Annotated in this window: 43 protein-coding genes and 1 pseudogene (2 of these 44 only partly in view); 13 read left to right on the plus strand and 31 right to left on the minus strand. The window is 64.7% G+C overall.

Translation table 11 applies throughout. From position 1 onward, the window contains the following. The 3 genes from AAHK20_RS15865 to AAHK20_RS15875 all read left to right on the plus strand — a co-directional run. Positions 1 to 547, plus strand: partial view of a VOC family protein gene (locus AAHK20_RS15865; RefSeq protein ID WP_449182494.1) — the 3' portion only. 311 nt of this gene lie to the left of the window's left edge; 547 of the gene's 858 nt are visible here — the last part of the coding sequence; the start codon falls outside the window, past its left edge; the stop codon is at positions 545 to 547. 14 nt (positions 548 to 561) lie between these two features. Then, complete coding sequence (locus tag AAHK20_RS15870) at positions 562 to 2022, plus strand: alginate export family protein (protein WP_449182421.1); 1461 nt, start codon at positions 562 to 564, stop codon at positions 2020 to 2022. A gap of 69 nt (positions 2023 to 2091) precedes the next feature. Beyond that, positions 2092 to 2505: a PRC-barrel domain-containing protein gene (locus tag AAHK20_RS15875; protein ID WP_449182495.1), complete on the plus strand. Its 414-nt coding sequence runs from the start codon at positions 2092 to 2094 to the stop codon at positions 2503 to 2505. Between the two features lie 141 nt (positions 2506 to 2646). Here the strand turns inward: AAHK20_RS15875 and AAHK20_RS15880 are convergent, their stop codons facing one another. The 6 genes from AAHK20_RS15880 to AAHK20_RS15905 form a co-directional block, all read right to left on the minus strand. After that, the gene (locus AAHK20_RS15880; protein ID WP_449182422.1) at positions 2647 to 4908 is read right to left on the minus strand and encodes a xanthine dehydrogenase family protein molybdopterin-binding subunit; all 2262 of its coding nucleotides are present in this window, start codon (positions 4906 to 4908) and stop codon (positions 2647 to 2649) included. Continuing rightward, positions 4908 to 5408 (minus strand): (2Fe-2S)-binding protein, encoded by a 501-nt coding sequence (locus AAHK20_RS15885; protein ID WP_449182423.1) that lies wholly within the window; start codon positions 5406 to 5408, stop codon positions 4908 to 4910. Before AAHK20_RS15885 ends, AAHK20_RS15880 begins: the two co-directional genes overlap by 1 nt. Further along, positions 5405 to 6688, minus strand: a complete 1284-nt coding sequence (locus tag AAHK20_RS15890) for a c-type cytochrome (protein ID WP_449182424.1) — start codon at positions 6686 to 6688, stop codon at positions 5405 to 5407. The genes AAHK20_RS15885 and AAHK20_RS15890 overlap by 4 nt, the downstream gene beginning before the upstream one ends. Positions 6689 to 6871: 183 nt before the next feature. Continuing rightward, the gene (locus AAHK20_RS15895; protein WP_449182425.1) at positions 6872 to 7570 is read right to left on the minus strand and encodes a hydrolase; all 699 of its coding nucleotides are present in this window, start codon (positions 7568 to 7570) and stop codon (positions 6872 to 6874) included. Between the two features lie 208 nt (positions 7571 to 7778). Next, positions 7779 to 8903: an FAD binding domain-containing protein gene (locus AAHK20_RS15900; protein ID WP_449182426.1), complete on the minus strand. Its 1125-nt coding sequence runs from the start codon at positions 8901 to 8903 to the stop codon at positions 7779 to 7781. A gap of 93 nt (positions 8904 to 8996) precedes the next feature. Continuing rightward, the gene (locus tag AAHK20_RS15905; protein ID WP_449182427.1) at positions 8997 to 9893 is read right to left on the minus strand and encodes a helix-turn-helix domain-containing protein; all 897 of its coding nucleotides are present in this window, start codon (positions 9891 to 9893) and stop codon (positions 8997 to 8999) included. 284 nt (positions 9894 to 10177) lie between these two features. On the opposite strand from AAHK20_RS15905, the gene AAHK20_RS15910 reads away from it, so the two are divergent. From AAHK20_RS15910 to AAHK20_RS15920, 3 genes and pseudogenes are all read left to right on the plus strand, one after another. Further along, a complete protein-coding gene (locus AAHK20_RS15910; RefSeq protein ID WP_449182428.1) occupies positions 10178 to 13096 on the plus strand; it encodes an ATP-binding protein in 2919 nt (972 codons plus the stop codon). Positions 13097 to 13106: 10 nt separating this feature from the next. Next, positions 13107 to 14810, plus strand: a pseudogene (locus AAHK20_RS15915) (amidohydrolase); the annotation flags it as partial. Between the two features lie 50 nt (positions 14811 to 14860). Beyond that, complete coding sequence (locus tag AAHK20_RS15920; RefSeq protein WP_449182429.1) at positions 14861 to 15535, plus strand: phosphohydrolase; 675 nt, start codon at positions 14861 to 14863, stop codon at positions 15533 to 15535. 37 nt (positions 15536 to 15572) lie between these two features. Here AAHK20_RS15920 and AAHK20_RS15925 read toward each other — a convergent pair whose 3' ends face one another. The 3 genes from AAHK20_RS15925 to AAHK20_RS15935 all read right to left on the minus strand — a co-directional run bounded on the left by AAHK20_RS15925 (position 15573) and on the right by AAHK20_RS15935 (position 19448). Beyond that, complete coding sequence (locus AAHK20_RS15925; protein WP_449182431.1) at positions 15573 to 16940, minus strand: glycoside hydrolase 5 family protein; 1368 nt, start codon at positions 16938 to 16940, stop codon at positions 15573 to 15575. 165 nt (positions 16941 to 17105) lie between these two features. After that, a complete protein-coding gene (locus AAHK20_RS15930; protein ID WP_449182432.1) occupies positions 17106 to 18326 on the minus strand; it encodes an MFS transporter in 1221 nt (406 codons plus the stop codon). Positions 18327 to 18338: 12 nt separating this feature from the next. Then, positions 18339 to 19448 carry an alkene reductase gene (locus AAHK20_RS15935; RefSeq protein ID WP_449182496.1) on the minus strand — a complete coding sequence of 370 codons (1110 nt, stop codon included), beginning with the start codon at positions 19446 to 19448 and terminating at the stop codon, positions 18339 to 18341. Between the two features lie 196 nt (positions 19449 to 19644). On the opposite strand from AAHK20_RS15935, the gene AAHK20_RS15940 reads away from it, so the two are divergent. The 3 genes from AAHK20_RS15940 to AAHK20_RS15950 all read left to right on the plus strand — a co-directional run bounded on the left by AAHK20_RS15940 (position 19645) and on the right by AAHK20_RS15950 (position 22100). Beyond that, positions 19645 to 20529, plus strand: a complete 885-nt coding sequence (locus tag AAHK20_RS15940) for a LysR family transcriptional regulator (RefSeq protein ID WP_449182433.1) — start codon at positions 19645 to 19647, stop codon at positions 20527 to 20529. Between the two features lie 302 nt (positions 20530 to 20831). Beyond that, positions 20832 to 21659, plus strand: coding sequence for a DUF6566 family protein (locus AAHK20_RS15945; protein ID WP_449182434.1), 828 nt, complete (start codon positions 20832 to 20834; stop codon positions 21657 to 21659). Between the two features lie 267 nt (positions 21660 to 21926). After that, complete coding sequence (locus AAHK20_RS15950) at positions 21927 to 22100, plus strand: hypothetical protein (RefSeq protein ID WP_449182435.1); 174 nt, start codon at positions 21927 to 21929, stop codon at positions 22098 to 22100. A 29-nt stretch (positions 22101 to 22129) separates the two neighbouring features. Here AAHK20_RS15950 and AAHK20_RS15955 read toward each other — a convergent pair whose 3' ends face one another. Further along, positions 22130 to 23023, minus strand: a complete 894-nt coding sequence (locus tag AAHK20_RS15955) for an NAD-dependent epimerase/dehydratase family protein (RefSeq protein ID WP_449182436.1) — start codon at positions 23021 to 23023, stop codon at positions 22130 to 22132. Positions 23024 to 23172: 149 nt separating this feature from the next. Here AAHK20_RS15955 and AAHK20_RS15960 point away from each other — a divergent pair, with 149 nt between their 5' ends. Then, positions 23173 to 24075, plus strand: coding sequence for a LysR substrate-binding domain-containing protein (locus tag AAHK20_RS15960; protein WP_449182437.1), 903 nt, complete (start codon positions 23173 to 23175; stop codon positions 24073 to 24075). A 25-nt stretch (positions 24076 to 24100) separates the two neighbouring features. Here AAHK20_RS15960 and AAHK20_RS15965 read toward each other — a convergent pair whose 3' ends face one another. The 11 genes from AAHK20_RS15965 to AAHK20_RS16015 form a co-directional block, all read right to left on the minus strand. Further along, positions 24101 to 24382, minus strand: a complete 282-nt coding sequence (locus AAHK20_RS15965) for a hypothetical protein (protein ID WP_449182438.1) — start codon at positions 24380 to 24382, stop codon at positions 24101 to 24103. Next, positions 24379 to 24993, minus strand: coding sequence for a hypothetical protein (locus tag AAHK20_RS15970; protein ID WP_449182439.1), 615 nt, complete (start codon positions 24991 to 24993; stop codon positions 24379 to 24381). Before AAHK20_RS15970 ends, AAHK20_RS15965 begins: the two co-directional genes overlap by 4 nt. Before the next feature lie 2 nt (positions 24994 to 24995). Continuing rightward, a complete protein-coding gene (locus tag AAHK20_RS15975; RefSeq protein ID WP_449182440.1) occupies positions 24996 to 25553 on the minus strand; it encodes a PAAR domain-containing protein in 558 nt (185 codons plus the stop codon). A gap of 243 nt (positions 25554 to 25796) precedes the next feature. Beyond that, complete coding sequence (locus tag AAHK20_RS15980; protein WP_449182441.1) at positions 25797 to 27275, minus strand: efflux transporter outer membrane subunit; 1479 nt, start codon at positions 27273 to 27275, stop codon at positions 25797 to 25799. A 10-nt stretch (positions 27276 to 27285) separates the two neighbouring features. Beyond that, on the minus strand, positions 27286 to 30606 hold the full coding sequence (locus tag AAHK20_RS15985) for an efflux RND transporter permease subunit (protein WP_449182442.1): 3321 nt from the start codon (positions 30604 to 30606) through the stop codon (positions 27286 to 27288). A gap of 16 nt (positions 30607 to 30622) precedes the next feature. Beyond that, positions 30623 to 33739, minus strand: a complete 3117-nt coding sequence (locus AAHK20_RS15990) for an efflux RND transporter permease subunit (protein ID WP_449182443.1) — start codon at positions 33737 to 33739, stop codon at positions 30623 to 30625. Between the two features lie 18 nt (positions 33740 to 33757). Next, positions 33758 to 35002, minus strand: coding sequence for an efflux RND transporter periplasmic adaptor subunit (locus AAHK20_RS15995; RefSeq protein ID WP_449182444.1), 1245 nt, complete (start codon positions 35000 to 35002; stop codon positions 33758 to 33760). A 350-nt stretch (positions 35003 to 35352) separates the two neighbouring features. Next, positions 35353 to 35805 carry a GNAT family N-acetyltransferase gene (locus AAHK20_RS16000; protein WP_449182445.1) on the minus strand — a complete coding sequence of 151 codons (453 nt, stop codon included), beginning with the start codon at positions 35803 to 35805 and terminating at the stop codon, positions 35353 to 35355. A 31-nt stretch (positions 35806 to 35836) separates the two neighbouring features. After that, positions 35837 to 36664 carry a class II glutamine amidotransferase gene (locus tag AAHK20_RS16005; RefSeq protein ID WP_449182446.1) on the minus strand — a complete coding sequence of 276 codons (828 nt, stop codon included), beginning with the start codon at positions 36662 to 36664 and terminating at the stop codon, positions 35837 to 35839. Between the two features lie 81 nt (positions 36665 to 36745). After that, positions 36746 to 38596 carry an FAD-binding oxidoreductase gene (locus tag AAHK20_RS16010; protein WP_449182447.1) on the minus strand — a complete coding sequence of 617 codons (1851 nt, stop codon included), beginning with the start codon at positions 38594 to 38596 and terminating at the stop codon, positions 36746 to 36748. A gap of 85 nt (positions 38597 to 38681) precedes the next feature. Next, a complete protein-coding gene (locus AAHK20_RS16015; protein WP_449182448.1) occupies positions 38682 to 40070 on the minus strand; it encodes a TIGR00366 family protein in 1389 nt (462 codons plus the stop codon). 492 nt (positions 40071 to 40562) lie between these two features. Here AAHK20_RS16015 and AAHK20_RS16020 point away from each other — a divergent pair, with 492 nt between their 5' ends. The 3 genes from AAHK20_RS16020 (at position 40563) to rpsU (ending at position 41551) form a co-directional block, all read left to right on the plus strand. Continuing rightward, complete coding sequence (locus AAHK20_RS16020; protein WP_449182497.1) at positions 40563 to 40766, plus strand: cold-shock protein; 204 nt, start codon at positions 40563 to 40565, stop codon at positions 40764 to 40766. Between the two features lie 275 nt (positions 40767 to 41041). After that, positions 41042 to 41266 (plus strand): hypothetical protein, encoded by a 225-nt coding sequence (locus AAHK20_RS16025; protein ID WP_449182449.1) that lies wholly within the window; start codon positions 41042 to 41044, stop codon positions 41264 to 41266. A 72-nt stretch (positions 41267 to 41338) separates the two neighbouring features. Further along, complete coding sequence (gene rpsU / locus AAHK20_RS16030) at positions 41339 to 41551, plus strand: 30S ribosomal protein S21 (RefSeq protein ID WP_449182450.1); 213 nt, start codon at positions 41339 to 41341, stop codon at positions 41549 to 41551. A 76-nt stretch (positions 41552 to 41627) separates the two neighbouring features. Here rpsU and AAHK20_RS16035 read toward each other — a convergent pair whose 3' ends face one another. The 10 genes from AAHK20_RS16035 to phaP form a co-directional block, all read right to left on the minus strand. Further along, the gene (locus AAHK20_RS16035; protein ID WP_449182451.1) at positions 41628 to 42188 is read right to left on the minus strand and encodes a hypothetical protein; all 561 of its coding nucleotides are present in this window, start codon (positions 42186 to 42188) and stop codon (positions 41628 to 41630) included. Positions 42189 to 42684: 496 nt separating this feature from the next. Next, positions 42685 to 47484 carry a cellulose synthase subunit BcsC-related outer membrane protein gene (locus tag AAHK20_RS16040; protein ID WP_449182452.1) on the minus strand — a complete coding sequence of 1600 codons (4800 nt, stop codon included), beginning with the start codon at positions 47482 to 47484 and terminating at the stop codon, positions 42685 to 42687. Next, positions 47454 to 48674, minus strand: a complete 1221-nt coding sequence (bcsZ, locus tag AAHK20_RS16045; protein ID WP_449182453.1) for a cellulose synthase complex periplasmic endoglucanase BcsZ — start codon at positions 48672 to 48674, stop codon at positions 47454 to 47456. Before bcsZ ends, AAHK20_RS16040 begins: the two co-directional genes overlap by 31 nt. Position 48675: 1 nt before the next feature. Continuing rightward, a complete protein-coding gene (gene bcsB, locus AAHK20_RS16050; RefSeq protein WP_449182454.1) occupies positions 48676 to 51108 on the minus strand; it encodes a cellulose biosynthesis cyclic di-GMP-binding regulatory protein BcsB in 2433 nt (810 codons plus the stop codon). A 3-nt stretch (positions 51109 to 51111) separates the two neighbouring features. After that, on the minus strand, positions 51112 to 53370 hold the full coding sequence (gene bcsA / locus AAHK20_RS16055; protein WP_449182455.1) for a UDP-forming cellulose synthase catalytic subunit: 2259 nt from the start codon (positions 53368 to 53370) through the stop codon (positions 51112 to 51114). After that, positions 53367 to 54155 (minus strand): cellulose biosynthesis protein BcsQ, encoded by a 789-nt coding sequence (bcsQ, locus tag AAHK20_RS16060; protein ID WP_449182456.1) that lies wholly within the window; start codon positions 54153 to 54155, stop codon positions 53367 to 53369. The genes bcsA and bcsQ overlap by 4 nt, the downstream gene beginning before the upstream one ends. After that, positions 54152 to 54949 (minus strand): cellulose biosynthesis protein BcsP, encoded by a 798-nt coding sequence (gene bcsP, locus AAHK20_RS16065; RefSeq protein WP_449182457.1) that lies wholly within the window; start codon positions 54947 to 54949, stop codon positions 54152 to 54154. Before bcsP ends, bcsQ begins: the two co-directional genes overlap by 4 nt. Positions 54950 to 54985: 36 nt before the next feature. Then, on the minus strand, positions 54986 to 55453 hold the full coding sequence (bcsD, locus tag AAHK20_RS16070; protein WP_449182458.1) for a cellulose biosynthesis protein BcsD: 468 nt from the start codon (positions 55451 to 55453) through the stop codon (positions 54986 to 54988). Positions 55454 to 55735: 282 nt separating this feature from the next. Then, positions 55736 to 57154 (minus strand): GGDEF domain-containing protein, encoded by a 1419-nt coding sequence (locus AAHK20_RS16075; protein ID WP_449182459.1) that lies wholly within the window; start codon positions 57152 to 57154, stop codon positions 55736 to 55738. Positions 57155 to 57415: 261 nt separating this feature from the next. Further along, positions 57416 to 57671, minus strand: partial view of a TIGR01841 family phasin gene (gene phaP, locus AAHK20_RS16080; protein ID WP_449182460.1) — the end only. Its footprint extends 311 nt past the window's final position; the window shows 256 of its 567 coding nt (coding positions 312-567); its start codon lies beyond the right edge, outside the window — the gene reads right to left on this strand; it ends in the stop codon at positions 57416 to 57418.

Here is a 57671-nt window from a genome sequence, read left to right on the forward strand (position 1 = left end):
TGACGATGCGATTCGCGCCGCGCAGGCCGCCGGCGCTGACGTAATCGTCGACAAATTCGACGACCCGATCGGCAAGGACGCGATCATCCAGTGGCCGGGCGGGCTCACGATGCAGCTGTACTGGCATACCAAAGCGCCGTCCTATGGTCCGCTCGAGACGGTGCCCGACAATCGCGCCTACGTGTCCCCGCAAAGCGCAGACAAGTTCATCGAGGACTTCCTGTGCTTCTCGCACGGCAAGGTGGTATCGGACGATCGCCACGCGGACGGCACGGAGATCGGGCGGCAGGGCGAGACGTTCCGGCGCGTGCGCATCGAGTCCGGCTTCGGCAACATGCTCGTGTTCGCGACGGACGGCAAGCTGCCGTATCCGTTCGGGCATGAGGTGACCGGCTATCGGGTCGCCGATCTCGACGCGACGCTGACGAAAGCACAAGGCTTAGGCGTCAAGGTGCTGTCCGCGCCGAACCGCACGGTCGAAGGGCGCACGGCGATGGTCGAGTTTCCGGGCGGCTATATCGCCGAACTCCACGAATGGTCGAAGTAGCCCGGCGTCCATCGATGAAGCATGTCTTGTCGAAGGCGGCTGCGAGCGCCGCGCTGGTCGCGTCCGCGCTCGCGAATGGCGGCGCGGCATGGGCCGAGGATCAGGCGCAAAACCCGCCCCAGACGGGGGCGCAGGGGACAAGTCCCGCCACAACGTGCAGCGCGACTCGGCCCGCCATCCTGTTCAATCGCTGGCAGGAGAACTGGGCGGTGCTCGCGAATCCGTGCGTGCCGAGGAAGCCTTTCGACTCGCTCAAATACATCCCGCTGGGCAGCGACCCGTCCACGTATCTCTCGCTTGGCGCGAACCTGCGCAAGCGCTTCGAGCTGAACAATGCGGCGCTCTTCGGGCTCGGCAACGGGCGTGACGACAACTATGTGATTCAGCGCGCGGAAGTGCACGCGGACGCACGAATCGCCGGTCACGTTCAGGCGTTTTTCCAGCTCGAAGATGCGCGTCCCTTCGGCAAGAACACGGTGACGCCCGTCGACAAGGATCAGCTCGACATCGAGCAGGCGTTCGTGGCGCTCGTCTACGGCGTGGGCGGCGGCACGTTCAAGACCCGCATCGGCCGGCAGGAGATGGCGTTCGACTTGCAGCGCTTCGTCTCGGTGCGCGACGGCCCCAACGTGCGGCAGGCGTTCGACGCCATCTGGGCCGACTACGAGATCGGCAAATGGCGCTTGATCGGCTATGTCACGCAGCCGGTCCAGTATCGCGACGTCACCACGTTCGACGACGTGTCGAATCGTCACCTGACGTTCAGCGGCGTGCGTGTCGAGCGCTCGAAGGTGGGGCTTGGCGATCTGTCTGCCTACTGGTCGCGCTACATCAACGGCAACGCGCACTACCTCGACGCGGCCGGCGCGGAGCATCGCGACGTGTTCGACATGCGCTACGCCGGAAAGACGGAGCATGTCGACTGGGACGCGGAAACGATGGCCCAGACCGGTCACGTCAGCAACGACACGATCGGCGCATGGGCGTTCGGGCTCTTGGGCGGCTATACGTTCGCGTCCGTCACGGGCGCGCCGCGCCTCGGCATTCAGGTGGACGGCGCCTCGGGCGACCGGCATCCGGGCGACGGCCATCTCGGCACTTTCAATCCGCTCTTTCCGAACGGCTACTACTTCACGCTCGCCGGCTATACGGGATACAGCAACCTGTATCACGTCAAGCCGTCGCTGACGTTCAAGGCGGCTTCGAACGTCACGATCCTCACGGCAGTCGGCTTTCAGTGGCGCGCGACCACACAGGATGCGGTCTATGGACAGGGCATGCAGGTCGTGCCCGGCACGGCGGGCAAGGGCACGTCCTGGACTGGCATGTATGCACAGGTGCGGGTGGACTGGCTCGTCAATCCGAACGTTGCGCTCGCCGTCGAGGCGGTTCACTTCCAGGTGGGCGATTCGCTTCGTGCGCTCGGCGCGCGCAATGCGGACTACGTGGGCGTGGAAGCCAAGCTCGGATGGTAAGGGTCGCGGTTCAAATCATTTTTTACCAACCAGGAAGTCAAAATGAAGAAAACAGGTCTCTTGACGGCAATGCTGCTGGCTCTTGCCATTGGTAGTGTTCCCTTGCATGCATCCGCGCAGGTGGCGGGCGTGCAGCCCATTGGCATCAGCGTGACACAAGCCGATCTCATCGTTCGCGGCTGGAGCGTAAAGAAGTCGTTCCTCGGCAAGCCGGTCGTCAACGACAAGGGTGAGCAGATCGGCGTCGTGCACGACATCATCATCGCGCCCGATGACTCCGCATCGTTCGTGATCGTCGCGGCCCATCAGTTCGTGGGTGTCTCGCAGCATGACGTCGCCATTCCGGTAAGCCAGCTCGACTTCGCCGACGGGAAGCTCACGCTCGCAGGCGGCACGCGCGAAGCGATCAAGGCGATGCCGGCGTTCCAGTACCCGCGCGTGCCCGTTGTGCCAATCGCGCGGACCACGTACTTGCGTCGCTGAGTCCGGCAGGCGCCCTGGCTTTTCGGGGCGCCGTCCTGTGGATTTGGTTATCTAGCTGGCCCTGCGCGACACCCGCGTCGGTGACGCTCCAGCAGACTGCGGCGCCGGGGCAACCCGGCGCTTCGTTTTTGTTCTGAGCCTCTATGCGTCGATGCGCTTTCTGAGCCTATCGCCGGCGAACGGCATTTCGCGCATGCGCTGGCCCGTCGCATCGAAGATCGCATTCGCGAGCGCGCCGGCGGTCGGCCCCATCGACGCCTCGGCCGCGCCGAGGAACGGCGCGCCGGGGCGATTGATCAGGTGGACCTTCAGGCTGCGCGGCGCCGCCGAGAAGCGCAGGATCGGATAGCTGCTCCAGTCGAAGCTGCGAATCTTCTGCGTGTCGTATTTCAACTCTTCGTACAGCGACCAGCTCGCCGACTGAATGATGCCGCCTTCGATCTGGTTGCGGATGCCGTCCGGCGAGACGATCTGCCCCGCGTCGACGGCCACGTCCGCGTGTTCGAGGATCACCTGTCCCGTTTCGGGAACCACCGTGATTTCGACGGCCATCGCGACATAGGCCATCAGGTTCTTGTACTTGCCGAACGCGAAGCCGACGCCGCGATTGCGCGCTCGCGGCGGCCGCGGCCAGCCGAATTGCTGGGCGGCGAGCTCGATCACGTGACGCGCGCGCGTGTCTTGCATGTGACGCATCCGGAACGCCACCGGCTCGACGCCGGCAGCATGCGCGAGTTCGTCCATGAAGCTCTCGATCGCCCACACGTTCGTGTGCGCGCCGAGCGAGCGCATTGCCGAGCTCTGCAGCGGCATCGTCGGCGAGAAGTTGTTGACGATGTGCATGGCTGGAAACGCGTAGAGCGGGATCGCGTTGCGGTCGCCGCCGCCTTCGGGCTGCAGCATCGGCGTCGACGGCGCGGACACGAACGGCGGCTCCAGCATCCGCGCGGGCAGGAGCCTGCCGGCGTTGACGATCCGCTCGTTGTGCGAACTGCTCCATAGTTCGTACTGCCAGTCGACGATGTGGCCGCTCGCGTCGAGCGACGCGCTCACCTCGGTGACCATCGCGGGCGTGAAGTGATCCCACGTGTGCTCCTGCTCGCGCATCCACTGCACGCGGACCGGCTGGCCCGGCATCGCGGCCGCGATCAGCGCTGCATGCGCGGCTACGTCGTCCGCGCCGTTGTGCCCGTAGCAGCCGGAGCCTTCGGTGTGGATGCAGCGGATGCTCGGCTTCGGCATCGACAGCATCTCGGCGAGCGCGTCGCGCAGCGGGTACACGCCCTGCGAGTGGGTCCAGACGGTCAGCATTCCGTTGTCGAGGTGCGCGACCGAGCAGGACGGTCCGATGGAGCCGTGCAGCAGGTAGTTCTTCAGGAAGGTTGCGGTGAGCGTCTTTGCGGCCGGTTCGGTGTTGGCGTGCGTGTTGGCGATCTCGATGCGTTGCGTCGCGATGCGCTTCAGGTCCTCGTGAACCTTGTCGCGATCGGTCAGCGCCCGCCCTGGCGACCATTGGCAGCTTGCGGCAAGCGCGCGCTGCGCCACGACCGCCTGCCATTCGCCGCGCGCGACGACCGCGAGCATGCTGCCGTTACGGACAATCCGCACGACACCCGGCATCTTCACGATCGCGGCCTCGTCGAACGACAGCAGCTTCGCGTCGTAGACAGGCGGCATCACGACGCGCGCATGCAGCATGCCGGGCAGTTGCATGTCCTGCACGTAGCTGACGCCGCCGGTGACCTTGTTCGGTATGTCGAGCCGAGGCAACGACGTGCCGATCGTGGTGAACGTGGCCGGATCCTTCAGCGGCGACGTGGGCGCGGCCGTGCGATGCAAGTCGACGATCCCGACTGCGTCGCCATAGCTCATCGTGCGGCCGTCCGGCGCCTTGATCACCGCGTCGCTGACGGTGAGCGTGCGTGCCTCGACGCCAAAGTGCTTCGCGGCGCCGTCGACCAGCAGCCCGCGCACCTGCGCGGATGCGTTCAGCAGTGCGCTGCCGCTGTCGGCCATCGTATGGCTGCCGGCGGTCAACCCTTCGTCGGGCGACGCGCCGGTGTCGGCGGTCAGGAATGTGATCAACGAGGGCTTCATGTTCAGCTCCTCGGCGGCGACCTGCAGCAGGGCGGTGCGTACGCCGGTGCCGAGCTCGACCTTGCCGGTGAACACGGTGACCTTGCCTTCCGGCGTGATCTTGATCCACGCGTCCAAGAGCGGGTTGGTCTTGAGGCTGCCTGCCAGCGTTTCGGTTGCCTTCGCTACGTGGACAGCGGCGCCTTCGTCGGCGATCACTTCCTGCGCCAGCGCGCGGGCGGCCGGCACGAGGCTGAACGCGACGAACAGCGCGCCCGAGAACATGAAGTGGCGGCGGCCTTCATTGATGTCGTCGTGATCGGTCATCAGAGCGCCTTGTTGAGAGTGACGGGTTGGGAAGCACCGTCCGGTTCCGGCAGGCCGGCGACCTGGCGCACGGCTGCGAGAATTCGCATGTGGGTGCCGCAGCGGCACAGATTCGGCTCCATGTGCGCGCGCAGTTCGCCCTCGGTCGGCTTCGGGTTGCGTTCGAGCAGCGCTTGGGCCCGCATGATCATGCCGGCGATGCAGTAGCCGCACTGCGCGGCCTGGTGTTCGATGAACGCTTGTTGAAGCGGCCCCGGATGGTCGCGCGTGCCGAGACTTTCGATGGTCCTCACGCGCCGCTGCCCGATGGCCGAGACAGGAATCAGGCACGAGAACATCGGCTTGTCGTCGACGATCACGGTGCACGCGCCGCATTGTCCGAGGCCGCAGCCGAACTTCGCACCGTGCAGGTGGAGGTCGTTGCGCAGCGCGTACAGCAGCGGGGTGGACGGGTCGATGTCGAGCGCGTGCTGGGCACCGTTTACGTTCAAGGTCATCATCGCGCGCTGTCCTCCTTTCTGAGCTTCGCGGCCATCGTCTCAACGTCGGACCAGGCAGGGCGGTTGGAATAGGCGCCGCGGATGTACGCCGCGAGGTCCGCGATCTGCTGGTCGTCGTACTGGTCGATGAAGGACGGCATGTAGTTGAGCGTGTCTTCGCCGTGCCAGCCGATCCCGTTGAACATCATTTGAATCGCGTTGCGCGGCGTGTTTGAGTTGAGGGCCGTGCTGAACGCGAGCGTCGGGCGCTCGCCGATCGCTTGCATCGGCGACCCTGGGCCGTGGCATTGCGCGCATGACGCCTGGAACAGCGCCGAACCACGCTGCTCGGCCGGTGTAGGCGTCTTCACTCCGACACCGGTCATCGCGGGTTGCTGCGCGGCACTCGGCTTTTGGATCGACAGGATGTACGACGCGATCGCCTCGACGTCCTCGACCGGCACCGTCGCGAGATCGCGCGTGACCGGCAGCATCGGCCCGGCGGCGGCTCCATGCTCGCTTGCGCGGCCAGTGCGCAGATAGGTGACGAGCTGCGCCTGCGTCCACGGATGTACCGCATCGCCGAGCGCATTGAGCGGCGGCGCTTCCCAGCCGTCGACAATGCCTCCATCGAACGCCTTGCCTGCTTGCTCGCCGCCGATCGCGTTCAGCGGCGAGTGGCACGATGCGCAGTGCCCGAGGCCGTCGACGAGCAGCTTGCCGCGATTCCATTGCTCGGATTGCGTTGCGCCGGGCTGGTACTCGCCCTTGCGCAGGAACAGGATGTTCCAGAATGCGACGGGCGGCCGGAAGTTGAGCGGGAAGATCAGCGCGTTCGCGGGCGTCGATGCATGCACCGGTTCGCGCGTCATCAGGTACGCGTAGGCGGCCGCGATGTCGTGATCGGAGATGCGCGTGAAATGGATGTACGGGAACGCCGGATAGAGCTGATGACCGTCGCGCGCGATGCCGCGACGCAGCGCGCGGGCGAACGCGTCCTGCGACCACCGGCCGATCCCCGTGTCTGCGTCCGGCGTGATGTTGGTCGCGTAGAGGGTGCCGAACGGTGTCGCGAGCGGCAGGCCGCCCGCGAACGGTTTGCCGTCCTTCGCGGTATGGCAGACGACGCAGTCGCCAAGCGCCACGACGCGTGCACCCGCGCGCACGAGCTGCGGATCGAACGAAGTGGGCGAGGGCGGCTCGATCGGGGCGATCGACGGCTCGTACATGATGCCGATCGCGACGCCCAAGCCGGCGAGCGCGATCACGGCAGCGCCGAGCCATAGTCGTTTGTGTTTCATGCGTGCTCCAGGCATATCGATTCACAACGCGTTACGCGATGCGGGCGGCGACTTTCGGGCGCAGTCTACGGCGCGGAAGGCCGCGAAGTCCTGAAGTGACGCTGAAATATTCTTAACCCGTTCGTGCGCGAAGCGCCGCAGGCGATGTCCCATGCAGAGGGACACCGCCAGCGGCCCGTGCTGCTAGTCGATTGCGATCGGCGCCGGCACCGGCGCGAGCATTTCGTGCTTTTGCTTCGCACGTTGCGGCGCCTTGTGGACCATCGTATAGGCGTAGTCGACGCCCATGCCGTACCCGCCCGAGTGCTCGCGGACGATATCCATCACGGCATCGTAAGTCTCGCGCCGCGCCCAGTCGCGTTGCCATTCGAGCAGCACCTGCTGCCAGGTCACGGGGACGACGCCAGCCTGGATCATCCGCTGCATCGCGTAGTCGTGAGCCTCTTTCGACGTGCCGCCTGACGCGTCCGCGACCATGTAAATCTCGTAGTCGCCTTCGCACATCGCGCACAACGCGAATGTGCCGTTGCAGACCTCGGTCCACAGACCCGACACGACCACTTTTTTGCGGCCGTTCTTCGCCAGCGCGTCACGCACCTTCTGGTCATCCCAGGAGTTCATCGACGAACGCTCGAGCAGGGGGTGATTCGGAAACACGTCGAGGAGCTCGGGAAAGACGTAGCCGGAGAAGCTCTCCGATTCGACCGTGGTGATCGTGGTGGGGATGTTGAATACCTTGGCGGCCTTTGCGAGCCCGACGACGTTGTTCTTCAGCGTCTGGCGGTCGATCGACTGAACGCCCAGCGCCATCTGCGGCTGCTGATCGATGAAAATCATCTGGCTGTTCTGGGGCGTTAAAACCTCGTGCTTCGGATTACGCATGACTGGATACCTCGATTTGACGAGCAAGCTGACTCGGAAGATGCGGGCGCCCGGGTAGGGGCGCCGCGCGGCGCTCGGCGGACTGGAGGTTCGTGAAACCTGTGCCCACCGACGCGACGAGTCTAGGCGACACGGTTAGGTATGCAGAAGTAAATTGTTCTGAATTCAGATGAAGCGACGCGGTTCAGATGAAGCGACGCAGCCCGCGTTAAAAAGGCCTGCCGAGTCCGAACGACGCCGCCAGCTGCGGTCCTTTTTGGAGCAGCGACGTCACTTCCGAGCGACGCTCCGCCGACCATCGCGCTAGTCTTTGAACGATGTCGGCTGCGTCCGCGGGCAGCGCTTGAGCAAGCGAAACGGCATCGCTCGCAGCCTTCGATGTGCCGGATGCGGTATGTGGCCGTACCGTGCACGCGGCGTCGCCGATCAGGGCCACACGGCCATCGACGAAGTCCGGGCTCAGCGCGTCGTAGATGACCTGAACGAACGGGGCTGGTGTGGCGAGAACCAGTTGGGTGAACACGGCAGGCAGTCGCTCGCTTGCGAGTTGCTTAAGCGTCGCGACGGAGTCGTCCGAAAGATGGCCGGGGTGTATCGATGCGTGATGGACGTGTCCCGCCTGATCCGTCAGATGACGGCGCAATGCATCGGGGTCTGTTTCGTTGCGATACCAGAGCCAGTTGAAGCGCCGCGTTCCCGGTTCGAGCGACCCGTCGAGAGCGGGAATCAGAAATGCCATGAACAGTTCGCCCGGCGCTTTGTGAAGCGTCATGTTTTCGACCAGCGTGGCGATTGCCGCAGCGTCGAAATCGGCTTCGTCGACGATACCGCGCCAGGCGATATAGCCGGCGAATGAAGGCGCATAGCCGGGAAAGATCCGGGCGCGAAGGCCCGAGGCCGTGCCGTCCGCTGCCAGCAGCACGTCGGCGCGAACGCGTTGATCGCCGATGCACACGTCGACGCCGCCGGCATCCTGCTCCAAGCCCGTTACGGCGCGGCCGTAATGAATCCTCCCTGGCGGCAACGTGCTGCACAGCGAGCGGTAGACCGCATCCCACGACGAGAACGGCAGCATCTCCGGTTCGTCGCGCACGACAACGCCGTCACGGTCGATCCAGCGCCGCCGATGCGTGGGCACGCTGATCATGTCGCGGCAGTGATGCCCGTGCTGTTCGAGAAACGCCATCATGCGCCGCAGGACCGCCACGCCGCCGCCTTGTCCGCGAAGTGGAGTCGGCGAGCGCTCGTAGATCACCACCTCGTGACCGATGCAATCGAGCGTCAGGGCGGCCGCGAGACCCGCGATCGAGCCGCCGGCAATGACTATTTTCATCGTGGATTGCTCCCGTGCAGATCGCCGATCGAATCATGCCAATGATGATTCGACTCTGCTACGTGCCGTCACGACGTTTAAGAACGATTCAGGTCAGCGGGACAGTCCGCGCCGCCACGCACCGGGTGCGTGTCCGAAGAACTTGACGAACATGCGGTTCAGATGGCTTTGATCTGCGAATCCACAGGAGACCGCGATTTCCGTGAGCGTCATCTCGGTTGCCTCGATCAGCCGCCTCGCCTGCGCGACGCGCTGCTCGAGCAGCCACTGATGCGGCGTGCGGCCCGTGGTCCGCGAGAAGGCACGGATGAAATAACCGCGCGACAGGTCGCACTCGCTGGCGACTTCCGCGATCGGCACGCTTTCCATCAGCAGTTCCTTGGCGAGCGACGCGTTCCCGGGCGACAGCGCGCCCTTGCCGGAAAGATCGGGCTCGAAGGCGTCGCCGTAGCGGCGCGCGAGGTGCGAGCCGATCGCGAGACCCGTCTGGTCGATGAACAAGGAGTTGAGCGTGCCCTGCGCATCCAGGCTGTCGGCAACGGTCTGCGCGAGATGGCCTAGTACCGGATCCTGCTCGTCGGCCACGCAAGTCAGGCCACGGAGGGTCCTATCGTGTTCGTCGCCGAGCCGGTCGAGATACGCGCGCGACAATTCCACCAGCACGAAATCGAACTTGCCGTGAAGATCCGCGCGGAAGTCCTCCGAGAAATCACGGATGTAAATCGAGTTGTGCTGGAACCGCCGTTCGCTTTGCCGCTTGCCCCGGTAGATCGTCCGCCGGTGCCCGCTATTCAATGAAATGCCGATCAGGAAACCGCGCTCGCTGGCAGGCATCACGATGCGCTCGAATTGCTCGCCGCGCATGCATTTGCGATGCAGCTTCACGCCGCCCGCCATCCTTTCAATGTTCTTGCTTAGCAGACTCGAGGCACATCCGAGCCCGTCTTTCGGCTGCGCCACGGAGGGCGGGACGATCAGGGAAGAGGACATCACTCCAGATCCTTGTGAGGCGCCACGGAGGCAAGAAATATCTTTCGAATTATTACCGCGGATCATACCTCAACTGTTTCGAGATGAGATTTCGCTCATTAGTCGGACAATTGTTCAGCAGTTGGCAGACCGCAAGCACACCCCGCATCGCTAACGCCGGCGGGCGATTGGGCGCTGTTGCCGTGTGGCGCACGAACGTCCGGACAGCGCATTTTCCTTCAAGACGCTCGTTTATATCTTGTTTACACTCCGCCCAAATTTTGAGATTTGAGCTGGAGGCGGCCATGATCCAGATCGGGACACTGTCGGTGGATTTCGAGCAGCGGGATATTCGCAGCCAAGGCCAGTCGCTGCGCGTTGGCGCACGCGCGTTCGATATTCTTGAAGTGCTGCATCGCGCGAACGGTTCGATCGTGTCGAAGGACGACATCATGGACGCCGTCTGGCCGGGCCAGATCGTCGAGGAAAACCGCCTCCAGGTGCATGTCGCGACATTGCGCAAGGTGCTTGGCGCGAGCCGGGATCTGATCAAGACCGTGCCGGGCAGGGGCTATGTGCTGGTGGCCGCTGCGCGTTCCGCCCGCCCCGCGCCGGAGGAGAGCGAGGCGCCGAGGCCGCCCTCCGGCCTGCGTTCTCATTCGGCGCCGCTCATCGGGCGGCAAGCCGAAATCGGGCAACTCTTCGACATGATCGGCCGGACACCGGTCGTCACGCTCGTCGGCGCCGGCGGCATCGGCAAAACGAGCCTCGCAGTTCAGGTCGCGCACGACGTGAGGAGCCGCGGGCGGGAGCGCGTCCATTTCGTCGAGCTTGCGAGTGCGTCGACGCGCGACGACGTGCTGCGCGCGCTAGCCGATGCACTGGGACAGACGCCGGACCAGGCGCCCTCCGTCGATGGCATCGCCGAAGCGGTCGCCGCATCGCCTTGCCTCCTCGTGCTCGACAACGCCGAGCATGTCGTCGATTTGGTTGCGAGCCTCGTGGAGACGCTCACGGCGCGCGCCGATACCCTGCGCGTGCTCGTGACCAGCCGCGAGCCGCTCCACATCTCGGCCGAGTCCGTGTTTCGCGTCAACCCGCTTGCGGTGCCCGACGGCGATGCGTCCGCCGAGGAGATCGCCGGCTGTTCCGCCGTTCAGCTGTTCCTGTGCCGAGCCAACGCGGCGACGCCCGACTGCGCGATCGACGCAAACAGCCTGAGATTGATCGGCGACATTTGCCGGCGCCTCGACGGCCTGCCGCTCGCGATCGCTCTCGCGGCCGCACGCGTCGCGACACTCGGCATCGACGGCGTCGCATCGCGTCTCGACGATCGCCTGAACTTGCTGACCGGCGGCTTGCGCTCTGCGCTACCGCGCCATCAGGCGCTGCGGGCGACCTTCGATTGGAGCTACCGGCTGTTGGATCCCGGCGCGCGGTCGCTGTTTCGCCGGATGGGATGCTTCGTCGGCCCGTTCACGTTCGACGCGGCTCGCGCCGCCGCGCTGGAGCCCGGCACGTCGATCGCCGAATTGATCTCCGGCCTGGGCGAGCTCGTCGCGAAGTCGCTGCTGACCGTCGAGTTCAGCGGCCCTAACGCACAGTACCGGCTGACCGAATCCACCCGCGCGTACGCGTTGGAAAAGCTGCGCCACGAGGGCGAGCTCGAACGGGTCGCCGAGCGCCACGCGCGCTATGAGCGCGAACAGGCGGAGGCGAACGCATCGGCCGTGCCGGACGAACGCGTGCCGGAGCTTCAGTCGATGGCTGACGAGGCGAGCGAACCGATGATGGTTTGCGCGAATCCGCCACCGCAGACGTGTCACGCCAGCGCGCTCGCGCGCGAGTTGCTGGAGCCGTCGAGGATGAGCGAATGCCGCGAGCAGGCGAAACAGGTGCTCGACGAAATCGACGCGGGGCCGCCTGGCGCCGTCGACCCGGACAACGAAATGCGGCTGCGCGCCGCGTACGCTTCGGCGCTGCTGCATACCACCGGCGACGTGCACGCGGCCGCTGCGATGTGGGAGCGCACGCTGGGACTGGCGCGCGATGCCGGCGACGACGTGCTCGAGGAACGCGCGCTGACGGGGCAGTGGAACACGATGCTCACGATGTCCGACATTCACGAGTCGCTGCGTTACGCGACGCGCTTCGAGCGGGCGGTCGAGCGCCGCGGCGAGCGATCGCAGCGGCTGCTCGCGACTGCGATGGTCGCGACATCGCTCCATTATTTTGGCGAACACGCGCAGGCGCGCGAGCGATTGGAAGCGGCAACGGCGGCGCTCGTCGACGCCGGCGAGCCGGCGCGGGCGGAGATTGCGCTCGGCATCGACGTGGCGACGCTGCGCCTGACGATGCTCACACGGCTCGTCTGGATGCAGGGCGAGCCGGAACAAGCCATGCGGCTCGCCGCGCAGGCGATCGAATTCGCGCGGCGCGACAAGTCAGGACTGGCGCTGTGCGTCGTGCTCGGCGCCGCCGCCGTGCCGATCGCGTTGCGCTACGGCGACCACGACGCCATATCCGATTACCTCGAGACGATGAGGTCGGTGGCCGACGCGAACGGTTTCGACATCTGGCGCAGCCACGCCGAATGTCTTGCGGGACAATTCGACATCCAGGCCGGGCATCCCGGCGCCGGGCTCGCGAGGCTGGAGCCCGCGCTGCGGCGCGTCGAGGCGAGCGGATTCCGGCGCCTGCTGGCGCCTTTGATCGTGGCGTATGCGGAAGGGCTCGTGCGAACCGGGCGGGCGGCGGAAGCGCGCGAGAAGCTCAATGCCACGCTGGCCCGCTGCCGGGCGTGCGGCGAGCATCTGTTCGTGCCGGAACTGCTGCGCGCCAAAGGGCTGGCGATGCTCGAGCAGGCGCGCAATGCCGACCCGGGTCTGACCGTCGCGCAGGAAGGGGAAGGGCGCCGCCATCTGCTCGCTGCGATCCGTGCCGCGAACGAGCAGGGGGCCGGTATGTGGGAGCTGCGCGCCACGCTCGATCTTGCCGACCATCTGATCGAACGGGGATGGGTGGGCCAGGCGTCGTCGATGATCGCCAACCTGTCCGGACGCTTCGATCTTCAGTCGCGCGCGTTCGACATTCGCCGTCTGGTTCGTCTCCAGAACTTCGTTCGCGCCGATGAGACGCCGCCGGCGCGCCTGCGGCATGCGCGGTTCGAGGCGGCCGCCGATGCGGCGCCGAGGTGGGCCCAAATGGCGTCGCGAGTCGCGTGAGGGCTCGTTGATGCAAAAGAGGGTGGAACCCGCGCGAGGGGCGGAGCTCGTCGTCTACAACGGCAAGATCGCGACGCAGGACGACCAGCGTTCGTTCGTCACGGCGCTCGCGGTCAGCGAAGGCCGGATTCTCGCGACCGGCGGCGACGAGGACGTCATGCGGCATGCGCGAGACGATACGAAGCGCATCAACCTGAACGGCCGCGCCGTGATTCCGGGTCTCAACGACTCGCATCTGCATGTGATTCGCGGTGGCTTGAACTTCAATCTGGAGCTGCGCTGGGACGGCGTGCCATCGCTCGCCGATGCGCTCGACATGCTGCGCCGTCAGGTCGCGCGCACGCCGGTGCATCAGTGGGTGCGCGTCGTCGGCGGCTGGACCGAATTTCAGTTCGCGGAAAAGCGCGGCCCCACGGTCGGCGAGCTCAACACGATCGCGCCCGACACGCCCGTGTTCATCCTGCACCTGACCGACGGCGCGCTGCTGAACGCGGCTGCGCTACGCGCGGCGGGCTTCGACCGAGACTCGACGAACCCTCTCGGCGCCGAAATCCAGCGCGATCGTCACGGCAGGCCGACGGGCATGCTGATCGCGCGCCCGAACACGGAAATCCTGGACGCGACGCTTGCGAAGGGTCCGAAGCTCGCCTATGACGACCAGATGAATTCCACGCGTCACTTCATGCGCGAGTTGAACCGCCTTGGCGTGACGAGCGCGATCGACGCAGGCGGCCGCTTTCAGGTCTACCCGGATGACTACGCGGTCGTCATGGATCTCGCGAAACGCGGCGAGTTGACGATACGCATCGCGTACAACCTGTTCGCGCAGAACGCGAAGCAGGAACTCGGGGACTTCGCGAAGTGGATGAAGATGACGAAGCCCGGCGATGGCGACGAATTCCTGCGCATGAACGGCGCCGGCGAGATGCTCGTCTTCTCCGCCGCGGACTTCGAAGATTTTCTGGAGCCGCGTCCCGACTTGCCCGATACGCTCGAAACGGAGCTCACGGCGGTCGTGAAGCTGCTCGTGCAGAACCGTTGGCCGTTCCGCCTGCACGCGACCTACGACGAGTCGATCAGCCGCTTCCTCAACGTGTTCGAGGCCGTGAACCGCGAGGTTCCATTCAACGGACTGCGCTGGTTCTTCGACCATTGCGAAACGATTTCCGAAGCCAACATCGCCCGCATCGCCGCGCTTGGCGGCGGCGTCGCCGTGCAGCATCGGATGGCCTATCAGGGCGAATACTTCATCGCGCGCTACGGCGCCGAAGCCGCGGCCCGCACGCCGCCGATCCGGGCGATGCTCGCGGCGGGGCTGCCGGTCGGCGCGGGCACCGATGCGACGCGCGTGGCGAGCTTCAATCCATTCGTCTCGCTGTATTGGATGGTGTCGGGCCGCACCGTAGGCGGCACGCTGCTTTACCCGGAGTGCAACCGGCTCGACCGCATGGAAGCGTTGCGCCGCTACACGGTGGGCAGCGCGTGGTTCTCGGGCGAAGAGGATCGCAAGGGCGCGCTGGTGCCCGGCCAGTACGCCGACTTCGCGGTGCTGACCGACGACTACTTCACGATCGACGAAGAGCGGATCAAGTCACTGTCGTCGGTGCTGACGGTCGTCAACGGCAAGGTCGTGCATGCCGACGACGAATTCGCACCGCTCGCGCCACCGCCGCTACCGGTCAGCCCGGCGTGGTCGCCCGTCGCCGAATTCGGTGTCGACCCACTGCCTGAATTGCCTGCCTCGGCAGGGCGGAAAGAGATCAGATGAACCTTGCACACCGGACCCCATCGGCAGACAAAGACGAAGTGGCGGGGGTGCGCATTCCGCGCACGTCCGTCGCAATCGACGCTGCCGATGCGGCGCGCGCGTCGTTGCCGCGCGTCGTCGTCGATCACGCGCACCGGGTGTTCGTGCTCGCCTCGCTCGCCGCGCGCCGGGCAGGCTACGCATGCGATGCCGACGCGCTGTATGTCGCCGCCATGTACGCGAACATGGGCTTGAGCGCCGCGTATTGCCGGTCGACCGCGCGATACGAGATCGACAGCGCGGATGCTGCGAGTGCGCACCTGTTGCGCCATTGTGTACCGCAGTGCGTTCGGGACGATGTCTGGCGCGCGGTCGCACTGCATACGACGCCCGGCGTGCCAGCGCGCCTGTCTCCGCTCGCGGGCGTGTTGGCGGCGGCTGTGTCGACGGACCTGATGGCAACCGATCTCGACGCGTACATGGCGGCCGAGCGTGACGAACTGCTCGCCGCGTATCCGCGCGTCAAAGGATTCCGGGAAGCCATCCTCGAAGCGATCGCGCGCGGCGTCGCACACCGGCCGCAGTCGACGTTCGGCAGCTGGAGCGCGGACGTGCTCGAGCGCGCCGATCCTGATTTCCACCGGCCGAATTTCTGCGGACGGGTGCTGGGCGCCGCCTGGCAGGATGGCTAGCGGCGAACGCCCATCGTTGCGTTGGACGATCAGTTAATCACTTGGCCAGCGGTATCTTGGCGAGTTCCTTCTGACATTCGGGGTTGATGCTTTCCGGATCGGGGGAGTACACATAGTTGCAGGCGCCAGCGCCCGTGCCACCGTTCACGAACATCTCGTAACGCCCCGCGCCAATCCTGGTATCTCTGCCTAGAAGGGTCTTGAAGTCGATGATCTTCGTGCCATCGTTAAACGCCGGAATCCCGGCGTATCCGCTAGTCTTGAGTTCGTTGTCGAGCTCTGCCGTCGCGTTGAAATCGTCCGGCATGAGCGCCTTCGGCCATTTGGCAGTCGTGACGCCCATGTACATATCGTTGGTGCCTTTCTTCTTGAGCGGTTCATCGTTGAATTCAAAGAAGACCACGCCATTGTTGTTCGCCGCCCGAGACCGCCCTAACGTCATGCCCCACACGTAGTCGTACCAGTTACGCCGATAGGCGGAATCGTAAATGTCGTGCACACCGGCTTCGCCGATCAGGAAGGGTTTCCGGTAGGCGGCCGACATGCTTTGCATGTCTTTGAACAGCCGGTCATACGCACCCTGAGCGCCTCTACCTTGGTCATTGCCATCCGGCGAAGGATCGCCACGGTAGCCGCTGTTGACCGTAAAGAAATCGATGTTATCCGCTCCGAGGGCGTCAAATAATCGACTCTTTCCACTGGCGTCGGGTTGCCAGCCGGAGTCGGCGACCGCATAGGTGGTCAAGGCGCCCGCACATTGCTTATGGACGATTTCAGCCGCTTTCCTGACCGCCTGGGCGCGCGGGCCATTGGGGTTGGCCAGTATGTCCTCGTCGAACTCGTTGCCCACGATATAGGCAAGGATGGCCGGATTCCGACAGGTTTCATTCACTATCCCCGTCACGATGCTGGTGACAGACGCGATGGGCTCCTTGGATGCATAGTCGGTCAGCGCCGGATACAGCACTTTCATCTGACGCTGGTTGACCTCTGCGAGGAATTCGGCGTGCTTCTTGTTGTGATTGTTGACGTTGTAAAGACGGAGCGTGTTCACGCCCATCTTCTTAAGCTCGTCAAGATCGCGCTGCCAGCGCTTCTTTAAGGCGAGGTTGTAGTTGTGGTCTTCATGGGCGGTGCCCGGAGACGCCGTCCCGATGAGATCGTCGTCGTAGCAAACGGACTGCCAGTCCGAGGCTTGAGTCTTGCCGCACAGCCATGCGTACTGCTGGTTCCCATATGTGATGACCCCAGCCTTTGGCCATCCGCGCGGCTCCGGCGCGTAGACCATTCCCCGCACGAAGAAAGGCTGGCCATCGACATAGAACCGGTCGTTGATAATTTTTGTCTCTGCCTGCACATGGCTTGCGGCGAGACCCGCAAGCATCAAAACAATCCATTTGCTCATGATTACGGTTCTCGCTAAAAGTGGACCGCCACAAAATGGAAAGTCACGCGGGCGCACCGGCGTTTTTGAATTGCCCCCAGAAAGCGTAGTACATCTATCGCGACGCGGATAACTCTTTGCAGTCGGTATGCGAGGCGTTTTCGCGCGGCGCGACGTAGCGATACCTTAAGCCGCCGTGACCGCCACTTTTTGCGCCCTGACCAGATGCTTCCCGATGCTTGCTGTCAACAGCACCGCTGCGGCTTCGCACAGAGCGGCGGTCCAGCCAAGGTTGTTCACCGAGGTGAGACTCAAGGTCAGGGAACCGAGCGCAGCGCCGAGCGAAAAGCCGAAATACATGAACGAAGCGTTCAGTGACAGGGCAATGGGTGTGCCTCGCAGGCCAGCGAGATTGATCAGCCCTGCTTGCTGCGCAGGGTAGAAGGACCAATGAGAAACGCCCCAGGCAACGACACCGATCAGGACCGGGACTAGCGCAAACGTCGCCGGAAGCCAGTGCGCGCTTGCCGACATGAGCGAGAAGGCCAGGATCGACACGCTCAGGCAGGGGATGATCACGCGACGAGGACCGAGGCGGTCCACAGCCTTACCGCCGATAAACACGCCGACGGCTGCCGCGACGCCCCAGGTGAACAGCACGTAGCCGATTTGCGCGCCATGCAGCGGCGTGGATTGGGCAATGAACAGCGCCAGGTACGTATAGATCGAATAGGCGCCCATGGCCCACAGCGTAGTGACCAGCAGAGTCATCAGAATGACCGGTTGCCGTGCGACATCGATACGCTCGCGCAGCGTCGCAGTCGGCAATCCTGCGCCGATGTTGCGCGGCAGGCCGAACAGCAAGCCGGCCGTAGCCGCAGCGGAGAGGGCGGCGACGCCCGCAAAGGTCATGCGCCATCCGAGCCGGTCGCCGATCAAGGCGCCCAGCGGCACGCCGAAGGCAACCGCGATCGTGATGCCGCCGTTGACGATGGCGAGCGCCGTGCCGCGCCGTTCCGGACCAGCGATCGCGCCGGCCAGTGCGTTGGCGCCGGGAACATACAGACCGGCGGCCGCGGCGAGCAGGATGCGGGCCGCCATCAATTCCCAATAGCTTTGGGCGGCCCAGGCGATGAAGTTCGCCAGCGTGAATGCCGAGAGGGCCAGGATCATCAGCGTGCGTCGATGGAACGCGCCGGTCAGTGCCGTCAGAATCGGCGAGCTGAGCGCGTAGGCCAAAGCGAACACCGTGACCAGCTGGCCCGTGGCGACAATGCTCGTATGCAGGTTCGCGGCAATGTCGGGCAACAGGCCGGCAATCATGAAGCTCTCGGTGCCGACTGCGAATGTTCCCAGCGCCAGCCAGTACAACGGCGCAAGGGACGTGGACTGCGTCGTGGAGGTCATCGCGTGCTCCGCTTACGCTGTTACCGCGTCATAGCTGTGGAACGGATAGTCCGTATAGCCGACCTCGGTGCCGCCGAAAAAAGAAGGGCGGTCGTACGGGTTCAGCGGCAACTGAAGGCGCAGCCGTTCGGGCAGATCCGGGTTCGCGATGAAATCGCGGCCAAAGGCAACCAGGTCGGCGTCCCCTGCCTGCAGGATGGCTTCTGCCGTACCGGCCTTGAAGCCGCCGGCGGCGATGAGGGTCCCCTTGTAGTGCTTGCGGATCAGTTGCGCGGCGACCGGATTCTGATCCTTGCTCGCATCGTCGACGTTGCCCAGCACACGCGGCTCGATCAGGTGCAGGTAGGCCAGATTGAGTTTGGCCAGTTCCTGCGCGACGTAGGTGAAGAGACCCTCCGGATTGCTGTCGGACATATCGCCAAAGGCGCCGCTCGGGCCGAGGCGCACGGCGACGCGGTCGCTGCCCCACACTGAGACGACGGCTCGGGTGGCTTCCATCAGGAAGCGAGCCCGATTTTCGAACGATCCGCCGTAGATGTCGGTGCGCTTGTTGCTGCCGTCCTGCAGGAATTGATCGAACAGGTAGCCATTGGCGGCGTGCAGTTCAACGCCGTCGAATCCCGCCTTCTTGCCGCGGATCGCGGCGCTGCGGAAGCGCTCGACCAGTTCGGCGATTTCGGGGATGGTCAGCGCGCGGCTCGGCGTGTTCTCAATCCAGCCCGCTTCGGTATAGGCGACACCGCCGTGCGGCACGGCGGACGGTGCCACCGGCTGGCCGCCGCCCGGCTGCAACTGGCTGTTGGACTGGCGCCCGGCGTGGTACAGCTGCAGGAAAATGCGGCCGCCTTTGGCGTGCACCGCATCGGTCACGAGCTTCCAGCCGGCGATCTGGCTGTCGTCGTAAAGACCGGGCGCGCCGAGATAGCCGTTGCCGTTGGGCGCGGCGATCGTCGCTTCACTGATGAGGAAACCGCCTTCCGACGCACGTTGGCCATAGTACTCGGCCATCAACGGACCGGGCCGGGCGCCTTCTTCAGCGCGCATGCGGGTGAGGGGAGCCAGCACGACGCGATGGGCAAATTCGTACGGACCGACTTTGACTGCGGAATGAAGTTTGGACATGACTGCCTCGAGATTGAGTGGCTTGGGTGGCTGGTGACGTTCGATCAACAGCGGCCTTTCGACCTTGAGGCGAAGTGTATGGACAGACCGACATAAGAAAAATAGGCTAAGGTTCCGAATATCTCGGACAATAAAGTCCGGAATCGGGCGATTCGCCACTGGGCGAGTCGCAGGCGGAAGACCTCGGGACGCGGCAATGGACAGCCTCAGCGGCATTGCGATGTTTGTGCAGGTGGCGGAGACCCGCAGCTTTACCGAGGCGGGACGTCTGCTCGGCGTATCGTCATCAGCCGTCGGCAAGAGCATTGCGCGCACCGAGGAGCGGCTGGGCGTGCGGCTCTTTCACCGCAGCACGCGCAGCATCACGCTGACGGCCGAAGGCGCGTTGTTCCTGGAACGGTGCCGACGCATCCTCGGTGAAGTCGAAGCGGCGGAAGCGGAGTTGTCGAATGCCGCCGGCAGTCCGCGCGGCAGGCTGCGGATCAGCACGCCGCAACTGTCCGGGCTCATCATGCCGGCGCTCGACGGCTTCATGAAGCAGTACCCGGACATCGAGCTCGATGTCGATCTCTCCGATCGCATGGTGGATGTCATCGAAGAAGGCTTCGATGCGGTCATACGCACGGGCGAGCAGCACGATTCGAGGCTGGTATCGCGGCGCCTCGGTTCCTGTGGTCAGGTGCTGGTCGCTTCGCCTGGGTATCTCAAGCAGCACGGCGTGCCCGCGCATCCATCCGAACTCGTTCGACACGCGTGTCTGCTGCATAAATTTCCCGCCAGCGGCAAGCTGGAGCGCTGGCCGTTTCAGCTCGCCGCGTCGGAAGCAGAGCCGGAGCTGCCGCAAACCTTCGTCAGCAACACCATCGAAGTGCTGGGTTTTCTGGCGCTTCAGAACAAGGGGCTGGCTTTCCTGCCGACTTTCCTGGTGCGGGAAGCGCTGGCGAGCGGTGAGTTACAGATCGTGCTGGACGATTTCATCGATCAGACCGTCACGTTCTGGATCTTGTGGCCGGCAAGCCGTTATGCGTCGCCGAAGCTGCGAGTTTTCATTGATTACGTTGGGGAGAATTTGAAAATCTAGAGCGAGGGGGTTGAATCGCGGCCGATGCCCGTGTTGAGCCATCGACATTATTTGACATAATGTAAATTATCGACATTTTGATTGGAGGTGCGAACCATATCCCTACGATTCACCGGTCAGGATTTCCCGACAGACAAATCAGCACGCTCTGTACTCACGTTCCGCGCTTCCCGAATGTGATCGGTAATTTGCGCACCTACGATGGACCTGTCGGTAAATCACCGACGCCGCAACAAACAATCAAGAATCCATGGTCTCGGGGTTTCGACGGCACGGCTCAAACCAGCCGTGTGGAAAAGCGCATGGGCTTCGATGAACTCACCGACGACGAATGGGCGATGTTGGCGCACCTCTTTGCCGACACGCCGGTCGTCAGTCTCAGTCCGCGTGGCAGGCCGCGCGTGCAATCGCGCGAGGTCGCCAACGCGATTCTCTGGATGCTCACGACCGGTCGTCCTTGGACGAGATTGCCGGACGGCTATCCGTCGATTCCGACGTGCCGGCGCCGATACGACGAGTGGCGCGAGAGCGGCGCGCTCGACGAAATGCTGCGTCTGCTGTCGGAGGCGGGACGCATGATTCCGCGCCGCCTGCAGCGATCGAGCCAGCCCGCGCCGGTGAGTGCGCGAGACCCGCGAGGTCCGGACAGCGTGCGGGCTGCGGCGCCGCCTGTGGAAAGCGCGCCCATTCCCGCGCCGCATCGCGTGTTCTGGAGCAGTCCTGGTTCGTGGCAATCGCCGTCGCCCTCGTCCGCGTCGAAGGATCCTGAGGTGCCTGCGCAAGCGTTTCGCTCAAAGGGGCGGCTTTGGATGGGTCTCGCCTCCCACGGCGCGAGAGTCGCGGACGAGCGCGGCTACGTGATCTACGCGGCGGCCGACGTGGTCGGCGACCAGACCTTTCGCGGCTGGGCCGAGATCACGAAGCACGGCAAGCGCGTGGCGCGCTCGGGGCTCGTCGGCCGCGCTTTCACGGACATGATGGCGGCCCAGCAATACGCGCTCGATTGGGCGCGCCAGTGGGTCGAGCGCGATAGCCGCGCGCACGAACGCAGCTCTTTCGACGATCGGCAATCCGACCGAGAGCGGGACCGTGACCGCGAGCGCAGCGACGCTCGCGTGGGAATTTCCTGACAGCGCCCGGCCCTTTCCTACTGGTTTTTCGGCGATCTCCGACTGCTTCTGATGCTGTGCGGAGCTAGCATTGAACTGACGACGCAGCATGAAGGACATGGCATGCCCCGCACACGGACTTTCTCCGAATTTTCTGCCGTTGGGATTCTGGCGGCGATGCGTCCCGACCGCGATTATCGCGCGGGGTTCATTGCCCAATCGCTGGGTGTGAGTTGCAAGGACGTCCGGCGGCTTCTGGACCAATTGGTCGAAAGCGGCCAGCTGCGAATGCGCTTCGACGAACACAGCCATGAGCACCGCTTCCTGCTGCGCGCCCCGCAGTCGCCGCAAATCGCGCAATCACGCGAGATCGGGCGGCGGCTCACCGAAGTGCTCTCCAACTACGAAAACGAAATGCGCGAGCGCGCCGCCCTTTGCATGATGGTGCGCCGCGGGTACTGAACGGCGCTCCCTGCCCTGGTTAAAGCCGGTCAGACCATCTCTCGGTTGATCCACTCGATGACCGAGGTCCGCTTCGGCATCCATCCGAGCTGCGTGCGCGCTCGCTCTCCGCGCACGCGGCTATTCGAACCCAGGCCATACGACGCCATTTCATAGCCCCATTCCTCGATCGCGGCTTCAAGCGGCCAGTCTTGCGCTTCGCCCAAGTCCAGCTTCGCCGCGATCGCCGCCGTCATCTCCCGATACGACGCCTCGCCGCTTTCGACGAAGTAGAACGTCCCGGCCGGCGCTTTTTCGAGCGCAAGCCGATAGAGCTCCACGACATCGTCGATATGTACGTTCGACCAGATGTTCTCGCCGGTGCCCACGTGCCGCACGATCCCGCTCTTTTGCGCCTGCCGCATCAGACGCGGCAATTGCACGCTGGCGCTGCCGGCCACCGCGCCGTGTCCGTAGATCAGCGTGTTGCATAGCACGACCGAGCAGATACCGCGCTGCGCCGCATCGAGCACGAGACGGTCGATCGCGACGCGCGCCGCTTTGTCCTCGGTCGGTTCAGGCAGCGCGTCTTCGCGATAGATCGCCGTGCTGCCCTTGCCGCCCGACGCGTCGCCGACGATGCTCGAACCGCTGGTGTGCAAGAGCGGCTTGCCCGAGCCCGCGAGCGCCTCGATCAGCGCTCCCACTGCGCCGCGATGATCGCTGCTCGCCGCGTTGATAACGGCGTCGGTAGCGCGCGCCTCGTCGATGAGCAGCGCGCGATCGTCGAGCGAGCCGACGACCGGTTCGATGCCAAGCCGCCGCATCTCGTCACCCTGTTCTTCACGGCGGATGAGCCCCCGCACTTGATGGCCCGCGCGCACGAGACCCGCCGCGATCGAACCGCCGATAAACCCGCCCGCCCCTGTTACGAAAATCTTCACGACCGACTCCTTGCCAAGCAATACGTTGCGATGCGTGCCATGCAGCCGGTGATCCGACTGCATTCACGATGGTGCCCAGTATCCGTCGAACCGATCTTTGCAAAAACCGTGTTAGTCTCAAATCATTCTTGATTTTAAATCAACAATCGATGAAGACCTCAACCGATGAGCTGCTGGTGTTCGTCACCGTGATCGACAGCGGCTCGATCACCGCTGCCGCCGAGAAGCTGCAGCAGACGGTCTCCGGCGTGAGCCGCGCGCTGACGCGCCTGGAGCAGAAGCTCGACGTCGCGCTCGTGCGCCGCACGACGCGGCGGCTGCAACTGACCGAGGAAGGCGAGCATTTTCTGCTGCGCGCGCGGGCGATTCTCGCGGCGATGGAAGACGCGGAAGCGTTCGTCGCGCAGCGGCGCAGACGGCCGTCAGGGCGGCTGCGAGTCGATGCCGCGTCGCCGTTCATGCTCCATTGCATTGCGCCGCATATGAAGGCGTTTTCGGCGCTCTACCCCGAGATTCGGCTCGAGCTGACGAGCAACGAGCGCATCGTCGATCTGCTCGAACAGAAGGTCGACATCGCGATTCGTATCGGCGTGCTGCAGGATTCGACGCTGCATGCGCGTGCGCTCGGCAACTCGAGACGGCGCGTGCTCGCGAGTCCGGCTTATTTGGCCGAGCACGGCGAGCCGCGTACCGTCGACGCTTTGCGGGAGCACAAGTTGATCGGCTTCACGGCGCCGGAGTTGCTGAACCGCTGGCCGCTGCGGGGCGGAGAAGACGGCGAAGGAGAAAACGAAACGCTAAAGATCGAGCCGGCGATTTCCGCGTCGAGCGGTGAGACGATCCGTCAACTCGCCCTCTCACATTGGGGCATCGCGTGCCTCTCGGACTTCATGACGGAAGTCGATGTCCGCGAAGGGCGGCTCGTGCCGATTCTCGAAGCTGAGCGGGTTGAAGAGCGGCAACCCGTGCATGCGGTGTATTACCAGAGCGCGGCTCTTGCGGAGCGTGTGAGGTGCTTTCTGGATTTTATTGGTGCACGCGTGCGACTTTAGCGTTCGCTCATTTGCGCGTTTGTTATCAAAAGCTCAGCGCAATCCACAAAAGGAATTCAATCGACGGCAGGAGAAGAACAAGGAACAGCACGATCATTGATCTGTTGACCTTGTCATGCACCGCAAACCAAATTGCCGCAGCAACCATTGCTAACCACCCCGCAAGACAGTAAAACGAAAATTGCCCTTGCTGGGTCAACGTGTCCCCGGCAAAGTCAATTTCGCTCCAAGACATCCGTCTTAGCCAGCCTGAAAGAAAAATCAATACGAGCTGGAGCAGGCCTACGAAGAGATAGCGCTGCTTCATTGGCTTACCTGCTTTGGATAGTAGTTCCTTTTTGCGAGACGCCTGGATTTCTGCAGTACTGCATCCAGCTCGGCCGGTGTGACCGGTGTGGGGAGCCAACGCGGATCATGGGCCAAAATGCCAATAGATTCGAGTGCGTCGGCCACATTTGATGAACAGCTATTGTCAAAGAGGCTGTACGTGCTTTCGTTCGGATGTTTTAGCTTGAATGCTCGATCCACGCTGACACGTCGCTCCAACTCTCGTTTGACTTTGTCTTTTTCGACAGGCGATACCCTAAGCACTAGGCCCAAGTTGTCACGCCACAAATTACCGTTGGTTCGTATTGACCCGTTGGTCAAATTGACGATTCCGCCATAAAAATACGTATGTCTATCTATTTTTACGTACTCTTCGTGAGCACGACTATAGACAATTCCGTCAATTTCGATGGCAACATGCCCCCACTGTGAACCCATACTGCGGAGTCGAGAGTCACTAACAATAACCTCAATGCTCGTGGAATCTACAACAATTTCCTTAACCGAAGTATCGCTCGTCGGCGTTGTCGTTCTAGATGCTACCAAACGGTATTTCACCCCGTCCGGGGAGACGTGAATCTGCTCTGGCATGGCTATCCTGCAAGGTAAAGGCTGATTTTCTCGACTGCAGCAACCGACGAAAGCAAATGTGTGTGCCCTTTTTCGTCTGTTTCGCCGTATTCGAACGCACCGGTTTCCCGGCGCAGCGCGTAGGCCGTGTATGCGAGAGCGCGTCCTTCCGTATCTCGCAGAGTGAACCTGTCGTCATAGGCGGTCGTCGCCGTGGTGGCTGCGGCGACCACGCCGATCACGCTGGCCGCATTGTCGTTGTCGCCGGTGATCTTGCACTTGCGGCCGTATACGGGAACGATACGCGGATGGCGCTCGCACTTGCACAGCACCAGATCGCCGCCCAGTGCTTGCTGTCGGCCCCGCTGGCGGTCGTACAGCCGCTTCTTGTCCGGGGACCCTGGGGCAGCCACGATGACACCGGCAGTGTTGCACTGGCTACACCACGCTTGCTGACCGAGAAATGCAAACTTTCGAGGCCGTCCATCTTCGCCCTTCACGGTACCGCATGAACCTCCTTCAATAATGCGGCCGCCGCTATCAAGCGGATCGTCTTCGACTGCCGCATAAAAAATGCTCATTGTCTTGCCCCCTGCTGGCTTTGAAGAATCAGCCGAATTATCAAGGGGTACACAACGTTGCAGCAAGTCGTTTGATGGCGATCGGATCGTCAGGCAATCAATCCGCATGCAATAGACAGAAATTCTTGATGCGAATCAAGACTAGAAGACTTTCTATATTTTGATTCGCATTCCAAATAGATTGAACTATCGAAACGTGTAGCGCCCGGGAGGGGTGACCCTGATCTTTCTGGTCACACGCCCCTACGGCACCAACACATGCTGCGGCTGCCGCCTCGGATCATGCAGCGTATCGGCCGACCACCCTCCCCCCAGATCCCCAATCAGCGACGCCGCATCAAGCAGCCTTTGCTGCTGCACGTTCAGTGCGGTTTGCTCGTCGTTCAACTGGGTCGTCTGCGCGACCGCGACGGTCGTGTAGTCGACGGTGCCCGCTTGGTATTCATTGAGCGTGATTTCGGTGCCGCGCTTCGCGTCGCGCACAGCGGCGGCCAGCACATCGGCCTGCTGGGCCAGGATGCGCAAGCCAGCGAGATCGTTCTCGACATTCTGAAACGCGGTCAGCACCGAGCCGCGATAGTTCGCCACCGTCGCGTCGTAGGCCGCCTTGGCCGCCGCCACATCGGCGCTGCGCTCGCCGCCGTCGAACAGCGTTTCGGTCGCGCTGCCGCCGAGCGACCACACGTAGTTGCCGATGTGCAGCAAGCCGTTCAACGGCGACTGCGTGAAGCCGTCGAGCGCCGACAGCGAGACCGACGGGTAATAGGCCGCCACGGCCACCCCGATCGACGCGTTCGCCGCCGCCATCTGGCGCTCGGCGATCGCGATGTCCGGGCGGCGTTCGAGCAGCGTCGACGGCAAGCCCGTCGGGATCTCGGGCAGCGTCGGCAGCGCGGTGCTGTGCGGGATCGTCAGGTCTTCCGGGTTCTTGCCGACGAGCACCGCGATCGCATGCGCGTTCTGCGCGCGAGCGACGCCGAGCGCGATCAGGCTCGCCTGCGCGTTTTCGAGCTGGGTGCGCGCGGTGATCAGATCGGACGGCGGCACGGTGCCCGCCTGGTCCTGATTGGCGACGACGCGCAGATAGCCCGTGTATGCATCGACGGTGCGCTGTAGCAGGTCGATGTTGGCATCCGTGATCCGTAGATCGATGACGGCCGTCGCGAGCGCGATCTGCTCGGAGAGCGTCGCGTTCGCGAGCGTCGCCTCGCTCGCTTGCGCCGTCGCCGCGCTTTGTTCGATCTGGCGGCGCACGAGGCCCCACAAATCCACATTCCAGCTGACGTTGCCTTCGAGCGAGCCCGAGTTGTTCACCGGCTGGAAGTTGCCGAGCCGCGAGCTGCTCGAGCTGCTCAGGCTGCCGGTCGAGCTGCGCGCGCGCGTCGCCGAGCCGGTTACGCCGATCGTCGGAAACAGCGCACTGCGCGCCACGCGCACTTCGGCGAGCGCCTGCTGATAGTTCGCGTAGTCCTGGCGCACGGTCTGGTTCGACACGGAGACGAGCGGCTCCAGTTCGTCGAGCAGCGGATCGTGAAAGCCGGTCCACCAGTCGCCCTTCGGTCCGGCGGCGGCATCGGGCTCGGCTTCGGTCCAGCCTTCGAGTTCCTGAAAATGCGCGGGCACCGCCACTTGCGGCTTGTGATAGTCGGGCCCGACCATGCAGCCGCCGAGCAGCAGGGCCACGGCGGCGGTCAGCGGTATCGATAGAGTTTTCATCTTCATGCGCTCATCTTCATGCGCTCGTGTCCGAAGCGTCCGTCCGGCGGTTCCACGGCAGCCCGTCGCTCCATTTGCCGATCCGGCTGCGCAAGCGATCGAGGTACAGGTAGATTACCGGCGTCGTGTACAGCGTAAAGACCTGGCTCAGCAGCAAGCCGCCCATCACGGTGACGCCGAGCGGCTGGCGCAGCGACGCGCCCTGCCCGATCCCGACCGCGAGCGGCACCGCGCCGAGCACGGCGGCGAAGGTCGTCATCATGATCGGCCGCAGCCGGATCACGGCGGCTTCGTGGATCGCCTGCTTGGCGTCCATGCCCTGCTGGCGCTGCAATTGAATCGCGACGTCCACCATCATGATCCCGTTCTTCTTGACGATGCCGATCAAGAGGATGATGCCGATCAGCGCGATCACCGAGAACGGCGTGCCGAGAATCAGCATCGCGAGCGTGGCGCCGATGCCCGCGGACGGCAGCGTCGACAGAATCGTGAGCGGGTGGATCGTGTTCTCGTAGAGGATGCCGAGCACGATATACACGACGACGAGCGCCGCCAGGATCAAGAGCGGGATCGCGTACATCGATTGCGCAAAGGCTTGTGCCGCGCCCGCGAACGCGCCTTGAACCGAGGCCGGCATGCCGATGTCCTGCGCGGCTTTGTCGATGGCCTCCTTGGCCTGCGAGAGCGAACCGCCCGCGGGCAGGTTGAACGAGATCGTCCCGGCGACGAGCCCGCTCTGGTGGTTGACCTGCGTTGCCGTGTGGTTGTTCACGTAGGTCGTCAGCGCGGGCAGCGGCACCATGTTCTCGGCCGCCGTGCTGTCGGCGCTGCCGCTCGAGCTGCCGCCCTTGCTGTTCGAAATGCTGTTGGTGAGCTGATTGGCCTCGGCGTCCGCGTTGAGCGAATTGGTCTTGGATGCGCCGCTTTGCCCCGCGCTCACCGCCACCGCCTGCTGCACCGCCGAGACCGTGCCGCCCGGCATCTGCGTCTGCTGCGTGCCGCTCGGGTTGCCCGCCGCCGCGCTCAGGAACACGTTGTCGAGCGTCTGCGGATATTGCCAATAAGCCGGGGCCACCTCCATCACCACGAAGTACTGATTGAGCGCGTTGTAGATCGTCGAGACCGTGCGCTGACCAAAGGCGTCGTAGAGCACGTTGTCGATCTGGTTCGGCTCGAAGTTGTAGCGCCGCGCGGTGCTGCGGCTGATGGTGAGGTATGTCTGCAGGCCGTTTTGCTGCAGGTCCGAGTTCACGTCGGTCATTTGCGCGTGATACTTGCCAAGCTCGGTGACCAGCTTCGGCACCCATTTGAACAGCGCGTCGGGATCGTCGCTGGTCAGCGTGTACTGGTATTCGGCCGCCGATTGCCGCCCGCCGATGCGCAGGTCCTGCTGCGCCTGCAGGAACAGCCGCGCGCCCGACACCGCATTGAGCTTCGGCCGCAGCCGGTTGACGACTTCGGTCGCCGACAGATGGCGCTCCGACAGCGGCTTCAACTCGATGAACACGTTCGCCGTGTTGAGCGCGCGGCCGCCGGTATAGCCCGCCACCGCCTCGACGGCCGGGTCCTTCGACACGATGCTTTGCAGTTGTTCGAGCTTCTTCTGCATCGCGGGGAACGAGATGCTCTGATCGGCGATGATCTGGCCGATCAGGATGCCGGTGTCCTGCTCGGGAAAGAACGTCGCGGGCAGCAGCCTGAAGAGGAACACGTTCGCGACCAGCAGGCCGATCAGCAGGAGGCCGATCAACAGCGCGTGGTCGAGCACCGCGTTCAGCGAGCGCGAGTAAGCGTTCTTGAAGCTGTCGAACTGTCTCTCCACCCACTGCGCCCAGCGCGCCTTCGAATGTTCGACGCGCTCGTGCGAGAGCACGTAGGCGCACATCGTCGGCGTGACGGTCAACGAGATGACGAGCGAGATCAGGATGGCGATCGACAGCGTCACCGCGAATTCGTGAAACAGCAAGCCGAGGATGCCCGGCATCAGCAGGATCGGCAGGAACACAGCGATCAGCGACAAACTCATCGAGATCACCGTGAAACCCACCTCGGCGCTGCCCTGCAACGCGGCCTCGCGCGGCGGCATGCCCGCCTCCAGGTGCCGCACGATATTCTCGAGCACGACCACCGCATCGTCGACGACGAAGCCGGTGCCGATCGTCAGCGCCATCAGCGAGAGGTTGTCGATGCTGTAGCCGAGCAGGTACATCGGCCCGAACGTGCCGACGATCGACAGCGGCAGCGCGGTGGCCGGAATCAGGGTCGCGCGCGGCGACAGCAGGAAGACGAACACCACGCCGATCACGAGCAGCACGGCGATGAAGAGCGTGCGCTCGGTATCGCCGACGGACGAGGCAACCGATTGCGAACGATCGAGCGCGACGCCCACGCGAATATCGCTCGGCAGCGCCGCCTCGATGATCGGCAGCCGCGCGCGGATCTGCTGGACGGTCTTCACGACGTTGCCTCCCGGCATCGGATAGACGATCACGAGCACCGCCGACTTGCCGTTGTAGAGGCCCGCGTTGCGGATGTTCTCGTTGGAATCGATGACTTGAGCCACGTCGCGCAGCATCACCGGCGAGTCATTGCGGTACGCGATGATGAGGTCTTTATAGGGCTTGGCGCTGCTGATCTGGTCGTTCGACAGAATCTCGTAGCGCTGCTCGCCCTGATCAATGTGGCCTTTCGCGCTGTTGGCGTTGGCGGCCGAGATGGCCGCGCGCACGTCTTCGAGGCCGATGCCGTAGCTCGACAGCTTGCCCGGCTGCAACTCGACGCGCACGCTCGGCAACGCGCCGCCGCCCAGCGTGATCTGTCCGACGCCGCTGATCTGCGAGAGCTGCTGCTGAATCACCGAATCGGCGGAGTCGTAGAGCTGAGCCTTGGTCAGCGTGTCCGAGGTGAGCGCAAGGACCATCACCGGCGCATCGGCCGGGTTGTACTGCCGATAGGTGGGGTTGCTGCGCAGGGTTGTCGGCAAGTCGGCGCGGGCGGCCTGGATCGCCGCTTCGACGTCGCGCGAGGCGCCGTTGATATCGCGATTCAGGTCGAACACGACGATGATCAGCGACGAACTCGTATAGCTGATCGACGTGAGCTGGTTCACGCCTGCGATGGTTGCGAGACGCCGCTCGAGCGGCTCGGCCACCGTCGACGCCATGATCTCGGGGCTGCCGCCCGCCATGTTCGCCTGCACGACGACGACCGGATACGCGACGTTCGGCAAGGGCGCCACCGGCAGCCGGAAATAGGCGAGCGCACCCGACAGCGCTATCGCGATCGCAAGCAGCGTAGTCGCGACGGGCCGCCGGATGAAGATCGCCGAGATGTTCACGGTTTTTCCCTGGCGTTCACGGTGCTTCTCCACCTACGCCCGGTTGCGCGCTCGCCCCGCGCCCGCTAAAGCGCTGCGCGAGGCGATCGAAGATCAGGTAGATGACGGGCGTCGTGAACAGCGTCAGCAGCTGGCTCAACGTCAGCCCGCCGATGATCGCGAGGCCGAGCGGCCGGCGCAGCTCGGAGCCCGTGCCGGAGCCGAGCAGCATCGGCAGCGCGCCGAGCATGGCGGCGAGCGTCGTCATCAGGATCGGCCTGAAGCGCAACAGCGAAGCCTCGAAGATCGCTTCCCTCGGCGGCTTGCCGTGCACGCGTTCGGCCTCGAGCGCGAAGTCGACCATCATGATCGCGTTCTTCTTGACGATGCCGATCAGCAGTACGATGCCGATGATGCCAATCACGTCGAGGTCGTTGCCCGCCATCATCAGCGCAAGCAGTGCGCCGATCCCGGCGGACGGCAGCGTCGAGAGAATCGTCACCGGGTGGATGTAGCTCTCGTAGAGCACGCCGAGCACGATGTACACGGCGGCGAGCGCGGCGACCAGCAGATACACCTCGCTCGACAGCGAATCCTCGAACGCTTGCGCGGCGCCCTGGAACGACGATTGGATCGACGGCGGCAGATTGACTTCCTGCTCGGCCTGCCGGATGCGCTGGACCGCTGTGGACAACGACGCGTCTTTCGCGAGATTGAACGAGATCGTCACGGCCGGGAACTGCGCGAGATGGCTGATCACGAGCGGCGAGCGCGTGATGCTGATCTTCGCGATGCCCTTCAACGGCACCTGACCGCTGCTGCTCGTCTGGCTCGGCAGATAGAGGTTGCCGAGCGAAGCCACGTCGGGCATGGACTCGGGTTTCGCCACGAGAATCACGCGGTATTGGTCCGACTGTTCGAAGATCGTCGAGACGATGCGCTGGCCGAGCGCGTCGTAGAGCGCGTTGTCGATCGTCGCCGCGGTGATGCCGTAGCGCGCCGCGAGTTGCCGGTTCACTTCGACGTTGACGCTCAAGCCGTCCGTATTGAGGTCGCTTTGGACATCGGTGATCGACGGGATCTGCTTCATCTTGTCGATGAGCGCCGGCACGTACTGGTTGAACGCCTGCTGGTTCGGTCCGCGCAAGACGAACTTGTACTGATTCGGCGAGACGGTCGTATCGAGTGTCAAATCCTGCTCGGGCTGCAGATAGAGCTTGATGCCAGGCACATTGGCGACCTCGTCCTGCAGACGGCGCGCGATATCGCCGGCGGCCAGCGAGCGGTCATCGCGCTGCTTCAGGTTGATCAGGAAGCGGCCGTTGTTCAGCGTCGTGTTGGTGCCGTCGATGCCCACGTACGAGGTGACCGAGACCACGTCGGGGTCCTTCAGGATCGCGTCGGCGAGCGCGGCCTGGCGATTGACCATCGCGCTATAGGACACCGAGTTGTCGGCCACGCTGATCCCCTGGATCACGCCGACGTCCTGCACCGGGAACAGCCCCTTCGGAATCACGATGTACAGCACCACGGTCAGCACCAGCGTGATGAGAAAGACCACCATCGTCAGCGTCTGATGCTCGAGCACCCAGCGCAGGCTCCGGTCGTAGGCGTGCAGCGTCTTGTCGAACAGGCCCTCGCTGATGCGCTCGAAGCGGCTCGGATGCCGCGCCTCCTTCGCGCGCAGAATCCGCGCGCACATCATCGGCACGACCGTCAGCGAGACGACCGCCGAAATCACGATCGTGACCGCGAGCGTGATCGCGAATTCGCTGAACAGCCGCCCGATCACGCCGCCCATGAACAAGAGCGGAATCAGCACCGCGATCAGCGAGATAGTCAGCGACAAGATCGTGAAGCCGATCTGCCCCGCCCCTTCGAGCGCCGCTTCGAGCGGGCTCATGCCCTCCTCCAGATAGCGCACGATGTTCTCGATCATCACGATCGAATCGTCGACGACGAAGCCCGTCGCGATGATCAACGCCATCAGCGAGAGGTTGTCGATCGAGAAGTTGAGCTCGTACATCATCGCGACCGTGCCGATCAGCGAGACCGGCACCGAGATGCTCGGGATGATCGTCGCGGGCAGGTTGCGCAGGAACACGAAGATCACCGCGACGACCAGCGCGATCGCGAGCAGCAATTCGAACGCCGCGTCCGACACCGACGAGCGGATCACGCCGGTGCTGTCGCCGACGATCGTCACCTGCATCCCCGCAGGCAGGGTCGATTCGAGCAGGGGCAGTTGCTTCTTGATCTGGTTGACCGTGGCGATCACGTTCGCGCCCGGCTGGCGCTGCACGTTGAGCACGATCGCGGGCGTGCGGCCGTACCAGGCGCCGCGCTCGACGTCCTCGGCCGCCTGGCTCACGCGCGCCACGTCGCGCAAGTACACCGGCGAGCCGTTCTGGTAGGCGATCACGGTGGTCAGGTAGTCGGCGGGGTCCGAGATCTGGTCGTTCGCGTTGATCGTGTAGTCGAGCTCGGGGCCGTCGAAGTTGCCCTTCGGCTGGCTGACGTTGACGTTCGCGAGCAGCGAGCGCAAGTCGTCGATATTGAGGCCGTAGGCCGCGAGCTTTTGCGGATCCGCTTCGACGCGCACCGCGGGCACGTTGCCGCCCGCCGTGGTCACCACGCCCACGCCCGGCACTTCGGAGATTTTGGTGGCGAGGCGGTTGTTCGCCGTGTCCTGCAGTTGGGTCAGCGACATCGATTTGGACGTCACCGCGAGCGTCAGGATCGGCTGGTCGGCGGGGTTCACCTTCGCGTAGGTCGGCGGCGCGGGCAGCCCGCTCGGCAGGAAGCTGTTGGCCGCGTTGATCGCCTGCTGGACGTTCTGCTCGGCGATATCGAGGTTCAGCGACAGGTCGAACTGCAGCGTGATGACCGACGCCCCTTCCGAGCTGTACGAGATCATCTGCTGCAGGCCGGGGATCTCGCCGAGCTGCACTTCGAGCGGCGCGGTCACCGTCGTCGCCATCACGTTCGGGCTCGCGCCGGGGTAGAACGTCTGCACCTGGATCGTCGGGTAGGCAACGTCGGGCAGCGACGACACCGGCAGGAAGCGCACGGCGACGAGCCCCACCAGCACGAGCGCGATCATCAACAGCGACGTGGCCACCGGACGAAGGATGAACAGCCGGGAAATGTTCATCGGCGCGAGCCCCGTGCTTTACGAGGCCTGCGGGGCTGATCCAGCCGCGCTGGCCCCGTGGCCGTGCTGCGCGTGGCTCGCGCCGCCCGGCGCGGACGCCTCGGCTGCACCGCTCGCCGCCTTCGCCTGCGCGGCCTGGATCTTCACGCCGTCGCTCAACCGGTCCATGCCGTCCGTGACGACCTGGTTGCCCGCCGCGAGCCCCGACGTGATCACCGTGTGCTTGCCGTCGCTCGGCCCGAGCGTGACCTTGTGCACGGAGACGGTGCTGTCGGCATTGACGAGGTAGACGTAGTCGCCGGGCGCGCCGCTCTGCACTGCGGGGGTCGGCACGAGCACCGCGTTCTGCATCGTGTCGACGAGCAGCTTGACGTTGACGAACTCGTTCGGGAACAGCGCCTCGTCGTCGTTCGGGAACGTCGCGCGCAACGTGACCGTGCCGGTGGCCGTCGCCATCTGGTTGTTGAGCGCGTACAGCGTGCCGGTGCCGATCTGCCGCGTGTTGTCGCTGCTGTAGGCGGTGACGGTCATCTTCGCGCCCGCGTTGAAGCGCTGCAGCACGTCGCCGAGCGAATTCTGCGGCACGGTGAATTCGACCGTGGTGGGCTTCATCGTCGTGATGACGGCGATGCCCGGCGAGCTCGACGCCGTCACGTAGTTGCCGGGATCGACGAGCCTTAAGCCCACGCGCCCGGAAACCGGCGACGTGATGTGGCAATAGTCGAGATCGAGATCGAACTGCGCGATGCTGGCGTGATCGGCCTTGACCGCGGCTTCGTCCTGCTGGACGAGGAATTTCTGGTCGAAGTAGGTCTGCTCGGCGATCGACTTCTTCTCGTGGAGGTCCGTGAAGCGGGCCAGATCGGAGCGGGCTTGCGCGAGGGATGCTTCGTCCTTGGCCAGCTGGGCTTGGGCTTGCTGCTTGGAAATCTCGTACTGGCGCGGATCGATCTGGGCGAGAAATTGCCCTTTCTCGACATCCTGGCCTTCGCGATAGCCGACTGCCGTGAGGTAGCCGCTCAACTGCGGCAGCACGGTCACGGTGGCAACGGGGGTGACCGTGCCCAATTCGGAGAGGACGACGGGCATCTCGCCGAGCGTCGCGGCGGCGACGGTCACGACTAGCGGTCCGGCGCCGCGCGCGGGCTCCTTCTTGCGGATCACGTGCACGACGATGAGCGCGATCAGCACGAGCACGACGACCGCGATCGCCACGCGCCAGCGCCCCGAGCGCTTCTGTGGCGGGTGCGTTGCCTCGCTCATACCAGCCTCCGGATACGATGACTGCCTTCATATGACAGAACGACACCGGCCACCGGCTACGGCTTGGCAAGTACGGCAGGCGTCTCCTGCTGGGCACGACCAAAGCGTGAAGATGAAGCGAGCGGGCCTCGGATGGACTCGGGCGGCCTGCCGTTTTCCCCGCGCATTGTCACGTGGCGATGGGCCACGTGCAAGTTCGGAGGGTAACGCAGGCAAGTTGCGATTGCTGTGCGGGCAAATTCCGATTCGTTACGACGCGCTCGTCAGTAAAGGTACGTAACAGTTTTGCGGGGTTTGTTTACTTGGGCGTGCAGGATCGGGCGCGTTGCATTACGAATTGAAAGCTCGAATCAAAGCGCCAGCTTCATCCCCTCATGTGACGCCACAAACCCCAGACGTTCGTAGAAGCGCTTGGCGTCGGCGCGGCGCTTGTCGGTCGTCAGTTGCACGAGACCGCAGCCCGCCTCGCGCGCGAGGCCGATCGCATGCTCGAACATCCGCTCGCCGATGCCCTGCCCGCGCCGCGCGCCGCTCACCCTCACGCCTTCGATCAGAGCCCGCGTCATGCCGAGGCGCGACAGCCCCGGAATCAACGTGAGTTGCAACAGACCGACGATCTCTTCGCCGTCGACGCACAGCAGCACGCTGTTGCCGGCCTGTGCCGCGATCGCGCGCATCGCCGCCTCGTAGCGCTGCAAATCCTCCGGCCCGGCGCTTTCGCGGCCCGCGCCGATGTCGTCGTCCGCCAGCAAGGCGATGATCGCGGGAAGATCGTCGAGGGTTGCGTCTCTGAACGCGGGCATAGAAAGGTCCCCTTTTACTGCAATTGAAAAGTTAGTGCGGCTCGAACGGCCGCTGATACACGTTGGCCCCGCGCACGATGATCGCCGTGTTCTCCGGCACTTCCTCCCACACGCCCGGCAGATCCACGAGCGGCTCGGACAGCACGAGAAACGCATCGTCGCCGACCATCTGGATGCGCGGGTCGTCCGGATACAGCTCGTGCAGATGACGAAACGAGGTGCTGTGAAAGAGCGACCGCGACACGCGTTCGCTCGAATAGCGGACCGCGATGATCTGCTCGCCGTCGGTCGCGCAGACAGTCATGTTGAGCGGATTCTTCACGCCGTTGCGCCAGCCGATGTCTTCGATCAACGCCGCCATCCGCTCGAGCGCCGGCACCGGCTCGTGGTCGAGGCCGAGAGTCAGTGCGAGAAAGAACATCACTTCCGAATCGGTCGACCCTTCGATCGAGGAAAACAGCTCGGGCTTGACCGCGAGCATCAGCTCACGGCGCACGTTGGGGTAGTCGCGGATCGAACCGTTGTGAACGAACAGCCAGCGGCCGTGGCGAAACGGGTGGGAGTTGGTCTCCTGCGACGGCGTATCGGTGGCCGCGCGAATATGGGCGACGAACAGCGGGGTGTGGATCGCGCGCGCCGCGTCGCGCAAATTCCGGTCGCTCCAGGCCGGATGGGCGCAGCGATAGCGGAACGGCAGTTCGTTATGGCGACCGTACCAGCCCACGCCGAAGCCGTCGCCGTTGGTGGTCGTGGCGCCATAGCGCGAATGGAGACTCTGGTCGATCAGCGAATGCTCCTCACGGAAGAGCACGGTTTCGAGCTGAATCGGGTTTCCCGTGTAAGCAAGCCAGCGGCACATGATCGGACTCCGGTGACGAGGACCTCGCGATTCTCGCGCATTTTTTGCCAAGTGCGCCGCCAAGTTCGCTCGCCGGCCGGGTCAGTCCAGTCTGATGAAACCGTCCGCGCTCCAGCGCTCGCTGCCCACGCCTTGATGGACGAAGAAAAGCCCTTCCGGGTCGTACTGCGCCTTGACCGCTTGCAGCCTCGCGTAGTTCGCGCCCCAGTAGGCGCGCTGCCAGCCAGGGAGAAAGAAGTCGCTTTCCGAGACGTAGGAGCCGGCGTCCGGAACCAGCTTGCGCAATTCATCCATCGCGAGCCCGATCGCGCGTGCCTGATCGCGGGCGAGCGTCACGTTCGGCTCGTGACCGTCGATCCCGGGATACGCGCGCGGCTCCTGCGCCGCGCAGATCACGAGCGCGAACGCGTCGAGGACCGCGGGGTTCATGACCGTGTCTTTCGCGGCGGCGATGGCCTCTTCAGAGCCACCGGCCAATCCCTTGTTGAAGTGCAGCGCCAGCCGCCAATGCCGCGACGCGGCATAGAGCGCATCGGCGAGCGACGGGCGGCGCTCGCCGTGCAGCAGGTCCGCCGGAAGCCACGCCGATTGATAGCCATGCCAGCACGCGGCCGCTTCCGTCCGGTTATCGCTCCAGTACACGTTGTCGTTCGGCGCGCCCGGCCGGTCGTCGACTCGGATGACACCGAACAGCCGCTTGACCAGTGTCGGCGCCCAAAAGGTCCGGGCGGATATCGCGACAAAACTGAACGGAGACGAGTCGACTTTGAAATCGTCGGGGGTGCGATCGACGGCATCGAGAAACGGTTGCCAGATCGTCTTCGCCTGAGCGCGGTCGAGCCCCTGGAAGAGCATTCGGACTTCGAGCACGTTGTCGCGGCGCAAATGGATCTGTTCGCCCCAATGCGGGTTCAGCAGGTTCTTGCTATAGAAATCGAGCATCAGACCGATCAAGCGACGGAACGCCTCCGGCGAGGCGGCCTTGATCGTCAGGTTCACTGCACCGAAGGTCTCGGGCAGATCGTGGACCCGCAACGTCAGCCGCGTGACCACACCCAGGCTGCCGCCCCCACCGCCCTTGAGCCCCCAGAACAGCTCGGAATTCGTGCAGGCATTCGCGATGCGCACGACGCCATCCGCCGTGACGACTTCGGCTTCGATCAAGCTCCCCGCCGCCGTGCCGAACGCTTTCGAAAAGCTGCCGAAGCCGCCGCTCTGCACCAGCCCCGCCACCCCGACCGTCAAGCATCCGCCGCCTTGGACGTAGCCGCCTACGCGCGTCGTCACCGCGTCGTAGACGTGGGCCCAGACCGCGCCCGCTCCAATGCTCACGGCGCGCACCGGTTTCGCCTGGCCTTCGCAACCCGCGCCGACGAACGCGTCATGGATCGTGATGCCGGTCATCTTGCGCGTCCAGATCAGCAGCGAATCGGGTGCGTTGGACGTGCCCTGATAGCTGTGTCCGCCTCCTTTGACGACGAGACGCAAGCGGTTCTCACGGGCGAAGTTCACAGCGGCGGCGACGTCGCTCGCGTTGCGGGCGGCCACGGCGTAGACGCTGGGCTGCGTGGCCCAGGCGTCGACCCAGCCGAACGATTGCGTGAGGCCCGCTTGGTCGCGCAGGAAATAGGGATTCTGGAAGGCCGAGAACAGTTGCCTGCTGATGAGGCTGTCGGGGGCTTTCGCACACGTGGCGAGCGGCGACTGGACTTCGATGAGCGCATCACCGACTTGTTGGCGGAGCCGGTTCCAGCTTGCTTCGGAGGGCCAATCGGGGGCACCGGGACGAACGCGGGATTTTGGTCCGGTGGACGTCGAAGTGTCAGAGGCTAGTAAAGCGAAAGCGCGATGAGACAGCCCTATTCCCGAAACGAGGGGAAGCACGGCCGCGATCTTCAACAGTCTTCGTCTAATCGAAGAATGGGTTCTCATGGAATCCGTCGCCTCTCCCCGGAGTTCGACGGATTCTCCCACTAACCCGCAAGGCGCGCCCTTCGATCGCGTGCCTGCCGCCCTATCAAGGCACGAGCCAAAGCGCCAGCGCGTAAATCACCAGCGACACGGCAAACGTCACCGCCGTATAGCCCATCACGCGCTGAATCCGAATGCCCGCGATCGCGACGACCGGCACCGCCCAGAACGGTTGCAGCATGTTCGATACGTTCTCCGCCATCGCGACGCCCATCGCCGTGCGCGGCACCGACGCGTGCAGGCTCAACGCAGCCGGCAGCACGAACGGCCCCTGCACGGCCCAGTGGCCGCCGGCGCTCGGGATGAGCAGCGTGATGATCAGCGAGCTCAGGTAGCTCCAGAGCGGCAGCGTCGACGCCGTCGCGATCGCCACGAACGTCTTGGCGATCGTCGAGGCCAGGCCCGTCCCCGTCATGATCCCCATGATCCCGCCGTAGACCGGGTACTGCAGCAGCATCGAGCCGGTCTGCCGCGCCGCGCGGCGGATCGCGTCGGCGTAGGCGATCGGCGTGCCCTGCAGCGCGAGTCCGATCAAGAGAAAGATCAGGATCGTCGTGTTGATGTCGAGCTCGAAGCCCTTCGCGTGCCACGTCATCGCGAGGTAGCCGATGCCGAGCGCCAACAGCAGCAGCGTGCCGAAGATCGAGTGCTCGATGTACGTAGCGAGCGTCACACCGGACCCGACGCGCGCGTGAGGATCGGAATCGGCCGCGCTCGCGCCCGCAGCGTCCGCTTGCGGTTCGTTGAACGGCACGACGTACTCGGCCTTCGGGTGCATGCGAATGAAGATCGCCGTCATCACCACGACGATCAGCACGGTCGGAATGAAGACGAACGGCGCGAAGATCGTCTGCGAGAGCGGCACCACCTGCCCCGTGGCCTTTTCGACGAGATTCAGCGCATTGCCGTGCGACGCCTGCGACAAGGCGATCGAACTCGACAGCCCGCTATTGCAGACCGACCACGCCGAGTAGCTGCCCGCGACGAGCCACGCGAAGTCCACTTTCACGCGCTTGGCGATCTCGCGCGACAGCAGCGCGCCGACGATCAAACCCAGCCCCCAATTGAGCCACGCCGCCACCCCGACGATCGGGAACACGAGCAGCGCGGCGCGCGCCGGCGTGCTCGCACGCGCGGCCATCGCCCGCAAGCCGCGCTGGACGAGGGGCGCCTCGGCGATGGCATAGCCGGTTGCGAGAATCAGGATCATCTGCAGCGCGAAGCCGAGGATGCCGAAGGTGCCGCCGTACCACGACGTCAGGATGACCGGCAGCGAGGCATGCGGCGCGAACACCATCGCCAGAAGAATGACGACGAGCGTCAAGGCAATCGAAAGAACGAACGGGTCGGGCATGACCTGCTCGAACAGATAGACGAGGCCGGTGACGATGCCCCGGCGCTCGCCGCTGCGCGATTGCCCTTGCGGGCCGGTCATGGGGGTGATCGGTGTCTGGGGATGTCTCTTTTCCATGTTTGTAGTCGTCGTGCGCATATGTTAACCGCGTGAACGCCGCGGCAAAATGATTCGCCAGACGAACACACATTCGCATAAAGAACATACATGAATTCTGTGGATACGCATAATCCACTCAGGCAGTGAGGTTGTCCGCGTCGGCGCTGGAAGAGGTTTGTTGCTTGGACGGGCCGGATTTCATCGGGTGCTACCTCTGACTAACCTGCACGCCATGCCAGGCAAGGGGCGCAGCCCGGCACGGCCGCATCGCTTCGTCTGCAGAACGGGCCGCCACGTGAAACCGTTACAAGATATGTATTGACGCTGGTCCACCCGACGGGTACTGTCGCGCTCGAAGTTCAAGAAGTTCGATTGCTGTTCATCAATTGCTCGCTCTCAGCGGTATTCGTTGTCCTCTCCCTCCTTGAAGCTTCAAACACTTTTTATTTCGTCTTTTTTCTTCAAGGATTCCTCATGGATACCGGCACCGTTAAGTGGTTCAACGACACCAAAGGCTTTGGCTTCATCACCCCGGACAAGGGCGGCGACGACCTGTTCGCTCACTTCTCGGAAATCAGGGGCGACGGCTTCAAGACGCTCGCTGAAAATCAGAAGGTGAGCTTCGAAACGAAGCAAGGCCCGAAGGGGCTGCAAGCGGCTAACATCAAGCCGCTGTAAGGTTGAAGGACCCGGCCTCCCGCTAGGGATGCCGGGTTGCAGTGACACCCTCGCGGAGCTTTGTCTCCCTCAGTTGGCGCGATCGCTCTTAGTTGGCATCTGTTTATTGAGCAGCTTGCCAAGCGCCATACGTCTCATTGCGCCTCCTCCCCTCAGGCTTCAACGCCATTTTTCGCTTTTCGACGAATTCAGAATTCGGCTCGAATGGCCTCGAATCGGCGCACCTGTGCGCTTTTCGCACGGCACGTGCGCACTCAAATATCATTAAAATTAAAATGCAGAACAAACAAATTCAGCAATACAACGGCTATGCCGTTCAACCCTCGGCGCATCGTTTGCCCGACGGTAGCTTTTCATCCAACCTGCTGCTCGAACGCATCGATAGCGCGCGAGCCGAAGGCCGCTACTGCTTCTATTCGCTCGATTACTTCAAGAGTGAAGAGCAGGCGTTGCGGCACTCGACCCACTGGGCGCGCAACTGGGTCGACACGCGCGGTTAAAGACGACAATGGCGTGGTGGTGGACCCACATCACCATTCGACATTGCTGCCGAATCTCAACCAAGGAAAAAATTGACTACCGTAATTCTGAAACCCGACGAACCCGTGGAAGTTGCAATACGCCGTTTCCGTCGCGCGATCGAGCGCACCGGCTTGATTCCGGAGCTTCGTGCCCGGACAGCCTATGAAAAACCTACCGCGGAACGCAAACGCAAAAAGGCTGTTGCAGTGGCGCGCCTGCGCAAGCAGATCAAACGGTCGTTGCCGCCGAAAAAGCGGTACTGAACAGGAGCTGCCGGGCAGCCATGCTGAGCCAGGCGGCTTGCAGCCGGGGGGGGGGGCGGGATGCCCCCTTTCGGCGCTAACGTTTCACCGCGTAGCGCACCAGTTCCGTCTCCTCCGTATGAGCGGTCCCTTTTCCGGACGGACGCGCCTGATAGTCCTCCTTGACGAGCCGCTTGACGGCGGGGGCATACCAGATCGTCTGGTCGATGCGGCCCCCGCCCGGCCCGGATTCGGGCGCCCAGGTCCCGGTCAGCCTGATCTTGATCGTGGCAAACGTGCCGGCCTTCGTCTGCACGGTTTCCTCTCCCGCCACCTCGGTTTCGGCCCGGCGCACCCAAAGTTGTCCCTGGGCGTCGGTCACTTCGCAATTCGCCTGCTTGACGTCGCCGGCCTGCAGCGGAAAGTGGAAAACGATGGTGCACGGCGAGTGCGCACCCGGTTTAGTCGGAATCGCGTTGCCTTCGGGCGAGAGCACCTCCGCGTTGCCGCCAGGGCTGATCGAGACCACTGCGCTGCCGTCGGCGCGCACATTCCTGACGGTTTGCGTGAACGTGCGCGATTTGTTGGAAAGCGGATCGGTCAGCAGATAAGTCCAGTTGTCACCCACCACGAAATGCGGCGCGTTTTGAGGCAGCAAGTCGGGCGCTGCTCGAGTGGATTGGGCCGTTGAAGCGCCCAATGCAAGCAGGAATGCCTGAACTATCGCAGCGATTTGGGGGCGCTTTTTCAGGAGTCTCACGGCAATGATCCTTTTCAATGAGTTTGAATAGGATGATTTCGGTTTTTATTTATTGGCGGGAAGCGCTAGCTCACCGACAAGCATAAAACGGGAAGTCAGATGCTCTTTTAAAGCCCATGTGGAAGCAGTATCGGAATTGTTTTACCGATGTCCGGTAGCATTACGTCATTCACATGAGCCGCACTATCAGTGTTGCAATTCGTTACGCGCCCTGGATTACAGACGGGTTTCGCCGCCGACTTGTAAGATGTTGAAATTTACCGGGCTCCAATGATTCACGGAATTAGTTTCCGATAACGACGATATATTGATTCGGATTACCGGAAAACAAATCCCCCGAAACTCATCGTTTCGAGGGATCCGGAAAATCAAACTACGCGGCTAAACCAAAGCGTCAATTCGTCAACGGCAAATACGGCGACGTCAGCTGCGAGGGCGGGAACGCCGGGATACCGCCTTGCTTGGTGAACGCATAGCGCACATACACCGCGGCGACCCATTCGCGGTACTGATAGGCATTGCCGAGCGACGCGGTCGCACCGACGGCCAACTGCGGCGCGAGCTGGTACTCGCCAGTCGCGGAGAGCGAGTAGGCGAAGCCGGTCTTGCTGAATCCCGCGTAGACGGCGCCCGAGTCGACGGCGCTGCCTGTCTGCGAATTCGCGGCGGCGCTCTGCAACGTCGAGTCGGTCGGGAAATACGATGCCGTCGACTCACGGAAGTGCTGCGCCCCGATCGAGCCCTTCAGGTCATAAGTAAAGAGCCCGTTCCTGCCCGTCAGCTCGAGCGGGAAGTTCAAGATCACGTAAAGCTGCGGACTGAAGTAGCCGCCCTGCCCGTATGTGAAATACGACTCGTTCTTTGTGTAGCCCATGATCGTCGTGTTCACGCCGGCCGTGAACGTCATGTCGGTCGACTTCACGATCCGTGTATAGAACCCGCCGCCGCCCTTGCCGCCTGTGTTGTCCTGGACGTGATCGCCGGTCAGGTACTGGAACTGCCCGTTCACGTAGACGCCGCTCGTGCCGTCGTCCCACGACAGATCGCCGCGCAGCGCGTTGTTCAGCACGCCGCCCCAGGTGAACGAATTGCCGCTGCCGTCCGTGACCTTCGCCCCTGCGTACGACACCAGACTATCGGTGACCGGACGCCGCGACGCCGCGAGCGAGTAAGAAGTCTGATCGGTGATCGCGTTGCTGTACTGCACCCCGGCAACCACGTTCGTCTCACGAAAACCGATCGGCGTCGAGCCGATATCGGCCTTCACGTAGCGGTTCTCGTAGCCGAGCGAAAAGCCGACACCGCTCGCATCCTGCGAGCCGGGCGTCGGAGTCACGCCGGACTTCGCGGCTGCGGCGACGCCGAAACGCGATTGCGTGTTCGCGTCGGTGGCCGCGGTGCCCGCGTCGAGCGTGACCGGCGTCACGCGCACGACCACCTGCCCGTCGCCCGCATGAATGCGGCCTTCGACCGGCGCCTCGATATCGGTCAGGTTGGACAGGCCGTCTTCGCCCGTGCGATTGCGGAACAGCACGCCGCCCGAGACCGTGCTCGCCTGTTCGCGGTTGATCTGCGCCAGCTCCTCTTGCACGCTCAACTGCTGCGCGGCGGCGCCGGTCGGCGGGGCGTAGCCCGCGTTGCCAGCTTGTGCGGCGGTGGACCCCGTCTGAGCGTACGCGGCGTTCGGGTTCTGAGCCGCGCTCTGAGCCGGGTAAGGCGCGGGCGGCGTCGGCACGTAGCCCTGATACGGCTGCTGGCTCGGATAATTCGGCTGATACGGCTGACGCCCGTAAGTCTGCTGCGCATACGCCGATTGCGCCGGTTGCCCGTAGCCCTGCTGCTGACCATATGGCTGCGGCTGATAGGGCTGCTGCGGATAAGGCGCCTGCGCGTAACCTTGCTGTGGATACGCCGGTTGGCCATACCCCTGTTGCGGATACGCGGGTTGTCCATAGGGCTGCTGCGGATACCCCGGCTGCCCATAAGCCTGTTGTTGTCCGTAGCCCTGCTGCGGATACGGATTCGCATAGCCGTTCTGTGCGACCGCCGTCCGTGCCGTTTGCTTCGTCCCGTTGCGTGCGGTTTTCGAATTCTTGGCGCTCGCACCTTTGGCAGCCGGCGCACCGGCGTATCCCGGTTGGCCGTACCCCTGCTGGGGCGCGGTCGGCCATGGCGTATCGCTATAGGCGGGCGCGGGCGCCGCATAACCCGCCTGTCCGTACGGCGCGGGCTGGCCGTAATTCTGTTGCGGCGGCGCATAGGCTGGCTGCTGAGGCGCATAGCCACCACCCGTCGCCTGCCCCGGATAAGGCTGTCCCGGCGCGACCCCGCTCGCGCCCGCTTGCGATTCGCCGTATGGATCAGGCCCGTAGCCGCCACCTGCGTAGCCTGCGGCGCCAGGTGCGTAAGAGGCCGACTGCGGCGCGAGCGGCGCATACGAATTGACGGGCGCGGCGGGCGCCGCCGGCGCGACGTACGGTGCCGGCACCGTTGGCGGGGTATAGGCGGGCATGGTTTGGGTCGGGTACGAGGTGGGGGCCGCGCCGTTTGCATCGACGGCGGTCTTGCCGGCAAACGGATTGGTGCCGGGCAGCGGGATCGGCCCTTTCTGCTGATACGGAAACGTCCAGCCCGGCGGCACGCGCTGCGCGCCGTTGTTCATCGCGGTCACGGCGGGCGCGTTTTGCGCGAGCAGCGAGCGCCGCAGATACTCCGCCGCCAGCGTGTTCTTGCCTTGCGCGCGGTACATCCGGCCCACGGCAGCGAGCGTTTGCGGATCGTTCGGCGTGAGCCTCAGCGCCCTATTGGCCGCCGTCTCCGCGTAATTGAAATCCTTCGCCGACGCCGCCGCGCTCATCGCCGCCACCCACAGGCCGGCATCGTCGGAGCGTTGCGCGAGCGCCATCTGGTAGCACGCGAGCGCGTTGCGATCGTCGCCCGAAGCCGTGTACAGACGGCCGAGCGCCGCTTGCAGATCGGGATTGTCGGGGCGCGCGGCGAGCCACGGCGCAAGCACTTCGTAGGCGTTCGCAAGATCGCCGGACTGGCGCACGGTATCAGCTTGGCGGATGACGATCGCGAGGTTGATCTTGTCGAAATCAGTCCGCTGCTGCGCATTCAACGGCATCGCGGCCAGACGCTGCATCACCGAGCCGAGTTCGGCATTCTGCTGCGTGCTGAGCAGGAGTCCCGCGTATTGGAGCAGCGCGCCCGCATCCGACGGAGTCAGCGCGAGCACGTTGCGCATCAGCATGAGGCCGCGGTTCGCGTCGCCGGTCGCGATATAAGCCGTCGCGAGCACGCCGGCGAGTTCCGGATCGTTTCCGGCGACCGGCTCGGCCGCGACCAGCAGCGCATGCCCTTGCGCGGGCTGTCCCATGCGCGCGAGCGCCGTCGCCCGGTCCGCTTGCTGATGCACCCAGAGCCGGTGCTGCAGCGTCGTCATGGCGGCCGTGCGCTTGTCGACGGGAATCTTGTCGAGCTGGCCCAGGCCGTACGACCAATCCTGCGTCTCGGCGGCGAGCAGCGCGCTCGCGTAGAGCGCGTCGGGCATGTCGGGATGCTTCGCGAGCAGGCCGTCCATGATGCTGCGCGCATTGGCCAGGGCGCCCTGTTGCACGTAGATGCGCGCGAGGTCGAGCCGCAGCCAGGGGTCGTCGGGCGAGTTGAGGAGCGCGTCCTCGAACGACGTGCGCGCGGTGCCCAGGTCGCCGCGCGCCAGCGCCGCGCGGCCCTGCGCCGCTTCGGCCTGGCCGCGCAGGGCGTTCGCGCCGCCCGCCTTCGCGCGCTCTGCATCGCTCAATTGATTCGCGAACGCGAGCGCCTCGTCGCCGCGCCCTTGAGCGGCCAGCGCGCCGACCAGGCCGCGGATCGCATCGGGATTGCCGGACTGGCGGCGCAGGACCATCCGGTACGCGGCTTCGGCGCCGCGCGCGTCGCCGCTCGCGAGCAGCATGTCGCCAAGCAGCGCCTGCGCGGTGACGTCGGTCGGATTCGTCGCGATCGCGCGCTCGAACAGCGTCTTCGCCTTCGCGGTGTCGCCGTTGCTGCGCGCGCCGATCGCCTCGCTCGTGTAGGTCCAGTAGGTCGCGCTATTCAGCGCGTCGCGCCAGCGCGCGGCGCCGCCTGCCTGCGAGGCGCGCTGCAGATAGTCGCGCGCCTGCGCGAACTGCTCCTGCTTCAGCAGCACGACGCCCATGCCGCCGAGCGCATCCGCGTCGTTCGGCGAGTTGGCGAGCACCGACGAGAACTTCGCCCGCGCGGTGCTCAACTCGCCCTTGTCGAGCGCGGCGAAGCCCTCGCCGATCGTGCGCCCGCGCGCGTCGGACGCCGCCGACTGGAGCGCCCGCTCGCGCACGGCCTTGTCTTGCGACGTCATCGCATCGAAGCGCGCTTTCACGGCCGGATCGTCCGGCGCGACCGCAAGATACGCTTGATAAAGCGGCAGGTCAGACTGGCGTGCGCCGAGCCACAGCAGCGCCTGCCGCCAGCTCGCCTGCGCGGCGCTGCCGACGGTCGCGTCCTTCGAGAGCTGCGCGAGCAGCGCGATCCCCTGGCGCCGGTCGGACTCGCGATACGTGAGGTGCTGCGCGTACGCGAGCTGGAAGCGCGGGTCTTCCGGATGCGCCTTCGCGAGCGCGTCGAGCCCCTGGCGCGCTTCGTCCCAGCCTTGCGGCGTCGAGCCGAGCGCCTGGTAATACTCCATCTGCAGCTCGGGCGAAGCGGGCTTGCCGGCGAGCGCCTGCTTGTACTCCTGCACCGCCGACGCCGCCTGCCCCGTCTGCTGAAGCCGGCGCGCGTCGTTGATCTCCTGGTTGCGCACGCTCGTCTCGCCGAGGCGGGAGGCGAGATCGTCGATGCCCGGATAGTCCGGCGCCGCTTGCCGAAGACGCGCGAGATATTGCTGCGCGCCGCTGCCGTCCTTTTGATCGGCGAGCAGCATGCCCATGCCGTAAAGCGCGTCGGGCTGCTTCGGGTCGATGCGCAAGACCTTGAGCCACGCCTGTTGCGCGAGGTCGCCGCGGCGGTGCGCCTGCCAGTACTTGCCCTGTTGCACGAGCACGGCGAGCGGCGTGCCTGCGGCTGAAGCGGCGCTGGCTGGAGGATCGGCGGCGTGGACGGCGCCCGTTGCCGCGATGGCGGTGAGCGCTAAAGCAGCGGCGCTCAGGATGCGCGGGCGGTGGCGGATTGGCATGAGGTCTCCCAGCGCGGCACGAGACGGCCCGCTTCATCGAAGCGGTAGCGGCCCTCGGCGGCGCCCGTGCCGAACAAAGTCAGCACTTGATCGTAATAAGGCGGTTGATTGTTGTTATGCGGCGTCTGTCCGTTGGCGGAAGCCGCCGGGGTCCAGAACGACGCCAGATGGGCTTGCGCGAGGCCAGCCGCGCGCGCGTCGCCGAGCGCGTTGAAGTACGGCAGCAGCGCGGCCCAGAAGCCGAGCGGCGCTTCGCCCTTGGTCGCGCCGCTCGTCGTCGCGACGTGCTCGGGCGGCACGCCGGTCGACGCGATCTGCTCGCGCATCCCGCCAAGCGCGGCGAGCCACGGTTTCGCGAGCGGATCGCCCGGTGCGGCGAGCCCCGCCCACAGATAGACGCGGATCGCGTCGTAGCTGCCGACGTCGCCCTTCTCCGGATCGACGATGAACTGGTTGCCTCGATACGCGGCCCAATCGGGCGCGAAGCCGCGCGGCGCGGTGGTCTTGACGAGCGCGTAAGCGTTGTCGGCGAGCTTCGACCAGGGGCCGGAGGGCATCTGGCCCGCGAGCGCGCGCAACACCGGCAGCGGCAAATAACTCGGATTCACGCGCGTCGTGCCGCCGTTCTGGAAGCCTTCCTTGCCGGGCAGCAGCATCGGCCCGAGGCCGTTCAGGTTCGTCACTTCCTGCTGCGCGATCTGCGTCGCGAGCGCGTAGGCGAGCTTCGTGTAGGCCGGTTCGCGCCACAGCCGTCCGGCTTCGAACAGGTCGTAGGCAATCCACAGGTCGGCGTCCGACGCCGAATTCGGATCGAGCACGCCATACGAGCCGTCGGGTTTTCTGCCCCAGTGCCAGGCAGGGAGCGTGACGTGGCTCGAGTCGAAGCGGCCGTCCGCGAGATTCGTGCGCGTCCATTGCAGCAGCTTGTCGAAGGTCGCGCGGTCGTTGGCGACGAGCGCGAAGAACAGCGCGTACGACTGCCCTTCGGACGTGGTCTGCTGCTGCGGCACCGAGTAGTCGATCACGCGGCCATCGGCCTGCACGAGCTTCGAGACGAACTCGCGGTAGGCGGGCCAGTCGCCGCACGGGGCGGCGCTCGAGGCGCAGGCCGCGAAAGAAACGGTCGCGGTCAACGCAGCCACGGTGGCCCGGGCCAGTTGCGACGGCACGGGGAAAGCGCGGTCTCGCATCTCAATCCCCCAGCCGGCGCGCGGCGATCCCGCGCAGCACGCGGTAGCACAGCGCCGCGAGAATCAACGCCGCGATCAGGCCACCCAGCATCAAGAGAATCGGATGGGTCGAGAACGCCCAGCGCAGGTATTCGACGACCGGCAGCTTGCCGACGTAGTAGATGTCCCCGTTCGACACGGTCTCCAACGTACGTCCGTGGATCACGGTCATGCCGCCCTGGATCTCGCGCACGAGATCGGGGTCGAGCAGCGCGGAGGTCAGGTCCGAGTCGGACTGCCCCGCCGCGCCGATCAGCGCGACCACGCTGCGGCCCTTTTGCAGCGGCGACTCGAAGCCGGTAATGAGCGCATCGCCCGACGCGCTCACGAGCGACAGATCCGCCCGCGCCGCCGCGCGCTCGGCGCCGCGATCGCCGTTCCACCAGCCGTTCAAGCGGTACTCGACGTCCGAGAGCTGGAACGTGCGGCCTTCGTCGGCGCCCGAAAACGGCATCGCCTTTTGCCAGGTGGCGAGGAGCGGCTGCTTGCCGGGCGCGCCGATCAAAAGAAGGTCCTTATCTTTGATCTTATCGACGTCACCCGCGTAGGCGACCGTCACGCCCGTCACCGGGTAGCCGGTCGACGCGCCCATCCGCCCCATCGCCGCGAACAGCAGGCTGTAGTCGCTGCCGTTCGCGTCGTTCGGCAGGATCACGGCCGTCTCGGACAAATCGGCCATCCGCGTGAACGGGAAGCCGCTGTTCGCGTACGCGGCCAGGTCCGGCATCGCCATGTAGTGCGGGAACGACGACAGATCGATCGACGAATCGGGGTCGATCTCGCCGCGCACGTTGTCGATGATCTGCCCCTGGCATTCGCCGGTCTTCGGCATGTCGTAGAAGAAGTGGAAGCGCAATTGCGCCTGCGACGTCAGCAAGTGCGGCGGCAGGAAGACCCGGTGCTCGGCCGGCGCCGTGTTGTCCGGCAGCATGCGGTTCAGATAGCGGCCGAGATCGAGCATCGACGCCGATTGCGCCGGAATCCGCAGCGCCTGCACGAAGTCGTTGTTGACGCTGATGTTGAGCGTCGAGCGATCCGGCGCCGGCCGCGCCGTGTAGCGGAAATGCAGGTCGATCGGCACGCCCTTCGTGCGCCACGTGAACAGATCGGGCGCGATGCGCAGGTTCACGCGCACGACGTCGGCGTTGTAGCCGGTGACCGACAAGTCGCGCAGATCGACGAGCTCGCCGAAGCGCACCGGGCGGTCGGTCGGCAGCCAGTTCGGCGCGTCGTAGGGCATGCGCGGCTTGACCGGCAACAAGTTCGAGATCGTCTCGCTCGCGCCCGACAGCGCCGCCTGCCCGATGCCGAGCGCCGTCGCCGCCGTCCTCAGCTCGCGCGCGTCGCGGCCCATCACGAGCAGCAGCTTGCCGCGCGCGGGCGGCGCGCGATCGACGATCGCGAGCATCGGCCCTTGAATCTCCGGCAGCGTCACGCCGGCGGGTTTCTCGTCGCTCGTCGCGAACACCACGGCGTTGCCCGAGAGCGGCGCGTTGTCGGTCTGCGCCGGGAACAGCGCGCCGCGGTAGCCAGCAAGCGCGCCGAACCACGACGCGACGATGCCGGCCGCTTCGATCGTGCCCGTGCCCGGGTGCTGCGCGAAGACGAACGGCAGTTCCAGTCGGCGGATGTCGCGGCGGTCGAAGAACGGCAGCGGCAGCGCGCCGAGATCGGCCTTGGCCGGCAGCTCGCCGAACGAGAGGTCGAGCGTGCTCGCGTTGCTGACCGTCGCCCATAGCGCGCTGTTCTGCGGATCTTCGCAGGCGTGCGTGTAGTGCGCGATCAGCTGGATGTTCAGGTGGTTGAATTCAGTGATGAAGCGCGGCTCGATCGGCACGTCGCGCGACACCAGGACGCCCGCCTGCTCGCGCGGCAGCGGCAGCGACGCGACCGGTTCGCCGTTCATGAGCACCTTCAGATGCGACACCTCCGGCAACAGCGCCGGCGAGTAGCTATAGATCAGGTGCAGCGTCGCGCCCGTCACCACCTCGTCGGCCCGCACCGAGAACGGCACGCCGTTCTGGCTCTCGACGCCGCGCAACTGCAGCGGATCGAGCGCGCCGAGCTGCTGGAACGTGAAGCTCTGGCGACGGCCGCCCGAGACGATCGTGCCGTCGTCGGCCGTGGTGGGCATCGCGCTGCGCTGGTTGCGCGGGATCGCGGCGAGCAACGGCGCGGCCGGCGTCGCGAGCGCGGCCTGGCCGCCGGGCTGCGCAATGAGCGGAATGGCGGGGCCGAGCGGCGCCGCCCCCGACGCGCCCAAAGCACTCGCTGCGGCCGCATTCGCCGCCGTCGCCGAAGCCGCCCCGGCCCCGGTCTTGTCTTGCGCAACCGCCGTACCGACTGCAATCGCTAACAACGCGGCCATCACCGCCGCAAGCCCTGCCTTCCCCATAGATCAGCTCTGGTCCTTTGCCTCGCCGGCACGCAGCCGGCGCATGCGCCGAGCCTTCTGAAAGTCGGAGTAAATGTGTTCGAAGAGCCCGGTGATGCCCGCGCAGCCGACGCGCATCACATGCATGAGACCGCGCAGCGGCGCGTCGGCCTGACGCCCCTCGGCCCAGTTGGTCCAGGCGTCCGCCCGTGCGAACGTGCTCTGCACGAAGTCGAGTTCCTGTTCGCGCGTGAGCGGCGCGAACTGCAGGCCGACACGCCCCGGCGCCGTGAACGTCACGGAGGCCGGGAACACGAATTCCTCGTTGCCGCGAAAGAGCGACACGCTCACTTTCTCGTGCATCGGAATTTCGATCGATGCGGGCAGGCGCAGGCCCACGCCGCCCTCGGCGTAGTCGATCGTCTCGCACGCCAGCGTGCGCCCGGTCGAGAAGCGCAGCGCCGCGGGCACGGTCATCGCCACGCGGTGCGCGCCGCGCACCTGGCGCTGCTCGCGCGCGGCGGCCACGCTCGCGCCGAGAATCAGCATGTTGTAGCCGGTCCACGCGAGATTGAGCACCGTCGTCTGCACTTCGCTTTGCGACTGCATGTTCATCGCGATATGGACGATGCCGACCATGAAGCCGATCAGGTTCAGCACCAGCAGGATCAGGTAAGGCCGCGAGATCGCCCAGTCGAAGTACTGCTCCTCGATCTTGCCGCCCTTGGCCGTCACGTTGAACTTGCCGAGCTTCGGGTTGATGAGCGCGAGCAAGGTGGGCGCGGTGATGTACGACGCGAGCACCGATTCGTAGACCTCGGCCCAGAACGAGTGCCGGAACTGGCGCTGCATGCGCGAGTTCGTGATGCTCGCGTGCATCATGTGCGGCAGCGCGTAGATCGCGATCATGCTGGCCGCCGCCTGAATCACGTGCGCGCCGAAGAACAGGAACGACAGCGGCGCGGTCAGGAAGATGAGCCGCGGGATGCCGTAGAAGAAGTGCATCATCGCGTTCAGATAGCAGAGCCGCTGCCCGAAGGACAGGCCGCGCCCCGTGAGCGGGTTGTCGATGCGGAAAATCTGCGTCATGCCGCGCGCCCAGCGGATGCGCTGGCCGATGTGGCCGCCGAGGCTTTCGGTCGCGAGGCCCGCGGCCTGCGGGATCGCGAGATACGCGGTCGTGTAGCCGAGGCGGTGCAGCTTCAAGGCGGTGTGCGCGTCCTCGGTCACGGTCTCGACCGCGATGCCGCCCACCTCCTCCACCATCGTGCGCCTGAGCAGCGCGCACGAGCCGCAGAAGAACGTCGCGTTCCACAAGTCGTTGCCGTCCTGCACGAGCCCGTAGAACAGCTCGCCCTCGTTCGGCACCTTGCGGAACGTGCCGAGGTTCTTCTCGAACGGGTCGGCCGAGAAGAAATGGTGCGGCGTCTGCAACATCGACAGCTTCTTGTCGCGCAGGAACCAGCCGAGGCCGATCTGCAGGAACGAGCGGGTCGGGATGTGATCGCAGTCGAAGATCGCGAAGTACTCGCCCGTCGTGATCTTGAGCGCTTCGTTGATGTTGCCCGCCTTCGCGTGGCGGTTGTGCGAGCGGATCGTCCAGGCGACGCCGACTTCCTCGCAGAACGCCTTGAACTCGGGCCTGCGGCCGTCGTCGAGCACGTGGATCGAGAGCTTGTCCTTCGGGTAGTCGAGCGCGATCGCCGCGTAGATCGTCGGCTTCACGACCGAGAGCGGCTCGTTGTAGGTCGGGATGAACACGTCGACGGTCGGCCAGGCGCTGCGGTCGGCGGGCAACGCGACCGGCGAGCGCTTGAGCGGCCACGCGGTCTGGAAGTAGCCGAGCAGCAGCACGATCGTCGAGTAGACCTCGGCCGATACCAGCAGCACGCCCCAGATCACGTCGACCGGATGCTCCCAGTAGGTCGTCTCGGTGAGCCGCCAATACATATAGCGGCCGGACGCGATCACCGAGAGCATGATCATCACGAGCGTCGCGAAGCGTCCGTCGGCGCGCCGGAACAAGAGCGCGCAGACGAAGCAGCAGGTCGCGAAGATCAGCTGCTGCGTGAGCGACATCGGCACCGTGAACACGAGGTACAGCGCGGCGATCGCGAACACGAACAGCAGCGCCGCGACCGGCCAGCTGCCCCACACGCCCGCGTCGACGAAGCGCTTGGACCAGCGTGCGAAGCGCGACTGGCGCTCGGACGCTTTTGCCGTCGAGCCGGAATCCCGCGCAGTGGATTGGCCCGCCCCCGCCTCGCGCGATACGGTGCTCATGCGACGCTCCTCGGCAGCGCCCGCTGCCCCGCGAGCCTCGCGAGCAGCCAATCGCCGCAAGCGCGGAAATCGGCGGCGGCCTGGCTGAGCGGATCGTAGTGGATGACGGTCGTGTCGTAGGCGAGCGCTTCGCTCACACCCTGGTCTTCGTGCACGACGCCCGGAAACAGATGCGCGCCGAGCGAGCCGCGCAGCACCTTCACGACGTCCTTGGTCAATTGGCGCGACTGATCCGCCTGATTGATCACGTAGCCATAACCGCGGAAATCGGGGCGCGGCGCCGCGTAGGCGTCGATCAGCCGCTCCATGAGCGGGATCGCGGCATACGACGCGGCGTCGGGCAGCACCACGTTCACCGCGAATTGGGCGTTCAGGAGCGCCGCGCGCGTGTACACCGACGCGCCAGGCGGCGTATCGATCAGGACGATATCGGAGGGTTCGAGCGACAGCGCCGCAAGCGCCGAGGTGAACAGCTCCGGTTCGGAATCGAGGCGTTTTTCGAAGACGCGCCGGTCGTCCTCGTTGAGCGCGCCGTACGGCAGCACGGTGACGCCGTCGGGCGCGTCGAACATCGTGCTATGCCACGGCTCCTGGGCGAGCGTCGCGCGCGAGATGCCCTCGATGCTGTCGAGCGGCATGCCGAAGTGCAGCCGCAGCGCGTTCTGCGGATCGAGGTCGAGCGCGATCACGCGCCGACCCGGTGCGCCGAGCACCGCGGCGAGGTTGGCGGCCAACGTCGTTTTGCCGACGCCGCCCTTGGCTGAAACCACCGCGACTACGTTCATGACTGCTTGCGCGCGGCGTCGAAGCGCGTTCGGCCGAGGATGTTGCTGCCGGCGACCGGCGCTCCGGTGGCTGGGGCTTTGGAGGCCGGCTCAGGCTCGCGGGGCGTTTCGAGGCGGCGGAAGAGGCGCGACAGATCGCCTTTGACTTCGGGCTCGGCCACGGCCGGCGCTGGCGTGGCCCGGAACATCTGGCCGAGGATCGAATTCGCGGCGGGTGCGGATGTGGGCGCGGGAGCCATGCTAGCTGGAGTCGCGGCAACCGGAGTCGAGGGAGCCACAGCAACCGCCTTATCGGTGGAAGCTGTCGAAGCGGCGCGGCCCAAGATGCCCTTCGCCGCCGCAGCTTGCCGTTCACCTGCCGATGCCACAGGCGCCGGATTCATCAATTGACTCGCGGACGGCTGTGCCGGCGCTGCCGGACCGGTCGCTTCCGGCTCGTCCTCGACCTTCACCGCCGGCGCAAAGCGCGGCGCGCCCACGACGCGCGGAGCCGCAGCGACAGCCGGAACGGGCGTAGTCGCGTGACGGTGCCCGCGCGCGAACAGCGGCAGCTTCGATGCCGGACGCACGGGCTTCGCCGCAGCAGGCTGCACGGACTTGATCTGGCCGGCCGCGCTCGTGGTCCGAACGCTCACCGTCGGCACGTCCTGGTGCGCTTCGACATCGAGGGAAGCCAACAGCGGCCAGCGGGCGCGCGCGATCTGTGACTCGTCGTCGCGCGCCACTTCCTGGTAGGCATCGGCATTGCCGCCGAACTTCCTGAACAGATTGCCGATATCGTCCGACACACTCATTGACATCCCCCTTCACGCTGCCTCGCCTGGCTTGCCCTAGCTTCGATGATCGGCCTCCTCGTTCGCCAGACGAAACTCCAGTGCCAGAGGGTTGTCCACGGCCACTTGGGTCAACGCCAAGGCGCTGCTCGCGCCCAGTTCGCGCAACCAATACTGGTAGGCGCCTTCGAGAAAGCCCGGCGTCCAGGCTTGGGAATTCGGTCCGAACGCGGCGAGCGGCGCGCAGAAATGCTGGATGGCCAGATGGTCGTCGGTCTCGACGAGGTCCACGAAGCCCCAGTCGAGTTCGCGCCAGATCGCGTTCAGCGCCGCGGCGAACGCATCGAGGCTGTCGCATTCGCCCACCGCGTGGTTCGCCGCGAAGCGCTCGCCTACGCGCGCCATGAGCTGGCGCAACTGGGCCGCGTCAAGCTGAGCCTCGAATTCCTGAGCGAGCGCGCTCAGGAAATCTCGCCATTGCGTTGACGGTTGTTGCTCAGCGAAGTAGCTGACGATCGCGGACATAGGTGCTTGCATGACGAAAATGAGCGCCCAGCAAAGGACACCCCGGTTTGCGTTGATCTGCCGCGATTTGCTTGGCGGTGCGCGGCGGGCGGCTTGATTTGCGCCCGCCCTGGTTTCGGCTTATTAACCGCCCCGCGATTTTATTGCGGAATGTCTCAAAAAAGTTAATCGATGCATGCGCGCAACAAATAAATAACGGAAACAGGCAAACAATTGGCGCCTAAACGGCCGTCGAGCGCTCCTAGCCGGGTGCCTCAAGGCGGCCCCCCTAGCCGGGCGCCCCTATACGGCGATTACACAGTTGCGCCCATGGCTTTTCGCGCGATAAAGCCGCTGGTCGGCTGCGCGCAGCACGGTATCGAGCGAATTGCCGTCCTGCCCGAACTGCGAGATGCCGATGCTGACGGTGACCGACACCCCGTCGACGCCCATCGCTTCGAAGCGCGTGCCCTGAATAGCCATACGAATCCGCTCGCCGACCATCAGCGCGACGTCGAGCGCCGCTTGGGGCAGCAGGACCATGAACTCCTCGCCGCCCACGCGCGCCACGCCGTCGTAGGGCCGGATGGCTTCGAGGCAGGTCTGCACGAACGCCTTGAGGACCGAATCGCCGACTTGATGCCCGAAGGTGTCGTTGACCCGCTTGAAATTGTCGAGATCGAGCGCGAGCAGCGAGAACGGCGCCTCGCCACGCTTGACCCTGCTGATTTCCGTCTCGACCCGCTCGAGAAAGATGCGCCGGTTGACCGCGCCCGTGAGCGGATCGATCGCGGCCAGATGCTCGAGCTTCTGGTTGGTGTGCTGCAGCTCCTGCAGCGCGGCTTCGGTGCGCGCCTTCGCTTCCGCCAGGCGGGCCATCAGCTCGTCCTGGCTGTAAATGGTCGAAAACGAGCGCGTCGTGTGAAACGCCTGCACGACGCCGAAGCTCAACAGGAAGAACCCGCCCGCGAAGATCGCATGCGCGAGCCACCACATGTGGTTCCACGGCTTGCCGAGAATGAACGCGAGCGACGAGAGCGCGAACGACATCACCGAAATGCCGAAGATCAGCATCAGAGGCGAACGGATCCGGCGCCACAACATCAGGGCGACATTGACGAGCGAGACGACGAGCGCCCCGCCCTCCATCGACAAGCGCGTGCCGAGCGAACCAGCATACGGCGAGTACGCGATCACCGCGATGAACAGATCGATGGCCAGGAACCCGATGAGCCACGTCACCCACGTCCACGGGTCCGAGCGCTTCGCCGCGGAGTCAGGCGGCGAGTTATATGAGAGGAGGCCGACCAGCAGCAGGATCGACATGACGAAACGCGAGGCCGGCCCGTACAGCAGGAAGAGCCAAATGTTCCGATGCGAAAAGCCGGTAAAGACGCCGTGCAGCGTATAGATCACGACGAAGCCGGCAAAGCCGAGCGTGAGCCAGCGCAGGATCGGCTCGCCCGAGAGGCGGTAGCACTGCCAGGTCACATAGGTGACGAAGAGCCCTTCCAGCGTGGCCGCGGCAATCGCGATCTCATGGAAGAGATGGTTTTCGAACTTGAGGGACGGGTCCTGGAAGTAGTACAGGTAAGCGATCAGATAGGCCGGAGCGAGCGCGAATCCGATCAAGAGCAGACGGCCGTAGATTTGCGTCACATGGCGGATGCCGGCGGGTGGTTCCACGATGACCGCCGCGCTCGTTGCGCTATTCAGGCTCATGTTCGCGTCCCCTTCGAAGATGGTCTCCAGCAGTCCGGCTGAACGGCTCGCCTCGGCCCGGCCTCCTGTAACCGGACTCGAACTTTACCTTATCAATATAGAGATAAGATAAGACAATACCAGTCGATTGGCATAGCGCCTTTCGAATTTCCGCGCGTTACATAAGGGCTGCCACAAGAAGGGGCTGCCACAAGAAAAAACGACGCAGTCGCAGCGGGAAGCGCTGCAACCGCGTCGCAAAAGGATGCTCGGTGCTTCGGCCTACTTCGCCGCGACGCGCTCGGCTTGTTCAGCAGCGCGCTTCGTGGTCTTCGACACGGCCGCGTTGACGGCCTCGACATTGTTTTCCGCGACTTCGATCGCTTGCTGCGTCGCCTGGCGTGTCGACTCATACCATGCGCTGGCCGCGTTGATCGCCGACTTCAACGCCGTAATCGCGGGCTCGGCTGCGGCGGGCACATTGCGGCCGGCATCGTCGACGAAATGATGCAGACGGCGCTGCTGCTCCGCGTACTGT

The organism is Trinickia camelliae (genome assembly GCF_053525655.1).

Bases quoted from the DNA above. Each gene is read 5' to 3' on its own strand.
- AAHK20_RS15960 (WP_449182437.1), top strand. From the start codon at position 23,173: ATGAAGACCTCAACCGATGAGCTGCTGGTGTTCGTCACCGTGATCGAC.
- bcsD (WP_449182458.1), bottom strand. From the start codon at position 55,453: ATGTCCGCGATCGTCAGCTACTTCGCTGAGCAACAACCGTCAACGCAA.
- AAHK20_RS16005 (WP_449182446.1), bottom strand. From the start codon at position 36,664: ATGTGCCGCTGGCTTGCTTACACGGGAAACCCGATTCAGCTCGAAACC.
- AAHK20_RS15880 (WP_449182422.1), bottom strand. From the start codon at position 4,908: ATGACCGATCACGACGACATCAATGAAGGCCGCCGCCACTTCATGTTC.
- AAHK20_RS15905 (WP_449182427.1), bottom strand. From the start codon at position 9,893: ATGTCCTCTTCCCTGATCGTCCCGCCCTCCGTGGCGCAGCCGAAAGAC.
- AAHK20_RS15895 (WP_449182425.1), bottom strand. From the start codon at position 7,570: ATGCGTAATCCGAAGCACGAGGTTTTAACGCCCCAGAACAGCCAGATG.
- AAHK20_RS15885 (WP_449182423.1), bottom strand. From the start codon at position 5,408: ATGATGACCTTGAACGTAAACGGTGCCCAGCACGCGCTCGACATCGAC.
- AAHK20_RS15995 (WP_449182444.1), bottom strand. From the start codon at position 35,002: ATGAGCGAGGCAACGCACCCGCCACAGAAGCGCTCGGGGCGCTGGCGC.
- AAHK20_RS15975 (WP_449182440.1), bottom strand. From the start codon at position 25,553: ATGAGCATTTTTTATGCGGCAGTCGAAGACGATCCGCTTGATAGCGGC.
- AAHK20_RS15870 (WP_449182421.1), top strand. From the start codon at position 562: ATGAAGCATGTCTTGTCGAAGGCGGCTGCGAGCGCCGCGCTGGTCGCG.
- AAHK20_RS15930 (WP_449182432.1), bottom strand. From the start codon at position 18,326: ATGACCTCCACGACGCAGTCCACGTCCCTTGCGCCGTTGTACTGGCTG.
- AAHK20_RS15910 (WP_449182428.1), top strand. From the start codon at position 10,178: ATGATCCAGATCGGGACACTGTCGGTGGATTTCGAGCAGCGGGATATT.
- AAHK20_RS15970 (WP_449182439.1), bottom strand. From the start codon at position 24,993: ATGCCAGAGCAGATTCACGTCTCCCCGGACGGGGTGAAATACCGTTTG.
- AAHK20_RS15890 (WP_449182424.1), bottom strand. From the start codon at position 6,688: ATGAAACACAAACGACTATGGCTCGGCGCTGCCGTGATCGCGCTCGCC.
- AAHK20_RS16015 (WP_449182448.1), bottom strand. From the start codon at position 40,070: ATGACCGGCCCGCAAGGGCAATCGCGCAGCGGCGAGCGCCGGGGCATC.
- bcsA (WP_449182455.1), bottom strand. From the start codon at position 53,370: ATGAGCACCGTATCGCGCGAGGCGGGGGCGGGCCAATCCACTGCGCGG.
- AAHK20_RS15925 (WP_449182431.1), bottom strand. From the start codon at position 16,940: ATGAGCAAATGGATTGTTTTGATGCTTGCGGGTCTCGCCGCAAGCCAT.
- bcsQ (WP_449182456.1), bottom strand. From the start codon at position 54,155: ATGAACGTAGTCGCGGTGGTTTCAGCCAAGGGCGGCGTCGGCAAAACG.
- bcsB (WP_449182454.1), bottom strand. From the start codon at position 51,108: ATGGGGAAGGCAGGGCTTGCGGCGGTGATGGCCGCGTTGTTAGCGATT.
- AAHK20_RS15875 (WP_449182495.1), top strand. From the start codon at position 2,092: ATGCTGCTGGCTCTTGCCATTGGTAGTGTTCCCTTGCATGCATCCGCG.
- AAHK20_RS16000 (WP_449182445.1), bottom strand. From the start codon at position 35,805: ATGCCCGCGTTCAGAGACGCAACCCTCGACGATCTTCCCGCGATCATC.
- AAHK20_RS15935 (WP_449182496.1), bottom strand. From the start codon at position 19,448: ATGTCCAAACTTCATTCCGCAGTCAAAGTCGGTCCGTACGAATTTGCC.
- AAHK20_RS15965 (WP_449182438.1), bottom strand. From the start codon at position 24,382: ATGAAGCAGCGCTATCTCTTCGTAGGCCTGCTCCAGCTCGTATTGATT.
- AAHK20_RS16010 (WP_449182447.1), bottom strand. From the start codon at position 38,596: ATGAGAACCCATTCTTCGATTAGACGAAGACTGTTGAAGATCGCGGCC.
- AAHK20_RS15900 (WP_449182426.1), bottom strand. From the start codon at position 8,903: ATGAAAATAGTCATTGCCGGCGGCTCGATCGCGGGTCTCGCGGCCGCC.
- AAHK20_RS16040 (WP_449182452.1), bottom strand. From the start codon at position 47,484: ATGCCAATCCGCCACCGCCCGCGCATCCTGAGCGCCGCTGCTTTAGCG.
- AAHK20_RS15940 (WP_449182433.1), top strand. From the start codon at position 19,645: ATGGACAGCCTCAGCGGCATTGCGATGTTTGTGCAGGTGGCGGAGACC.
- AAHK20_RS16025 (WP_449182449.1), top strand. From the start codon at position 41,042: ATGCAGAACAAACAAATTCAGCAATACAACGGCTATGCCGTTCAACCC.
- AAHK20_RS15990 (WP_449182443.1), bottom strand. From the start codon at position 33,739: ATGAACATTTCCCGGCTGTTCATCCTTCGTCCGGTGGCCACGTCGCTG.
- AAHK20_RS15950 (WP_449182435.1), top strand. From the start codon at position 21,927: ATGCGCTTCGACGAACACAGCCATGAGCACCGCTTCCTGCTGCGCGCC.
- AAHK20_RS15920 (WP_449182429.1), top strand. From the start codon at position 14,861: ATGAACCTTGCACACCGGACCCCATCGGCAGACAAAGACGAAGTGGCG.
- bcsP (WP_449182457.1), bottom strand. From the start codon at position 54,949: ATGAGTGTGTCGGACGATATCGGCAATCTGTTCAGGAAGTTCGGCGGC.
- AAHK20_RS15980 (WP_449182441.1), bottom strand. From the start codon at position 27,275: ATGAAGATGAAAACTCTATCGATACCGCTGACCGCCGCCGTGGCCCTG.
- AAHK20_RS15945 (WP_449182434.1), top strand. From the start codon at position 20,832: ATGGGCTTCGATGAACTCACCGACGACGAATGGGCGATGTTGGCGCAC.
- bcsZ (WP_449182453.1), bottom strand. From the start codon at position 48,674: ATGCGAGACCGCGCTTTCCCCGTGCCGTCGCAACTGGCCCGGGCCACC.
- AAHK20_RS16020 (WP_449182497.1), top strand. From the start codon at position 40,563: ATGGATACCGGCACCGTTAAGTGGTTCAACGACACCAAAGGCTTTGGC.
- AAHK20_RS16075 (WP_449182459.1), bottom strand. From the start codon at position 57,154: ATGAGCCTGAATAGCGCAACGAGCGCGGCGGTCATCGTGGAACCACCC.